Annotated in this window: 43 protein-coding genes and 2 tRNA genes (1 of these 45 running past the window's edge); 20 read left to right on the forward strand and 25 right to left on the reverse strand. The window is 43.6% G+C overall.

The window, feature by feature from the left end; genetic code table 11:
* The coding region (locus tag AC1DXF_RS03260; protein WP_477446077.1) for a cellulase family glycosylhydrolase at positions 1–1,535 on the forward strand (1,535 nt) is incomplete at its 5' end.
* A gap of 483 nt (positions 1,536–2,018) precedes the next feature.
* On the opposite strand, the gene AC1DXF_RS03265 is transcribed toward AC1DXF_RS03260, so the two are convergent.
* Both AC1DXF_RS03265 and AC1DXF_RS03270 read right to left on the reverse strand, forming a co-directional pair.
* Positions 2,019–2,876 carry a sialate O-acetylesterase gene (locus AC1DXF_RS03265; RefSeq protein ID WP_477446079.1) on the reverse strand — a complete coding sequence of 286 codons (858 nt, stop codon included), beginning with the start codon at positions 2,874–2,876 and terminating at the stop codon, positions 2,019–2,021.
* A 66-nt stretch (positions 2,877–2,942) separates the two neighbouring features.
* The gene (locus AC1DXF_RS03270; RefSeq protein ID WP_477446081.1) at positions 2,943–4,901 is read right to left on the reverse strand and encodes a family 43 glycosylhydrolase; all 1,959 of its coding nucleotides are present in this window, start codon (positions 4,899–4,901) and stop codon (positions 2,943–2,945) included.
* A gap of 558 nt (positions 4,902–5,459) precedes the next feature.
* Between AC1DXF_RS03270 and AC1DXF_RS03275 the strand changes: the two genes are divergently transcribed.
* The gene (locus AC1DXF_RS03275; RefSeq protein WP_477446083.1) at positions 5,460–9,629 is read left to right on the forward strand and encodes a hybrid sensor histidine kinase/response regulator transcription factor; all 4,170 of its coding nucleotides are present in this window, start codon (positions 5,460–5,462) and stop codon (positions 9,627–9,629) included.
* A 160-nt stretch (positions 9,630–9,789) separates the two neighbouring features.
* On the opposite strand, the gene AC1DXF_RS03280 is transcribed toward AC1DXF_RS03275, so the two are convergent.
* Both AC1DXF_RS03280 and AC1DXF_RS03285 read right to left on the reverse strand, forming a co-directional pair.
* Positions 9,790–11,712: a RagB/SusD family nutrient uptake outer membrane protein gene (locus AC1DXF_RS03280; protein ID WP_477446086.1), complete on the reverse strand. Its 1,923-nt coding sequence runs from the start codon at positions 11,710–11,712 to the stop codon at positions 9,790–9,792.
* 10 nt (positions 11,713–11,722) lie between these two features.
* A complete protein-coding gene (locus tag AC1DXF_RS03285) occupies positions 11,723–14,785 on the reverse strand; it encodes a SusC/RagA family TonB-linked outer membrane protein (RefSeq protein ID WP_477446088.1) in 3,063 nt (1,020 codons plus the stop codon).
* Positions 14,786–15,450: 665 nt separating this feature from the next.
* Between AC1DXF_RS03285 and AC1DXF_RS03290 the strand changes: the two genes are divergently transcribed.
* The 3 genes from AC1DXF_RS03290 to AC1DXF_RS03300 all read left to right on the forward strand — a co-directional run bounded on the left by AC1DXF_RS03290 (position 15,451) and on the right by AC1DXF_RS03300 (position 19,195).
* Positions 15,451–17,010, forward strand: coding sequence for a glycoside hydrolase family 43 protein (locus AC1DXF_RS03290; protein WP_477446090.1), 1,560 nt, complete (start codon positions 15,451–15,453; stop codon positions 17,008–17,010).
* Positions 17,011–17,099: 89 nt separating this feature from the next.
* A complete protein-coding gene (locus AC1DXF_RS03295; protein ID WP_477446092.1) occupies positions 17,100–18,230 on the forward strand; it encodes an alpha/beta hydrolase-fold protein in 1,131 nt (376 codons plus the stop codon).
* Positions 18,231–18,313: 83 nt separating this feature from the next.
* Entirely contained in the window at positions 18,314–19,195 is an 882-nt protein-coding gene (locus AC1DXF_RS03300) for an alpha/beta hydrolase (protein WP_477446094.1), read from the forward strand.
* A gap of 284 nt (positions 19,196–19,479) precedes the next feature.
* Here the strand turns inward: AC1DXF_RS03300 and AC1DXF_RS03305 are convergent, their stop codons facing one another.
* Positions 19,480–21,789: an ATP-binding protein gene (locus tag AC1DXF_RS03305; protein ID WP_477446096.1), complete on the reverse strand. Its 2,310-nt coding sequence runs from the start codon at positions 21,787–21,789 to the stop codon at positions 19,480–19,482.
* A 231-nt stretch (positions 21,790–22,020) separates the two neighbouring features.
* Positions 22,021–22,093 (reverse strand) — tRNA-Phe (locus AC1DXF_RS03310).
* A gap of 293 nt (positions 22,094–22,386) precedes the next feature.
* Here AC1DXF_RS03310 and AC1DXF_RS03315 point away from each other — a divergent pair.
* The 6 genes from AC1DXF_RS03315 to AC1DXF_RS03340 all read left to right on the forward strand — a co-directional run bounded on the left by AC1DXF_RS03315 (position 22,387) and on the right by AC1DXF_RS03340 (position 27,859).
* Positions 22,387–22,752: an iron chaperone gene (locus AC1DXF_RS03315; RefSeq protein WP_477446098.1), complete on the forward strand. Its 366-nt coding sequence runs from the start codon at positions 22,387–22,389 to the stop codon at positions 22,750–22,752.
* Between the two features lie 145 nt (positions 22,753–22,897).
* Entirely contained in the window at positions 22,898–23,596 is a 699-nt protein-coding gene (locus AC1DXF_RS03320; RefSeq protein ID WP_477446100.1) for a hypothetical protein, read from the forward strand.
* Positions 23,597–23,715: 119 nt separating this feature from the next.
* Positions 23,716–25,095 carry a M16 family metallopeptidase gene (locus AC1DXF_RS03325; protein WP_477446102.1) on the forward strand — a complete coding sequence of 460 codons (1,380 nt, stop codon included), beginning with the start codon at positions 23,716–23,718 and terminating at the stop codon, positions 25,093–25,095.
* A gap of 15 nt (positions 25,096–25,110) precedes the next feature.
* Positions 25,111–26,448, forward strand: coding sequence for a M16 family metallopeptidase (locus AC1DXF_RS03330; protein ID WP_477446104.1), 1,338 nt, complete (start codon positions 25,111–25,113; stop codon positions 26,446–26,448).
* Positions 26,449–26,963: 515 nt separating this feature from the next.
* Positions 26,964–27,428, forward strand: a complete 465-nt coding sequence (locus AC1DXF_RS03335; RefSeq protein WP_477446106.1) for a hypothetical protein — start codon at positions 26,964–26,966, stop codon at positions 27,426–27,428.
* Positions 27,428–27,859 carry a hypothetical protein gene (locus AC1DXF_RS03340; protein ID WP_477446108.1) on the forward strand — a complete coding sequence of 144 codons (432 nt, stop codon included), beginning with the start codon at positions 27,428–27,430 and terminating at the stop codon, positions 27,857–27,859. Before AC1DXF_RS03335 ends, AC1DXF_RS03340 begins: the two co-directional genes overlap by 1 nt.
* A 238-nt stretch (positions 27,860–28,097) precedes the next feature.
* Here the strand turns inward: AC1DXF_RS03340 and AC1DXF_RS03345 are convergent, their stop codons facing one another.
* From AC1DXF_RS03345 to AC1DXF_RS03375, 7 genes are all read right to left on the reverse strand, one after another.
* Positions 28,098–29,222, reverse strand: coding sequence for an AI-2E family transporter (locus AC1DXF_RS03345; protein WP_477446110.1), 1,125 nt, complete (start codon positions 29,220–29,222; stop codon positions 28,098–28,100).
* A 123-nt stretch (positions 29,223–29,345) separates the two neighbouring features.
* Positions 29,346–31,778 carry a beta-galactosidase GalB gene (gene galB, locus AC1DXF_RS03350; RefSeq protein WP_477446112.1) on the reverse strand — a complete coding sequence of 811 codons (2,433 nt, stop codon included), beginning with the start codon at positions 31,776–31,778 and terminating at the stop codon, positions 29,346–29,348.
* Positions 31,779–31,899: 121 nt separating this feature from the next.
* On the reverse strand, positions 31,900–32,391 hold the full coding sequence (locus AC1DXF_RS03355; RefSeq protein ID WP_477446114.1) for a hypothetical protein: 492 nt from the start codon (positions 32,389–32,391) through the stop codon (positions 31,900–31,902).
* Between the two features lie 53 nt (positions 32,392–32,444).
* On the reverse strand, positions 32,445–33,695 hold the full coding sequence (locus AC1DXF_RS03360) for a type IX secretion system plug protein (RefSeq protein ID WP_477446116.1): 1,251 nt from the start codon (positions 33,693–33,695) through the stop codon (positions 32,445–32,447).
* A 13-nt stretch (positions 33,696–33,708) separates the two neighbouring features.
* Positions 33,709–34,134, reverse strand: a complete 426-nt coding sequence (locus AC1DXF_RS03365; RefSeq protein ID WP_477446118.1) for a hypothetical protein — start codon at positions 34,132–34,134, stop codon at positions 33,709–33,711.
* Positions 34,135–34,278: 144 nt separating this feature from the next.
* A complete protein-coding gene (gene abc-f, locus AC1DXF_RS03370) occupies positions 34,279–36,201 on the reverse strand; it encodes a ribosomal protection-like ABC-F family protein (RefSeq protein ID WP_477446120.1) in 1,923 nt (640 codons plus the stop codon).
* A gap of 214 nt (positions 36,202–36,415) precedes the next feature.
* Positions 36,416–37,186: an SGNH/GDSL hydrolase family protein gene (locus AC1DXF_RS03375; RefSeq protein ID WP_477446122.1), complete on the reverse strand. Its 771-nt coding sequence runs from the start codon at positions 37,184–37,186 to the stop codon at positions 36,416–36,418.
* Positions 37,187–37,354: 168 nt separating this feature from the next.
* Here AC1DXF_RS03375 and AC1DXF_RS03380 point away from each other — a divergent pair, with 168 nt between their 5' ends.
* The gene (locus AC1DXF_RS03380) at positions 37,355–38,398 is read left to right on the forward strand and encodes a quinone-dependent dihydroorotate dehydrogenase (protein ID WP_477446124.1); all 1,044 of its coding nucleotides are present in this window, start codon (positions 37,355–37,357) and stop codon (positions 38,396–38,398) included.
* Positions 38,399–38,583: 185 nt separating this feature from the next.
* Here AC1DXF_RS03380 and AC1DXF_RS03385 read toward each other — a convergent pair whose 3' ends face one another.
* From AC1DXF_RS03385 to AC1DXF_RS03395, 3 genes are all read right to left on the reverse strand, one after another.
* Positions 38,584–38,757 (reverse strand): spore protein, encoded by a 174-nt coding sequence (locus AC1DXF_RS03385; RefSeq protein ID WP_090652361.1) that lies wholly within the window; start codon positions 38,755–38,757, stop codon positions 38,584–38,586.
* 33 nt (positions 38,758–38,790) lie between these two features.
* Positions 38,791–38,861: transfer RNA gene (locus AC1DXF_RS03390), tRNA-Cys, on the reverse strand.
* A 50-nt stretch (positions 38,862–38,911) separates the two neighbouring features.
* Positions 38,912–39,661, reverse strand: a complete 750-nt coding sequence (locus AC1DXF_RS03395) for a TrmH family RNA methyltransferase (protein ID WP_477446126.1) — start codon at positions 39,659–39,661, stop codon at positions 38,912–38,914.
* Between AC1DXF_RS03395 and tamL the strand changes: the two genes are divergently transcribed.
* A complete protein-coding gene (gene tamL / locus AC1DXF_RS03400) occupies positions 39,652–42,042 on the forward strand; it encodes a translocation and assembly module lipoprotein TamL (RefSeq protein ID WP_477446128.1) in 2,391 nt (796 codons plus the stop codon). The two genes, AC1DXF_RS03395 and tamL, sit on opposite strands and share 10 nt — an antisense overlap.
* A gap of 140 nt (positions 42,043–42,182) precedes the next feature.
* Here the strand turns inward: tamL and AC1DXF_RS03405 are convergent, their stop codons facing one another.
* A complete protein-coding gene (locus AC1DXF_RS03405) occupies positions 42,183–42,716 on the reverse strand; it encodes a hypothetical protein (RefSeq protein ID WP_477446130.1) in 534 nt (177 codons plus the stop codon).
* A gap of 223 nt (positions 42,717–42,939) precedes the next feature.
* On the opposite strand from AC1DXF_RS03405, the gene AC1DXF_RS03410 reads away from it, so the two are divergent.
* A complete protein-coding gene (locus AC1DXF_RS03410) occupies positions 42,940–43,302 on the forward strand; it encodes an AraC family ligand binding domain-containing protein (protein ID WP_477446132.1) in 363 nt (120 codons plus the stop codon).
* A gap of 14 nt (positions 43,303–43,316) precedes the next feature.
* Here AC1DXF_RS03410 and AC1DXF_RS03415 read toward each other — a convergent pair whose 3' ends face one another.
* From AC1DXF_RS03415 to AC1DXF_RS03425, 3 genes are all read right to left on the reverse strand, one after another.
* Entirely contained in the window at positions 43,317–43,655 is a 339-nt protein-coding gene (locus AC1DXF_RS03415; protein WP_477446134.1) for a type II toxin-antitoxin system RelE/ParE family toxin, read from the reverse strand.
* Positions 43,645–43,866 carry a hypothetical protein gene (locus tag AC1DXF_RS03420; RefSeq protein ID WP_477446136.1) on the reverse strand — a complete coding sequence of 74 codons (222 nt, stop codon included), beginning with the start codon at positions 43,864–43,866 and terminating at the stop codon, positions 43,645–43,647. Before AC1DXF_RS03420 ends, AC1DXF_RS03415 begins: the two co-directional genes overlap by 11 nt.
* 180 nt (positions 43,867–44,046) lie before the next feature.
* The gene (locus tag AC1DXF_RS03425) at positions 44,047–44,463 is read right to left on the reverse strand and encodes a hypothetical protein (protein ID WP_477446138.1); all 417 of its coding nucleotides are present in this window, start codon (positions 44,461–44,463) and stop codon (positions 44,047–44,049) included.
* A 130-nt stretch (positions 44,464–44,593) separates the two neighbouring features.
* Between AC1DXF_RS03425 and purU the strand changes: the two genes are divergently transcribed.
* On the forward strand, positions 44,594–45,421 hold the full coding sequence (gene purU, locus AC1DXF_RS03430) for a formyltetrahydrofolate deformylase (protein ID WP_477446140.1): 828 nt from the start codon (positions 44,594–44,596) through the stop codon (positions 45,419–45,421).
* A 76-nt stretch (positions 45,422–45,497) separates the two neighbouring features.
* Positions 45,498–46,373, forward strand: coding sequence for an endonuclease/exonuclease/phosphatase family protein (locus AC1DXF_RS03435; protein ID WP_477446142.1), 876 nt, complete (start codon positions 45,498–45,500; stop codon positions 46,371–46,373).
* A 43-nt stretch (positions 46,374–46,416) separates the two neighbouring features.
* Here AC1DXF_RS03435 and AC1DXF_RS03440 read toward each other — a convergent pair whose 3' ends face one another.
* The 4 genes from AC1DXF_RS03440 to AC1DXF_RS03455 all read right to left on the reverse strand — a co-directional run bounded on the left by AC1DXF_RS03440 (position 46,417) and on the right by AC1DXF_RS03455 (position 49,884).
* The gene (locus AC1DXF_RS03440) at positions 46,417–47,877 is read right to left on the reverse strand and encodes a glycoside hydrolase family 30 protein (RefSeq protein ID WP_477446144.1); all 1,461 of its coding nucleotides are present in this window, start codon (positions 47,875–47,877) and stop codon (positions 46,417–46,419) included.
* A 296-nt stretch (positions 47,878–48,173) separates the two neighbouring features.
* On the reverse strand, positions 48,174–48,551 hold the full coding sequence (locus tag AC1DXF_RS03445; protein ID WP_477446146.1) for a chorismate mutase: 378 nt from the start codon (positions 48,549–48,551) through the stop codon (positions 48,174–48,176).
* Between the two features lie 281 nt (positions 48,552–48,832).
* Positions 48,833–49,192, reverse strand: a complete 360-nt coding sequence (locus AC1DXF_RS03450) for a hypothetical protein (protein ID WP_477446148.1) — start codon at positions 49,190–49,192, stop codon at positions 48,833–48,835.
* A 272-nt stretch (positions 49,193–49,464) separates the two neighbouring features.
* On the reverse strand, positions 49,465–49,884 hold the full coding sequence (locus AC1DXF_RS03455) for a pentapeptide repeat-containing protein (protein WP_477446150.1): 420 nt from the start codon (positions 49,882–49,884) through the stop codon (positions 49,465–49,467).
* Between the two features lie 188 nt (positions 49,885–50,072).
* Here AC1DXF_RS03455 and AC1DXF_RS03460 point away from each other — a divergent pair, with 188 nt between their 5' ends.
* Complete coding sequence (locus AC1DXF_RS03460) at positions 50,073–50,420, forward strand: hypothetical protein (protein WP_477446152.1); 348 nt, start codon at positions 50,073–50,075, stop codon at positions 50,418–50,420.
* Here AC1DXF_RS03460 and AC1DXF_RS03465 read toward each other — a convergent pair whose 3' ends face one another.
* Positions 50,421–50,966, reverse strand: a complete 546-nt coding sequence (locus tag AC1DXF_RS03465; RefSeq protein ID WP_477446154.1) for a pyridoxamine 5'-phosphate oxidase family protein — start codon at positions 50,964–50,966, stop codon at positions 50,421–50,423.
* A 707-nt stretch (positions 50,967–51,673) separates the two neighbouring features.
* On the opposite strand from AC1DXF_RS03465, the gene AC1DXF_RS03470 reads away from it, so the two are divergent.
* The 3 genes from AC1DXF_RS03470 to AC1DXF_RS03480 form a co-directional block, all read left to right on the forward strand.
* Positions 51,674–52,033: a hypothetical protein gene (locus AC1DXF_RS03470; protein ID WP_477446156.1), complete on the forward strand. Its 360-nt coding sequence runs from the start codon at positions 51,674–51,676 to the stop codon at positions 52,031–52,033.
* Positions 52,034–52,203: 170 nt separating this feature from the next.
* Positions 52,204–56,589 (forward strand): SpvB/TcaC N-terminal domain-containing protein, encoded by a 4,386-nt coding sequence (locus tag AC1DXF_RS03475; RefSeq protein ID WP_477446158.1) that lies wholly within the window; start codon positions 52,204–52,206, stop codon positions 56,587–56,589.
* Positions 56,590–56,640: 51 nt separating this feature from the next.
* On the forward strand, positions 56,641–57,671 hold the 5' portion of the coding sequence (locus tag AC1DXF_RS03480) for a DUF6443 domain-containing protein (RefSeq protein WP_477446160.1). It continues 2,626 nt past the right edge of the window; the window shows 1,031 of its 3,657 coding nt (coding positions 1–1,031); it begins with the start codon at positions 56,641–56,643; its stop codon lies beyond the right edge, outside the window.

Below are 57,671 nucleotides of genomic sequence, written 5' to 3' on the forward strand. Positions count from 1 at the left end.
CGCCCGATCAAACCGGCGTTTCCAGCACGGCAACTCAGCTTGCTGCAAAGTTCCAGTTAGGTTGGAACATTGGTAACACATTGGAGGCAATAGGCGGCGAAACAAATTGGGGCAACCCTACAATAACCCAGGCGCTTATTGACCAGGTTAAAAGAAGTGGTTTCACCGCGGTGCGTATCCCTTGCAGCTGGGACCAGTATGCTAATCAAACCACGGCCCAAATTCAGCAAACATGGCTTGACAGGGTTAAGCAGGTTGTTCAGTACTGCGTTAACGACGGTTTGTACGTAATATTAAATGTTCATTGGGATGGCGGATGGCTGGAGAACAATTGCACTACCAGCGCGCAGGCAGCAGTTAATGCCAAACAAAAGGCTTTTTGGGAGCAGATTGCTACTCAAATGCGTGGCTTTGACGAGCATGTGATTTTTGCAAGCGCCAATGAACCCGCTGTATCAGATGCTACAGGGATGGGGGTGCTGCTTTCATATCATCAAACATTTGTTAATGCGGTAAGATCAACCGGTGGGCACAACAGTTACCGGGTGCTGCTTATCCAGGGCCCATCTACAAATATCGACAACTCAAATACATTAATGAATACCCTTCCCACCGATCCGGCTTCCAATCGCCTGATGGTTGAAGTACACTATTACACTCCCTTTAATTTTGCCGGTTTAACCTCCGATGTAAGCTGGGGCACTATGGCCTATTATTGGGGCAATGGATATCTTTCTACAACCGATGCTTCACGAAATGCYACCTCGGGCGACGAGTCGGATGCTACCACAGAGTTTCCAAAGATGAAGACAAAGTTCATTGATAAGGGTATCCCCGTATTATTGGGAGAATATGGCGCTATCCGCAGGTTCCAAACRCTTTCGGGGGAYGCATTAACTTTGCACCAGGCCGGCAGGGCGTATTATATTAATTACATTACCCACCAGGCGTTGAAATATGGCTTGCTYCCATTTTATTTTGATGATGGATCGCAGGGAAATAATGCATTCMGACTTATTARCAGGCAAACYAACGSAGTTGCCGACCAGCAAGGTTTAGCCGCGGYGGYACARGGCCTGCAAAACGGYACATCGTCAACCATCCAGGTTGGGCAAGTTTACCAGATTTATAACAGGAACAGCTTTAAAGCCCTGGAAATTGCTGGCTGGGGTACCACAAATCAAACGCCGGCCGGCCAATGGGAATATTTAGCCGGCGCAAACCAACAATTTAAAATTGAAGATGCCGGGGGCGGTTACTACCGGTTAACCCCTATGCATGCCACCGGAAAATGTTTGGAAATGTATGGCTTTGGCACCGGTAATGGCGGGCAGGTAGATTTATGGGATTACAACGGCGGTCCAAACCAAAAATGGTCAATTCAGATAACCGACAACGGGTATTATAAAATTACCAATGCAAACAGCGGAAAAGTTTTGGACGTTGCAGCATCTTCGCTCAATAACGGCGGTGCACTTGACCAATGGACCTACTCCGGAGGCCGTAATCAGCAATGGGGATTTGTGAAAATATAAGGTAGTATAAATCAATTAAGTTATACCAACTGCCAAAAATCTCTAATGCCTCCGTTTTAAATGAGGTGTTAGAGATTTTTTGTTAGGTATTGAGGGTTGGAATGGATTCCTGCTGGTCAGATACCGGGGCTTTCATAAAATCCTCCTTGATCTGTCGTATTTTTATCGAAAAACCTGCCATGAGGGCATAAAAAAGCCTTTTTAGAAAACTGGTGGATGGCAGTGCAAAACCCGAACCATTTTGAGGAAGAATTGATTGAAACAGGCAGTTTTTCAAAATTTTTACAGCTCAAGAATAATTTATTAGCTAAACCAGAAATTAAGGTGTTTGCGTTATAACTCGCTAAGACCTTAATGCGAATGTAAAGAAAACCCATGCATCTATCGCATTAGCCGTCATTAGATAAACCAATTCATTCGGATGGCGATAGTGGTTTGCATCACCATCTGCAAGCTAAGCAGCCGGATCATTGGTATTTCTCATTACCTGATCGTAAATTCCGCATCCACTAACTTTATCCCCAGTAACGCCAGCATTTGAATCCCATAACGCCTGCCTAACTTACAGTAACCCGCTGCATCGAAATGCAATTTATCTAAGGATGCTGAGCAGCCGGTGGAAGAAATAACATAAGAATTGGGGATAAGCTCCGGTAAACGGGCAATAATCTTATTCATGGAAGCGCAGGCGCCACCTTGGTCGGCATTTACCAGTTCCCCGGCCAGCAAGGGCACTTTCTTTGGTTTGAGCTGCAGATCCTTCATCAGGTTATCGTATATCACCTTTATCTTACGTGTCCATAGCGTATCATTAGTGTTGGATTCCCCTTGATGCAGCAGTATGCCTTTTATCACGCCCTGCTTTTGTGCCAGCCTGGCCAGCTCCACCAACCGGGCATACGGGTTACCGTTGTACTCCGCAACTATTCCTTTCATCCAGTCCGGAGCTGTCGCTACATAGGATTGGTAATTGTCCTTATCGAATATCTCTATCTTTGAACCGGCTACTGAAACATTGATGATACCTACTTTTATTTTTTCAGGCAGATTGGCAACCAGTGTCCGGCCAAAGTAATCAGCCGGGTTTATGCCTGTTTTACAGCGGCACAAGGGTGGTTGCGCGGTGTACCAGCTGTCTTTACTCCGGCCAAGTTCAACACAGTCAACGGCCTGCAATACGCGAAAGCGGGGGTCAATCCCGACTGTATCCTGCGCTTCATATCGCGCGTTACCTTCCATATTAGATTGCCCAAAACATAAAAAGATATAAAACTTGGAGTCCTGTGCAAAACTGCTTTGTACCGCCAGCAAAACCAGGATAATTAATGATATTTTTTTCATTGCTATAAAATGTTTCAGGCAGCAGCCTATACCTGCTCCCTATCCATCATTAAAAAACTTGGGTAATTAATTTAAGAATTGTATACTTCTAACCACCAGCCCCCTCGCCGCCTTAACCGGAAATTTGATAAAAACATCGTGCTGACCGGTAAGCCCTTTTAGCCCGCTGCGGTAGTGCCTCCAGCCGAATTTGCTATTGACGGGTATTTTAGCAATCAACTTTCCGTGCTGCAAATCGTCAAGCCAAATTTCCAATTGCACGTTCACCTTAGCATTAGCCAATACGCTAACAGCTGACGGCGACCGGTTACCGAGTTCGACACCCGAAAGCATGAACCAGCCGCCATAATCCGACGTATTGGTTACCCCTTTACCAGATGCGTCGTTCACAGTAATTATGCCATAGTAATTGCTGTACCCCACGGCTGGCAACGCCGATGTACCATCCTTACAAATAAAACAATTAAAATCGGCTGGCTGGCCTTCCGCAAACAACCCTACGCTTGTCCCTACCCATGAATTATAATTGGGTTGCGTTTTGTCCATGTCGGCAGCATTTACAGGCGCACCCAACGACGTCCAGATTTTTCCATCACCGCTGCACCAGGCACGCAGTAAATGCTGATTCCTTTCCAGTTTAAGCCACACCCTATTTCCAAAGCTATTCGGAATGCTGCGCCTGGCGGTGTCTAACTCGAAAGTTATCTTTTTACCCTGATCATAACCCGTGAATAATTTGGCAACCACTTTCTCGCTACCGTTGGTCAGGTAAATTCCGGCCTGGCTTGTTGCTGTTGTGGCATTAAGATCCACCTGAGTTACTGCTGTATAATAATGGTCGGTTTCCTTTTGCACCACGTGTGTACGGCAGGTATCAGGCTTCAACCGGAGCCAGCCATTGCGCTCATTGAGCGAATAACGGGTGCTGGCTTTCCGGGTTAAGAAATGCCAGTTAAGATCGAGCGTGCCGCTGTCAAAATAATCGGTTTTAACACTCCGCCAGGGAATGCCCGCTTGCGGAAGGTTAGGTTTGATAATTGGCTTCGTGGAAGGCGCCATCCCCCACGGCCGGTCGCCTTCCCAGGTTACCGGATACAAGGCCGTTTGCCGGCCTAATCCAGACCAATCATCTCCCTCATATTTTTCATAACTCTGCCCTATTGTCCACCAGGTGCCATCGGCTAATCGGAAAGGAGCCGAAATATGATTTGGCCGGCGAAACCCGACTTTAGGATCCGTAACCGGCTTGAAGAAATCGCCCAGCCGCTCCCACTTTGTCGAATCGGCGGTCAAAGCAGTTCCCCTCAATACATACTGGCCGCCAGAAACATCCCCGGCAGGAAAATAGTAGTAAAAGCCATTGCGCTTGCACATTACCGGCCCTTCTGCCCAACTATATTGCAGATTAGCGTTAACCCAATCCATATTGATCACAGTGCCGGTTAACTGGCCATCACGGCCTAATTCCTGCAGGCGGTTCACCCTCTGCCCGTTCTTGATCACCATGTAGGGCTTCCCGTCGTCATCAACAAAAATAGAATTATCATACCCCAGGTTGCCGGTCACCGCATTTGATTTCACTTGTACTGGCTCTGTCCAAGGACCTGCAGGCGAACTCGCCTTACTAAACCATTGACCGTTTGCAGAAAAGTAGATCCAGTAAGAGCCATAAAAATAAGTTATGGCACCCTGCCAGATACCCGCCGAGGGGCGATCGGTTACCCAGGCCGCTTTAGCAGGCGATAAAACCCGGCTGATCACCTGCCAGTGCACCAGATCCTTAGAATGGCAGATGGGCATATAGGGATTGAAATGAAAAGTAGAACCGCAATGATAAAAGTCATCCCCAACCTTCAATAAGGTAGGGTCCGGGTGGTCGCCGGGCAAGACGGGATTAACGTAGGTTCTTACAGTTTGATAAAAGGAGGACGAATCGGCAACCGACTTTGGCTGTGAGCGGGCCGCTGATGTACAAAATAACAGCAATGCAAGGCATTGCAGCAGACGGTAGAAATTATTGATCATATGGTTAGTTAAAAATCCAGTTCTTATTAATTGCGCCGCGATGTTGTTACTTCGCCAACTAACGGGCATCAGCCAACGGATGAGCCTTGTTGAAAAGCGTCCGTCATTTTTTAAAGTTTGCCGGTTTCTGTTTACAATTGCGGTTGGCTAATGTAGGATAAAGGGCCTCTCCTCCCCTGTCGCTGATGTTTAAATTACTACCACAAATGTTTAACGTCCGCGCTTTTGAAGTTAAATATTGATGGTAACGGACGAAATACCGCTCCGCGAATAAAAGCGGCCTTTTATTATCAGGGGGGTGGAGATCGTTATTAGTTTAATAACGAATAACGTAAAAACATCATTGGTATATTACAATCGATTGCACACAACATTTTCGATACATACCTAAATTCGCCGAAATCAAATTATTATCTAGCCGAACACGGAAAATTGAATATTTGAGCCCTATATTTGTTTAGGAACAGCCAATTATCCTTATTATTAAATATAAAAAACAGCACCAACCAGCAATCGATTGCAAAATCATCAGACAGGGGGGCTAAATTAAACGAACCTATGTGGAAACGGATTAAAAGTTACTTTTTTGCGTTGTTATTTACCGTTACAGTTCCGTTCAGCGCGGCTGCTCAGGATGCCATTAAATTCACCACTATTACCGTTCAGGAAGGCCTGTCATCTAATACCGTCAATGCAATAATCAAAGATAGAAACGGGCTGATGTGGTTTGCAACAACCAACGGCCTGGGCAAATTTGACGGAAGTGCTTTTACCACCTACCGGCACGAACCTGCCAATCAGTACAGCCTGCCCTCCAATGAAGTACTTACGCTGTTTGAAGACCGCCAGGGAAGGATATGGATAGGCACCAGCGGTGGGGGGCTTTGTTATTATGATCAAAAATATGATCGTTTCGAAAACTACAAGGGGGATGGCAGCTGGAAAGAGTTGTCGGGTATTTCCGCACGTGCGATATTAGAAGATCACAAGGGCCAGCTTTGGGTTGGAACCTATGGCGACCTCCGGAAGTTCGACCTGAAAACGGGCAAGGTTGGGGGCCCTGCGATACCTAAGCCGATGCTAAGTGATATGGGAACGTTTGTGATTCTTTGTTTGTATGAAGACAGGGAGCACCGGATATGGGCAGGCACCAACAGCGGCCTCTTCCTTTACGAGCCCGCAAAGGGTAAATTTCACAAATTTGAGCATCAGGCCAATGTCCCATCCAGCCTTAGCGATAATGCTGTTAAAGCAATTATGGAAGACAAGCAGGGGAATTTATGGTTTGCAACCCTGGATGGTTTGAGTAAATGGCTGGGAAATGGCCGGTTCATGATTTATCGCCACGATCCCCGCCGAAGCCGGTCTCTCAGCAATAATGCCGTGTGTACGTTGGCGTTGGATGGCGAAGGGAAGCTATGGGTGGGTACCGAAGATGGAGTCAATATACTGAACCCGGCCACCGCTACTTTTCAGCAAGTTGGTCCAAATCCCAGGGATATCTTTAGTCTCAAAAGCAGGTATATCCGTAGCTTTTTTTATGACCCCAAAGGCATTTTTTGGGTGGGGACTTTAGGAGGTGGTGTTAGCAAGTACAATCAGCAACTTTCGCTCTTTGATCTTAAGCGCAGCGACGCTTTCGATCCTGCCGGGTTGAAATCGCCTTTTGTTACCGCATTTGCAGCTTACCGAAACGACAAAATCTTCATCGGTACAGACGGCGGCGGGCTCCAATTATTTGATAAAGTCAGCGGTCTCTTTAAAACTTATCCAATCAGCAGCAAATTAGACAGGTCGCAGGAGTTGACAATAGCTGCACTTCATTTAGATATTAGCGGGCAATTGTGGGCCGGCACGCATCATCACGGTTTATTCCGGATCGATCCGGTTTCCGGGACATTTAAACAATTTATATCTGACGGCAGTGCGCGCGGCCCAGGTTACAATAGCATCACCACCTTTACTGAAGACCGAAAAGGGAGGTTATGGATGGGCACCATCGGTCGCGGAATTAGCATATATGATCCTAAAACGCAGCTTTTTACAAACTTCGACAAATATTCGGCTGCCAGCTTTCGTCGGGTATTGCCCTTAAACGGTTATATCAATGCGCTGGCCATACAGCCTGATGGTGATATCTGGATTGCTTCGTCAGGAACCGGTGTTGCCGTCTGTCACGCCGGTAACGGCAGTATTACGCATTACAACAAAGCCAACAGCGGCTTGGCAGACGATGTGGTTATTGATTTGCTGGTAGCCAGGGACGGAACACTGTGGGCGGGGACCAACGAGGGTATCAGTTGCTTTGACCCGAAAACCAAGCGCTTTAATTCTTATACGGAACACGATGGACTCGGAAATAATTTCGTTAAGAATATCCAGGAGGATGATCATGGATTACTTTGGCTGAGTACCGACCGCGGGATAAGTGCTTTTGACCGAAAGAAAAAAACCTTCAGAAACTTCACAAGCGAAAATGGCGTACAGTCAAGCTCATTCCTCAACGGGTCGGGCTTAAAAACCTCCGATGGCGATCTTTTCTTCGGTGGGCAGGACGGATTTAATTATTTCAACCCTGCAAAACTCCCACCTCCGCAGGTACCAGGCCCGGTCCTGTTCAACGAATTAAAGATCGGCAATGTTCCTGTAACGCCGGATTCGGATGCGCCAATAACGGAACAGATCACTACTGCCAGCGAGATACGGTTACGTTATGGACAAAATTTCTCAATCGGCTACGTTGCTACCGACTATACCTCGCCCAAACAAGATTTGTACGCTTACCGGCTGCTTGGATTTGAAAAGGAATGGAATTACGTGCGTAAAGCCAGGGTTGCTAATTACACCAACCTTGACCCGGGCACCTATGTGTTCCAGGTAATGGCTACCAAAAATGAACGGGACTGGAGTAATACTATATCGGAAATAAAAGTGACGGTGCAGCCACCATTCTGGCGGACAATTTATGCTTATGTGGCTTATGTGATTTTAGGAGGCTCTGTCTTATTGCTTATCCGGCGGCGGGGAATCCAAAAACTGCAGCGCCAATTTCAAATTACCCAGGAAAAATTAAAGGCCGAACAATTAATTGAGCAGGAGCGCCTGCAGGCCGAACGGTTACATCAACTGGATCAGTCGAAAATTAAATTTTTGACGGACTTAAGCCATGAATTCAGAACGCCGATTTCACTGATATTGGCACCTGTTGAAAAGCTGCTCGAACGCTCTTTTAAAGAGGATGATGCGACTCACCTAAAAATGGTATCCAGAAATGTTAAAAGGCTGTTAAACCTGGTTAACCAGTTACTGGATTTCCGAAAAATGGAGGAACACGAATTGAAATTGAACCTGATGCCCGGCGACATTATTCAATTTATATTGGAAGCCACCGAATCTTTTGTGGATGTTGCCGACAGAAAACAGATTACCTTCCATGTAACAACCAAGCAGCAGCACTGGCAAACCCTTTTTGATCATGACAAGCTTGAAAAAGTGATTTTTAATTTATTATCTAATGCCTTCAAGTTCACCCCCCGCGGTGGATCGGTAGATTTATATCTGGACATAAGCGAATCAAACAGAGCGTCTCCTGCTTTAGAGATACGTGTAGTGGATTCAGGTGTAGGCATAGCCGAAAATGAACTGGATAAAATATTTGAACGTTTTTATCAAGCTGACCAAAACGGAAAGATCTTAAACCAGGGCACCGGCATCGGCCTGGCGATTGCCAAGGAGTTTGTAGAACTCCATCAGGGTCATATTTGCGCATCGGGCAAACCTACCGGCGGCTCTGTTTTTTTTATCACTTTACCGGTGGTGCAATTGCCGGAACCGGCCAGTCAAAACGAACCTGAAATTTTGCCGGTTGCCAGCGTAGAAATGGATTTAATACCAAATTCATCCCATATTGATGAGGGTTCGAACACAAGCGAGTTGCCAACTGTACTGCTGGTAGAGGATAACGATGAATTCCGTTTTTATCTGGCCGAACACTTAAAACAACATTATCGCATTGTGGAAGCGGTGAACGGCAGGGAGGGCTGGCAAAAAGCCTTGGGCACGCACCCTCAGCTGGTGGTGAGTGATATCAGCATGCCGGAGATGAACGGTATTGAACTATGTAAAAAATTAAAAGATGACAAACGGACTTCGCATATTCCGGTCATCCTGCTTACGGCAATGACCGGTGAGGAAGATCAGTTAAAGGGCCTGCAAACCGGTGCGAGTGATTATCTGTCCAAGCCCTTTAATTTCCAGATTCTGCAGACAAAAATAAGTAACCTGCTACTTTTGAACAAAAAATTAAAAGCCACCTATTCCAAACAAATTCAGCTCACGGGCACCGAGATCGCCTGCGAGTCTGCCGATGTTAAATTACTGAACGCCATTATGAAATGGGTGGAAGACCAGCTCAGCGATTCCGAACTATCGGTAGAGGAGTTAAGCCGTCATGTGGGGATGAGCCGGGGATCATTATATTACAAGTTACTGGAAATTACCGGACTGAGCCCTGTAGAATACATCAGGACCATCAGGCTGGATAAAGCCAGAGCACTGCTGGAAGCCAGTGATTTTAACGTGGCGCAAATTGCTTACATGACAGGTTTTGGAACGCCCAGCTACTTTTCTAAGAATTTCAAGAAAAAATATGGCTTATCGCCTTCGGAGTTTTTAACCGGGCGCAGGGCTAAGCGTTCAAAAAGCCTCCTGACAGAAATCGCGGACTAAATTTAAGCATTCGAATGGCGGTGTATAGAGATTAGCGCCATAGTTTCAATCGCATTGAGAACTATTGCGCAGGAACCGTTACCTTCTTCCGTAATATACTAATGTAAGAAGAGGCTATTTCGTCGAAATAGCCTCTCCTGTTAAGTATCAATCCGGCAAATTAGTTATAACCTGGATTTTGATATGCAGCCTTATCCGCATCGCTCATAACCAATGCATCAATTTGCCCCTGCGGGATAGGGCGCAGATAAAGATGAGCATCAATAGAGCGGGTGACTTTAACCGGAGTGTGATCTCCGAAAGTTGTTCCCGCTATCGTATATGAAGCGGCAAGTTCTGCCCATTTTTGAGTCCGTACCAGGTCAAACCAACGTCCGCCTTCAGCATAGAATTCCCGGGAACGTTCTGCTAAAACGTAATTGATATCAATGCTGGCCGGCGTTGCGTCAGTCATCGCCTGGCTATCGTCTTCAACCTTCGCCACGTTTCCGTTGTTGTTGAAACGCCATTTCCCTGCCCGCGCACGCAGTACGTTAATGAGCTCTCTGGCTGACTTTCCTGACTTAACAGTGGCGCCCTTTACTGCTGCTTCAGCTGCTATCAGGTATAGTTCAGAAAACTTAGCAATCGGGTAAGGACGCGTGCTGCCCGCGTTGGGCTGGCCTAACCCTGTGCCATTGTCTGTGCGGTACGGCCCCAGTTTCCATAGCCCCGGGTAAATTATCCTGCTTATATCACTAAGGTTGATAACCCAATCTGATCTTCCCGGCAGCAGGCCGGCCCCAACATTCCCATTCGATTTAGCATACGTAACGTTTGAATCGTCACTATCAAGAAAAGTTAGGATAGCACCACCCTGCGCAACAGGTAAACCGTTTGCATTGGTTAACGTTTGAGCAGTATTACCTCCCTTTTGCCAGTTACCGCGGTACACGGTAGTGAAGGTTCCATCATATCGGGAATCATTTACTTTATCAGCAAAAGTATTTTTAAACACTTCAACAGTAGGCGCCATACGTACCCAGGGGCGGCCCAAATGTTGCTCTGCTTCACGCAGAACAGAATTTACCCCGCCACTGATAATGTTTGGATAGTTCCAGGTCATCATCCAGCCGGCAAAGTTGTCCGGGGCGCCACCGCTGCCATAAGTTAAACTTGAGCCGTTATATTTCTCGCTGCTTTGCGTATGGTCGGCATATAGCACCATTTCGCTGTTCCGGTCGTTTGATCCAACATTTACATCATAGAAAGTTGGTTGTAGTTTAAAGGCCCCGGGGTTATCGATAGCGGTAGTTGCGATATCATAAGCGTTTTGAAAATACCATGCAGCATCATGCTTGTCGGGGTCTGTCCGATTGCTTGCGGGATAGGTTGGAATACCGTTAGGATTTTGAAGCCACCACGCATAAGTTAAATATGCTTTCGACAAGAAAAGCCGGGCCGTTGTTTTGGTCAATCCGCCGGTTACCCGGCCGGTTTCCGGCAGATCATTGATGGCTTGCAACAAGTCGGGGAATATCGCCTTAGTATATACGTCAGGCACCGTATTACGTACAGATGTTCTCGACGGAGATATATTAAATTTCAAAATACCTGAACCCAGATCCAGTGGTACGCCACCGTAGGATTGCACCAACAAAAAATAATCAAAGGCCCTAAAAAACCGGGCCTCGGCAATCAGTGCGTTAGAAATACCTACCGTGCTGGCGTTTTCGATTACCCCGCTTGCAGTATTAATATCAGTGAAGGATTCACCCCATATAATACTGGTTGGATAACTGGTTGATGATATGACACCTACGCCGGAACAATCCATATCCTTAAAGTTCCCGTCCGCGCTCTGGCCCCAGGTAGCTTCATCGGTACCGGTAACGCCGGAATTGTAATAATAGGCCTGGCCGTAAATGTTACGTAAGTGGGCATACATAGCTGTCAATCCCCCGTTTACACCCTGCTCCGTTTTAAAATATTCTGGTGTGAATGAAGAACGAGGTTGTTCATTAAGCACCTTTTTGCATCCTGTTGATAAGATGACCAACAACAGCGTGGATTTTATGATGCTTTTTATCTTCAAAGTTTTCATGTTAATAGTGTTAAAATGTCAAATTCAATCCAAGCACATAATTTCTGGTCGAAGGCGCGTTACTACCGACAGTAAGGAAGCGCCTTTGTGCGTAAGAGAGTGGCACCGCAGCGTTCTCGTTACCGTACGAATTGGGCTCAGGATCCATCCCCGATTCTTTGTGGTAGGGCGAGAAAAATACAAAAGGATTTTGCACGGTGAAATACGTACGCAATCTCATATTGGCATGCCCGGATAGCAGTTTGCTGAAATCATACCCAAGCGTCATCGTACGTATTTTCACATATGATGCGTCAAAGTAACCCAGTGTACTGCCATATTTTGGATTGTCGCCACTAAGGATACCACCTGGTTTCGGATATTTTGCGGCCGTATTTTCCGGTGTCCAGTAATCAACCTGAACGTTATTGTTACGGCCGGTCATCAGGTTTAGATAACCTCCTGAACCATAAAGGCTGCTGATGACGATCCCGCCGTCTTTAAAAGCCCCAACTACGCTGAAATCAAAGCCTTTGTAAGCCACACGCGTGTTAAAGCCACCTTCAAATTTAGGGTCCACGTCTATAATCTGGCGATCGGCAGCGCCTATAGCCCGTGTTGGCTGACCGTTGGCATCATAAGTACCGGTATATAGTACCTTGATCATACCTACATTACCACCTGGTTCCAGGGTACTCAGATAAGGATCTCCGGCCTGCCACAATCCTGTTTTCTTATAATCGTAAATGGAGTTGATATTGTGGCCAACAAACCATGCGTTTCCTTCATCCCTGGTTTGACCTGATGCGAGCGCCATAAGTTTATTCCGGTTTCTATATACGTTGACGCCGATATCCCAGGTAAATCCGTTTTGGTTAATGATTGTGCCATTCAAACTCAATTCAATACCCTTATTTTGCGTACGCCCAACATTAGCAGTATAGCTGCCAACACCGGCAGTAGGCGGCAAGCCAACACTCAGCAATATGTCGTTAGTGTTGGTAACGTAATACTCCACTGTACCTGACAAACGATGTTTAAAAAGAGAGAAATCCAATCCGTAGTTCCAGGTTTTTGAATATTCCCAGCCTAACGTCGGGCTGGGCAGTTGGGTTACATAATAACCTGTGGCATAATTTGTATTCCCAAAGTTATACTGACGGGTGCCCAGGGTACCAAGTGTCTGGTACGCGTTTACCGCCTGATTTGAAGTTTGCCCAAAACCTACACGCAGTTTCAAATTGTCTATAACCGAAATATTTTTCATGAAAGACTCATTCATCATATTCCAACCAGCTGAAACAGCTGGATAGGTATGCCATTTGTGACCCGGGGCCAAACGCGAAGAGGCGTCTGAACGAACCGTGGCCGATAACAGGAAGCGGTCGTCATAAGAATACATCACACGCCCCATGTAAGACATCAGGCCGCTTTGGCTGTAGTTGCCATTGCCAATGGTGATTTCGCCTGTAGCTGCACCCAGGTTATAAAACTGGAAAGCGTCTGCAGGAATGTCTTTGGCCGACATAGTAGAGTAATTGTATCTGGTTTGCTCTGTAGAATACAAGGCTACCGCGTTTATATTATGTTTTTTAGCAAACGTATGGTCATAAGTCAATAAATTTTCAACCGCCCAATGATATTGTGCGGAGTTGCTGACGCCGGCGGTTGACGATGTTGTCGGGGTAGAGCTTCCGATGCCCACTCCGGTGTAATTTCCGTTGTTGCTTTGCACATAATCCAGCCCCAGGTTAACCCGGTATTTCAGGCCTTCCACCCATGGAATTTTTACTTCTCCATAAACAGAGTTGTAAGTAGCATAGTTCCTGGTTTCATTGAGCCATTTGTCATGGATATTATTGATGACATCTTTGGTCAAAACGAAGCTTTCGCTCAATGGCGTTTTTACCGTTCTTTTTAAACTGCCATCGGCATTGTAAGGATTAGCAAGCGGAGAAAGCCCTAAAACGCTGCCGACACTAACCTGGTTTCCTTCGGATATATTATAGTTATTATTGGTAGTGAAACCTACTTTGAAATACCTGCCGACATTCTGGTCAACTGAGCCTCTCATAGAGTAGCGGGTATATTGCTGCGTAGGAATAAGACCCTGGTTCTTATAATAGCCTCCCCCGAAATTATAAGTTCCTGTCTGGCTTCCCCCGGAAACACCAACGTCATTGCTGAAAACCATTCCTTTTCTGTAGAATAATTTTTGCCAATCGGTATTGACATTATCAGCTTCATCAACCGCATTGGTATATAACCCGGCCGTTTTACGGAAGGTTGAGAATTGAGGCCCCGTCATCATGGGATATCTGGCGAAAAGAGTTTGCTCGCCGTAATACGCGTTATAGGTTATTTTGGCGGCTCCTCCCATCTGCCCTCTGTTTGTAGTTACAATGATAACGCCATTGGCGCCCCTGGAACCGTAAATTGCCGTAGCCGAAGCATCTTTAAGTATATCTACGCTTTTAACATCACTCGGATTGATATCGCCGATAGATCCGGTAAATGGAATTCCATCAAGGACGATCAAAGGATCGTTGCTGGCAGTCAGTGATCGTTGACCACGAATCAGGATTTGCATTGTAGCCCCAGGCTTGGTAGACGTTTGTGACACCTCTACACCCGGTAATCTGCCCTGTATGGCCTGGCTAATGTTAGGTGCGGGAATATCGCGTATCTTCTCGCCACTGATGGAGGCAACTGAACCGGTAACTGCTTCCCTCCGCTGGTTGCCATAACCTATAACTACCACGTCGTTCAGGCTGTTATTGCTTTGAGTAAGATGGATGGAAAGATGAGATTGGTCGTTAATTTGAATTTCCTGGTCGGCATAGCCAATAAAAGTGACAATGAGGATTTTCTCAGTTGGGGGTACTGTTATAACGAAATTGCCGGCCGCATCTGTAACCGATGTTGCTTTGCCCACTTTTGCCCTTATAGTGGCGCCCGGTAAGGGCTGGCCTTTTTCATCAATCACTGTTCCGCTTATTTTTTTGCCCTGTCCGAATGCTGTAAGGCCGGAAAGCAAAATCAGAATCAGCAACAGGAGTGGCTTTTTTTTGAAATGTTGTAATGATTTTTTCATAATTCAGGTTAAAAAGGTTTGTATTTTTTCTTGTATGGTTTGGTTAGTCCTGGTTAGCACTTGCCCCGAATCTTGTCTGGGCCTCTTATCACATTTTTCATTTTTATTATTTATCAAAGGTTAAAACATTGATTTTGACCTGGCCGATACAATCGATTGCGAAACCAGAGGTGACATTAGCGGGGCCTGCCCAGCCGATATCAAAAATTCAAAATGCTTTTTTGGTTTATATAATTGTCTATGGCGACAAGAGTGTTGTCATAGCTGCTGCCGAAGTTCAGCGCTTTCGTTTTTTTCAAGTATCACAAATCGTCAAATTCATGATACTTTTGTTCAAATGTTGGTTTCAAAGTCATTAATAAGCAGGAAGGCACTGAACCGGAAACGAACACGCGCAAAATACCCTATATAACGGCCATATACCGCTATCAAATTATTCATGATCATTTTACTTAAACGATAATATGGTACAACTTGCTCCGGTTTTGAACATTTGTTATATAAACTTCTTGATTTGTGAGATGCAGTAAATTTTTGAATCGGGAACTTTGTATAATTCTCCCAGGTACTAAGCCTGACCGTTTAAATGGCTGCCCTTTTAAATGAATTCATATATTGAGATCAATTTAGTAATTAAGTAATTATAGAACAAAGACATACAATATATGAAAGAAAGACTAACCAGGATATGGCCATTATTATGGATGTTAACAATGGGGCTGTTAAACACTCAGGCGCAGACGGCGCGAAACCCTACCGTATTTACAGATGTTCCAGATCAATCAATTATCCGCGTGGGGCGTAATTACTACATGAGCAGCACCACAATGCACATGAGCCCGGGATTACCGATTATGAAATCCAACGACCTTGTCAATTGGAAAATCATAAACTATGTCTACAACATATTGGATGATGTTGATGAGCTTAACCTGGCAAATGGCAAAAGCACTTATGGCCGCGGGTCCTGGGCCAGCAGCCTGCGTTATCACAACGGTATATTTTATGTAAGCACCTTTGCACAAACTACCGGCAAAACTTATATTTTTTCGACCAGGGATATTGAAAAAGGCCCATGGAAGGCAGTATCGTTTAAACCGGCGCTGCATGATCATTCTTTATTTTTTGATGACGACGGAAAGGCTTACATGATTTACGGCAGCGGCAGGATTATGCTTGCCGAGCTAAGTGACGATCTGACAGGGATCAAACAGGGTACAGCCCCCAGGGTGCTTATTGAAAATGCTACCGCTGTTTCGGGTAATGGCGGACTTGGTGCCGAAGGATCGCAAATGTTTAAAATCAACGGAAAATATTATTTATTCAATATCACCTGGCCAAAGGGAAACATGCGCACTGTAATAATCCACCGTGCCGATAACCTGACAGGCCCATATGAAGGCCGAGTTGCATTACAGGATAAGGGCGTTGCCCAGGGTGGTTTGGTTGACACGCCTGAAGGCGATTGGTATAGCTACTTGTTTAGGGATTACGGATCCGTTGGCCGCGTACCTTATCTGGCTCCGGTTAAATGGGACAATGGATGGCCTGTTTTAGGCGAAAATGGTAAAGTCTCTGATACAGTTAAACTACCAGCCGCTATAGGCAGAATACCTGCTATTGTAGCATCCGACGAATTTACCCGGAGCCGGGCTGACCGGCCTTTACCCCTGGTTTGGCAATGGAATCACAATCCGGCCAATTCATTGTGGTCGCTTACCAAACGCCCCGGCTATTTGCGGTTAACAACGGGACGGGTTGATACCAATTTGTTATTGGCACGCAACACGCTTACACAGCGCACTTTCGGGCCTATCTGTACCGGCGTCACCGCTATCGATGTTTCTCATATGAAAGATGGCGATTGTGCGGGCATTGTTTTGCTGCAACGCAGGTACGGATGGGTTGGCGTGAAAGTAATCAACGGAAATAAATTTATTGTGATGGTCAATGCTCAAACAGATTCTCCGGTCCAGGTAGCCAGGATACCACTAAGCCGCAGGGTAGTCTATCTGAAGGCCTCGTGCGACTTCAGAGAAAAAACGGATAAGGGCAATTTCTTTTACAGCGTTGACGGTAAACTATGGAATACCATTGGCTCGACCCTGCAAATGGCTTATACGATACCTCATTTCATGGGATATCGGTTTGGCCTGTTCAATTTTGCTACCAAAGTACCGGGAGGATATGCCGATTTTGACTTTTTCAGGATAAAGGAAGAGTAATCCTTTCGAATAAAGCATGGCTCCAAAGGTTCGCCGGAGCGTTTTGTGTTACACCTAAATCAACTTAAGCAAACCATAAATTACACAATATGAATCTGAAAACGCTATCTATTGCTGCGGCAATTATGATTACTGCTCACATTTGTGATGCACAAAACACTCTGCCAGGTTTAGCGGATGACTTTAAGCCCTCGGTTTTTAACCAACCGGGGCAAGATTATCCCCAGGTGAATTCACAGGGTTATGCCCGGTTCCGTATTAAAGCTCCACAGGCTGATAGTATTAAGGTCAGCCTGGGCCTGGGCGGCCGGGGTGGCACTAAGCTATCAAAAGATGCCGACGGTTTTTTTACCGGCACCACAGAAGGCCCGATGGATGAAGGCTTTCATTATTATCATCTGACCGTAGATGGCGGAGTTTTTAATGACCCCGGCACATTGAACTTCTATGGTTCAACCAGGTGGGAAAGCGGGATAGAAATACCCGCTCATGATCAGGATTTTTACTCGCTTAAAAACGTCCCGCATGGTAATGTACAACAGGTTCTGTTCCCTTCCCCAAGTACAGGTACCTCGCGCAGGGCTTTTGTTTATACGCCTCCCGGATACGATAAAAACAAAAGTGACCGATATCCGGTATTGTATTTACAGCATGGCTGGGGTGAGGATGAAACCGCCTGGAGCAAACAGGGACACGCCAATCTGATTATGGACAACCTTATAGCGGAAGGCAAGACAAAGCCCTTTATTATTGTAATGACATATGGAATGACCAATGATGTTAAGATTGGCCGCGGCGGCTTAAAAAGTTTTAAGATTGAACCATTCCAAACAGTTTTAACCCACGAGTTGATCCCATACATCGATGCCAACTTCCGAACCTCTGCCGACAGGGCCCATCGCGCTATGGCAGGCCTTTCAATGGGTGGCATGGAAACCCACATGATCACGCTCAACAATCCTGATCTTTTTGCCTATTACGGTCTTCTAAGCGGTGGCACCTATACATCAGCCGAAATTAAAGATAAGTCGAAGGTGAAACTGATATTTATGAGCTGTGGCAGCCGCGAAAGGCCGGATGGTGTAAAAAATGCGTCAGCTGAGTTAAAAAGTGCCGGCATAAACGCGATATCATTTGTTTCTGAAAATACAGCGCACGAGTTTCTGACATGGCGGCGCAGTCTTCATGAACTGGCGCCAATGCTATTCAATGTTAATTGACCTAAATTATGAATCACTTTAAAAAGGCCACACATCGAGCCTTTATTCTTACTTATCAATAATCATTTACAGTCCTAAATACTATGCAAAAACACACATGTCTCATTATTTTGTTGGTGCTTCTCACAAGCATTACAAAAGCCCAAACAACAGTTAAACAGGCGCCCGCCGGCTTCGACACGTTTCGTTCCGGAATACCGCATGGTGTCATCGATACCATCAAATATGATTCCAAGACAGTTGGCGTAACGCGCAGGGCAACCGTTTACCTGCCTCCCGGCATTACAAAAAATAAGAAATACCCGGTATTATACCTTTTACACGGTATCGGAGGCGACGAATTTGAATGGCTCAACAACGGACATCCTGAGATAATTCTGGACAACCTGTATGCCGATAGTAAGCTTGAGCCAATGATTGTAGTGCTGCCCAATGGCCGGGCAATGAAAGAAGACCGTGCCACCGGCAATATTATGGCCCCTGACAAAGTACAGGCTTTCTCTGATTTTGAAAAAGATTTACTTAACGACCTGGTGCCTTTTATACAGGGGAAATACCCGGTTTATAAAGACCGGGAGCATCGGGCACTGGCCGGTTTGTCTATGGGCGGGGGGCAGTCGCTCAATTTTGGGTTAGGAAATCTTGACATTTTTGCGTGGATCGGCGGATTTTCTTCCGCTCCCAACACCCGTAAGCCCGAAGAATTGCTTCCTAACCCTAAACTGGCCAAAAGTAAATTGAAACTACTTTGGATTTCCTGTGGCGATCACGACAATTTAATCTCATTTAGCCAGCGTACCCACGACTACCTTGTTAAAAACAATGTTCCCCATATCTTTTACATTGAGCCTGGCGTGCATGATTTCAGGGTATGGAAGAACGATTTATATCTGTTTTCGCAACTATTGTTCAAACCTGTTGATATAGCAAAATTCAACAACGATGTCACTGGCGGAAACAAATAAGTTAACTATTATCAAAACAACGGGCATACATAACGAATAAATGAGCCGATGCACTGAGGAACGAATAAACAGAGTGCTTATAATTCTGCTTGATCCCTCAAAATGGCATTAAACGGTGTTTTCCCCACAAAAAAAGCCTCTTAGAATTACCTAAGAAGCTTTTGAAAGTGTGGTGGCTACTGTACAAATCTCGAACCATTTCCTTTCGAATTTGCAGCTAATTGCAAATTTGAACCAATAAATTTATTGGTTCAAATTGTTGTAGTTAAGTGATCCGGGGTGATCTATGTCACAAAGTATGGTATCTGAACAATAAATTCAGCCCCTTCCGCAATTGTGCTATTTATGGCAATATTTCCTCCGTGTCCTTTTACCACAATATCATAACTAAGTGACAATCCCAAACCTGTGCCTTCGCCGGCTGGCTTTGTAGTAAAAAACGGTTGTAATATCTTGTCCTTAATAGCATCGGGGATACCGATGCTATTATCTTTCACATGAATAACAATATTATCTACGGACAGTAAAGTGGTGATTTCAACTGTCGGCTTATAATCCTCGCCAGCTATTTTTCGTTTTTGTTGTGTGGCATAAAAGGCATTATTGAATAGGTTGAGCAAAACACGGCCAATGTTCTGCGGGATGATATTTACCCGTGGAAGGCCTTGTTCAAAATGAGTGATCAGTTCGGCATTGAAGCTTTTGTCTTTTGCCCGGAGACCATGATAGGCCAGCCGTAAGTACTCGTCAGTCAGCTTGTTCAGATCGGTTGGTTCTTTCTGGCCGGTTGAGGGGCGACTATGCTCCAGCATGCCTTTGACAATGCCGTCTGCACGCTTGCCATGGTGATTTATTTTCTCCAGGTTTTGGGTAAGATCAGTGGCTATAGCTATCACATCCTCATGATGACCAGCTCGCGCTTCTTCTTTTAATTCATCTAATAATTCAATACTTACCTCCGAAAAATTGTTTACAAAGTTCAGCGGGTTTTGTATTTCATGTGCTATACCTGCTGTAAGTTCACCCAGGGAGGCCATTTTCTCTGTTTGAATGAGTTGCTGCTGGGCCGTTTTTAAATTGGCAAGAGTATGCTCCAGTTGATCACGCTGGGCTGTTATTTCCTCGCGCTGTTCGCTCAGTTCATGATTGGCATTGGTGACCTGATCATTGGCGGCAGCCAGCAATTTGTTCGACTTGCGCTGGTTATTGTAATTCAGCGCGATAAACAGCGACAAAACCAATAATGCGGCTATCCCCCCTATAAAAAAATAACTTTGCTGCTTTTTTTGTTTCAGTTGAGCGTTCGTAATGTTCTGATTATATTTAAGCGAATCTTCTTTATGCGAATAGTTAAGTTGCGCCTCTTTCAGTAAAATAGCCTTTTCGTTCTTTAAGCTGTCTGTGCTATCCCTTTGGGTTATATAGGTTTTGTAGGCTTTAAAAGCGTCGGCATAACGGTTCATTTTTTCATAGGTCAGGCTTAACTCCCTCCAGCTTTCGTTCACCAAATCAAAATCCCGGTGCGCTTCGCCATAGTTGAGCCCTTCAGATAATAAGGCAAGCGATTTCTCATACTGCTGGCCAGGTTTCAAGCCTGCCTTCTCCATAACAGAATTTGGCGCTTCTCTGTAAATACTGCCCAAAGTAGATAATGCATAAGCTAATATTGATGAGTCGGCTTTTATATAGGATGTCGCGCGTTTAGCATGCAGCCAGGCCTTGTCATAGTCTTTCATTACAAAATAATCCCAGCTGATCTCATTTTCTGTCCCGCACAAACTATTATAGTTATTTGTTTTTTGAGCTACCTGTATCGCTTTATTATAATAGACCATTGCCCTGGAATAATCATGCTCCACATCGGCACAATGCGCCAGACCAATGTAAGTATCGACAATGCCGCCCTTATCGCCGGTCTGCTCAGCCATTTTGGCGGCTTTCAGAAAGATCGTCCTTGCTTTTTTGATATTGTGCAGCCGAAAATAGAAGTTGGCTACCACAATCAAATCGTATGTGCTCAAATAGTTACGCGGAGTGGCTGCCTGCAGTTTCAATGCTTTATCAAAGTAATCCATGGCTGTATTGTAATTAAATTCATGCAGGCTACCATTCCCTATCAGCACATACGTATTTATCAGTAGTCCCGTCTGGTTGTTTTTTTTAAAACGTCCGGCGGCAGGCAACAGGTAGCTGATCACCGCGGAACCTTTTTTCTGCGCATATATCGCGCCGGCAAGGTAGCTAACCGATTTAAAGGCAAACTGGTAATCGCCGATCTTAAAACTCAGTTCAGTAGCTTCCTTCAGATAGTTTTGCGCTTTGATGTAATCTGCCTGGCTATAGTAATGGTCTCCCAGATAATAATATAATCTGGCCACGCCCTTTTGCCATGGAAGCTTTTCTGCCAGTAACCGGGCGCTCTGCAGATAGTAAACGGCAGAGTCTGCTTTTTTGAAGGTTGAATAGGTTCGCCCCAGATTTATTAACAGGTTAGCTTTATTGGTGTCTTCTTTTGCGGGAGGCAGCTGTTTGAGCAGCGAATCGATACGAGCCCGCTCTTTTTTTTGAGCTGAAACACTTAGCGAAATCAGCATAAGCAAGCACGTCAATGTGTATTTTAATGATAAAGGTTTGAAATTCATTAGTAAAAAGGTCTTCGGATTTTTGAACTGGTCATGATAGCCTGCCTAAAAATAGGAAATTCATACCAACGTAGAAATATAAATTAACCGATAAAGAAAAAGCCTTCAGAGTTTCATCTAAAGGCTTTATAAAAACTTCTTGAACGCTTTCACACTATTATATATAACATAGTGTATTTTTTGTGGTATCAGCTGGGATCGAACCAGCGACACAAGGATTTTCAGTCCTTTGCTCTACCGACTGAGCTATGATACCTCCTTTTGGGGAGTGCAAATGTAGCTTTTTTTTTGTGTTTGAGAATTATTTTTTGAAAATAGTTTAAAAAAACAACTCAACACACTGTAACAAAGGGCGTTATTTTTACTATAATAACACTACCCTTACTCATTACCTTAATTACCATTTATCTTTCTATTTGGCCAGTATTCCCACTGATATAAAAAAACGATGTATAAAAACAATCTAACTACATCAGTTTGCATAGGTTTTGTATATTTAGGTATTTAAAACATTTATAAACCTGGCTATCAAGGCCTAAAACCAATGTTATGATGACAACTAAACCAACATCTATTGATGAATATATTGCAGCCTTCCCCCAGGATGTTCAGCAAATACTGCAACAGGTACGTACTACCATCAGGGAAGCGGCCCCCGAAGCCAAAGAAAAGATAAGCTATGCAATGCCTGCCTTTACCCTCAACGGCAACCTTATTTACTTTGCGGGCTATAAAAACCATATTGGGCTTTACCCTACACCAGGCGGCATAGATGAATTTAAAGAAGAACTATCCAACTACAAAGGCGCCAAAGGATCGGTTCAATTCCCCCTGGATAAACCAATGCCTTTAGATTTGATAACCAGGATCACCAAATTCCTGGTAAAGCGGAACCTGGAAAAAGCAAAAAAGTAAACCCTTTTTTTTCAATTATCCATATTACCGCCCCGCTACACACACAAATCTGGCAAATCATGGCAAATCATTAAACTACGCGGCCCTCTTTAACGCCTTTGGAAAAATAAAACTGAGTGAAAAATCGTGTTATCTTTGTAACGCTATGAAAAATCTATCTGTTTATATTTTGTCTATCGCCCTGCTCGCATCCGCCTGCACCAAAAAAGATGTTGCCTGGTACAGTATATCCAAAGTAACTAAATCAGACACGGCCAGTAAGGTTATCGTTAATATCAAAGCCCGCCTCACCAAGGACCAACTGCTTGACATCGCCGGAAAAATAAAATCGGACAGTGCAGCTTTGCCCAACCTGCAGCTTTGTTATATGCTGCCCGGCCATAGCGATAAAAATACCGGGGCGAATAATTTTTACGCCATTGCCAAATATCCCAGTGCCCAAACGGCCACTATGCTGGATACTTTAAAAGATTCAGATGGCAATGTGGTAAGGCTGAAAATTACCGGCGTATCTGCCCAAATGGCCCAAAAACTGATTAATTTTCATCCAAAGGAATTAAAAGACCAAAACTTTTTCGGGCACTTTATTGATGATAATAACCATACCGTTATCATCCCTTTCAGAGACTTAACCGACCCGAAGAAGGAGTATTATATACTGGAATTGGATACAACAGGCAAAGTGGTATCGGCAACAATCCCAACAGTGGTTACTAAAGATGGTATCGAAAAATGGTTTGTTACCGACCGTGGAGATTATATCACCATAAAAGATAGCATACTTACCCAATACTCCATCGATGATTTAGGCATGCCTTACAATAGTATTAAATCGGGCTTATAAATAATATCCTAATCGATTTATACCTTTTAACTAAAAATTAAGTTAAAAAAGGATAAATTTTTCCTTTTCATAATTTATACCAATATATTTATGGTGTTTAAAAACATTATAATATATCTATGACCCGAAATCTTATTAAAACCTTAACACTGAGTGTTATCGGGGTATTTAGCTTTTGCCTTGCAATTGCGCAGCCCCGCTTACCGGAAGGTTACTTCTGGAAAAAGCTTCCAAACGGACTGGAAGTGGTTGTTATTGAAAATAGCAAAGTGCCTTTGGCCACTATCGAAATTGCCGTAAAAAACGGTGCTTATACCGAAGGCCCCGAATTTAGCGGCCTATCGCATATGTTCGAGCATATGTTTTTTAAAGCCAACAAAGATTATCCCGACCAGGCATCGTTCCTGAAACGCACCCAGGAGCTTGGCGCCATCTGGAATGGTACTACCGATGTGGAGCGTGTAAACTACTTTTTTACTTTTGACAGGGACAGCCTTAGCGCCGGTTTAAAATTCATGAACGCCGCCATCCGTTTCCCTATTTACCGCGAAGAGGACATGAAAAAAGAGCGACCCGTTGTTGACGGTGAGTTTCAGCGTGCCGAAAGCGATCCGGGATTCCAGTTATGGTACGGTATCCAGCAAAAATTGTGGGGCGACCTTATCACCCGTAAAAACCCAATCGGGATTCACGAAGTGATCAACACCGCTACGCCCGAGAAAATGATGGTTATCAAAAACAAATATTACTTCCCTAACAACAGCTTGCTTACCATTTGCGGCGACGTAAAACATGACGCGGCTTTTGCCATGGCCGAAAAAATATTTGGCGATTGGGAAAGCAGTGGTTTCAATCCGCACGAAAAATATCCTATCCCGCCATTTAAGCCGTTAACCAAAAAAGAATATTTTATTAAAGAAACTACCATAGCGCAAACACCATCGATGCAAATTTCATGGCAGGGGCCGTCGTATTTAACCGATTCGGCATCTACCGTGGCTGCGGATTTGTTTGGTACCATTATAGGTTTAAACTCGTCAAAATTACAGCAGGCATTGGTTGATAAAGGACTGGCAAGCAGCGTTTACGTAAATTATACCACCAGTCGGTACGTTGGCCCTATTGATATGGGTATTGAGCCAAATCCAACCAAATTAAAAGAATGTTATGATGAGGTAATTAACCAGATAAGCTTGTGGGCAAAAGACGATTATTACACCGATGAGCAACTGAAGGATGCCAAAGCCATTTTGTTGCGTAACAGCATCCACCGCAAAGAGAAACCATCAACCCTGGCCAGCCAGTTGAGTTACCAATGGTGCAGCACATCGCTCAATTTTGCTACCGACCTTGATAGTAATTACCAGAAGGTAACCCGTGCCGACATCAAAAAATTTGTGGATACCTATATTATAGGCAAACCATACGCGGCCGGCTTAATTATATCGCCCGATTTGAGTAAACAACTGAATGCGGCTTCATTTTTTGTAGCTAAGTAATTAAAAGATCTTATCATGATGAAGAAATATATGTTCGGCCTGCTAATTATAGCGGCGATAGGAAATATAAAAACAGTACAGGCACAAAAAACTGCTTATGAAACTTCGGTTGACGGTGTTAAGGTAATTGTACAGCCAAGCGGTAATGATATTGTAGAGATACAAACCATTATTAAAGGCGGCGTACAAAACTACACTGCCGAAAAAATGGGGATCGAATCTATGGCGATGAACGCCCTAACCGAATGCGGCACCCTTAAACACGATAAAAACGCGTTTAAGGATATCCTGGATAAAGTTAGCTCAACCATTTACGGTTACAGCAACAAAAACTATTCGGTAGTTCGCATGAACTGTATTAAAAGCGATTTAGACGTGGTTTGGCCGCTATATGTTGAGGCCATGACCCAGCCACGTTTTGATGCCAAGGAGTTTGCACGTATTAAACAGGACGCCATTACCAATTTAAAAAGCCTTGACTCCAGGCCCGATAATGCCATTGATAAGTTTGCCGATAAAATTGCCTTTGCAAACCGCGACTACGCCAAAGACCCTATGGGTACAGTGGACATACTGACTAAATTAACTCCCGAAGAAACCAAAGCTTATTATACCTCAATCTTCACCAAATCGCGCTTGCTGATTGTTGTAGTGGCCGATCTTGACCAGGCTACTATCGAGGCTAAAGTAAAAGCGATGTTGGATGGTGTTAAAAAAGGCCCTGCATTCACGTTTAAAAAAGCATCGTTTAAAGTTTACAAAAACAGCATTAATGTGGAAAAGCGCGATTTAGCTACCAACTATGTAGAAGGCATCACCAGCGGCCCAATACCGGGTACCGAAGATTTTGATGCCTTTAACGTGGCCATGCGTATCTTCGCTAACCGCCACTTTTTAGATGTGCGTACCAACAACGGTTTATCATACGCCCCGCAAGCCTGGTTTAGCGTTGGGCAAACTTCAACCGCCCGCTTCTCGGTATCAACCACCCAGCCGGATAAATATATAGCTGTATTTGATAAGCTGGTTGATAAAGTAAAAACAGAAGGCTTTAAACCCGAAGAGGTAGCCAATATGAAAGTTACCTACCTAACCGGTTTTTACTATAAAAACGAAACCAACAGCGCCCAGGCATCATCTATAGCATCAAACGAGGTATTGTTTGATAACTGGAAACGGTCATTAACTTTGGTAGACGATGTTAAAAAATTAACAGTAGAGCAGGTTAATAACGCCTTTAAAACCTACATCAACAATATAGTTTGGGTATACCAGGGCGATCCTAAAAAAGTGAACCAAATTTTATACATCAACGGAACTTTGAATAAAGGCGAGAATGGTGTTAGTCATTAATTTAAGTCAAAACTAAAAGGTCAAAAGTCAAAATTGCATCGCGGTTTTGGCTTTTGCTTTTATAAAGCATTCCATCCAAACCAATTGGCCGATCCCTTTTTTTGAATTGGCAATGGTATAAATTGATATATAGGCTTACCTCCAAATATTGAATTACCTGGCCTTTTTACATCCAATACTTTACAAAAAAGTTATTTATGACGAGGCTCAATTGTCATTTTATTGTTACAATCAAATTAATGCAATTAACAAAATCTCTATACAATTAATTATTTATAGCTGCATCATCCTTGCACATTGCTTAATATAAAATATTTGTTTACGAGCCTTTAAAATCGCACCTACTGGAATGTTATACCTATAGTACTCAGGCAATAAACAAGCAAATCATCCCTTTTTGGAATATTATCGCCTTTGATTGCTGCAAATGATTTTTTCAAATGTTTGGTATATATTTGGAAACATACTTGCTAACTAGTATAGTAAATTAGGTAAATTTCATTAAAGAACCACATATGAATTGCGCCCCAGCTATAGACAAAATTAATAGTACTTTCCAATTTATAAGGGAAACGTCTTTCCAAGAAAAGAAAGAGAGTGCGACTTATGAAGAAAGGATTAATACGTTTTTGGATAAAATTTTAGATTTCAAAAAAAATCTTTCTGAAAGGTGTGACAAGGTGGAACGAATAAACGGGAGTCTTGAAGGTCTTACTTGGATGAGCGGGATAGACGACGATTGTCTAATGGCAATAAATGATCTTATTGCTTCAGCACGAGAATTGCATTCTGTTCTAATTAGGCAATACGTTAAAATAAACTCAATTAAAGAAAAAGGTATTGCCAAGGACGAAATACATAGATTCAAAGCCTGCATTGATGATTTAAAAGAGATTGTATCTGACTTAGACACGACTTTTTTCCACTTACCTAACGTGCCCGGATTCAAGGAAACCACAAAGGAACTTTCTTTGATCTAATGAATATCTATTGTTTAGAGCGTTTTAAGGTTGAATTCGAAAAACTTAAAAACAAAAAACCATATAAAAATTTAGAAAAAGAATTAGTTGAGTATTTTTTTGGAAAAAATACGGCTGATTTGTGCAATGGCACTCGTCTTAATAATAGTGACACTGAGCCTTTCATAAAAAAGAGATTGGTTGGTTCTGGTGGATTTAGATTGTACTTTTTAGTTATAATAAAAAACGATTGCTTGTACTTAATGTTTGTACATCCCAAAACAGGCCCAGAAGGAGCTGACAATATAAAAGCTGAATCTCAAGCGCTAATTTATAAAGAAGTCCTAGAGTGTATAAAAAATCAAGACTTGTACGAGCTTTCAATTTCAGAAAATAGCGATTTTATAGTATTTGAGAAAATTAGAGTATCACCTCAACAAAAAATCAGCTAAATCAAAAAAATGTTTAATCCTTATCTGACTTACCCGCCCTTGCTTCTGCAAAGTAAAATAGGTATTATACATCAACGGAACTTTGAATAAAGGCGAGAATGGCGTCAGCCATTAATTTAAGTCAAAATTAAAAAATCAAAAGTCAAAATTGCAAAGCGATTTTGGCTTTTGATTTTTATAGCCACCATTACATCGATCGCCTTGCCTCCTTTTTGAATTTTGAGTTTTGAATTTTGACTTACTCCGCTGGCAAAATAACTTTCTTCCTCCTCCCCCATATCTCACCTTTGTGGCGGGTGGGTACGGTGTCGCCAAGCAGTTTGCCCCATGGTTTCAGGCCATCTATTCTGTCAAAAATAATCTTCAGCACTGCAATAAAGGGAATAGAAAGGAACATACCCGATAGACCCCATAACATGTTGCCCAGCAATACAACAATGATTGATATGAGCGCGTTGATTTGCACCTTGGATGATACAATACGAGGCACCAGGATATTGTTATCAATAAACTGGATTACGAGGTAGGCTACTATGACGCCCAGTTGTGTTGTATAGCCATCTTTAGTGACGGTTGCCATCAACACTGGCAGCGCAATGGCTATAATACCGCCAAGGTATGGCACCAGGTTAAGTATGGCCCCTATAACCCCAATCAAGATGCCATATTTTACGCCAAGCAGGATAAGTGCCATGGAATTCAGGGCTGCCACGATGATCATTTCTATCAGCAAACCTATAATATAGCTTTGGATTGCCGCTTTGGTTTCATGCAATACATCGGCCACGCGTTTGGAGTTTTCCTCCGAAAACACTTCGTAGAAAAAGTTGAGCAACAAAGTTTTATAATATAGTATCAGGAAAACATATACTGGAATAATCAATATCAACCCAAAAACGCCTATCACCGAGCCTAAAGTGCTCCCTAACAGCGAATGGCTATTATCCATTGCCTCTTTAATTAATTGGTTTTGTTTTTGAATAGAATAACCAAAAGTTGTTGCTACCCAATCTTTAGCATCAACGGATATTGCTGCAAACTTTTGTTTCAGCACGGGCAGCGAATCGGCAAACTGGATAATTTGGGTAGATAGAAAATAAAACAATCCTGCTATTACGATGGATGCCAGCAATAAGGTAATGGAAATAGCCAACGCTTTGGGTACTCTTTTAATTTCCAGCCAGTTGCTCAGCGGGTTCAATAAAATAGCGATGAATAAGGAGTAGGCTATCGGCACAAAAACATCGGCCAGCTGTGAAAATATATAGACTAATAAAATGAGCCCGAACATGATAACGGTGCTCTTGAGATAAAAAGGGTATTCTTTGGCAGGCATAAAAGCAGGAGATAAAGTATTATCCATCAAGGAGTAAAAAGCTTAATTGTTTGAAGGATAGTAAATGTTTATGCTTTTAAAATAAAAATGCCATTGCAAGGCACGAAGCCTCACAATGACATATCGATAAGTATTTTATTTGGATCCCTTCTATTTTGTATTTAACGTAATCGTAGCTGCCGGCAACCCTTTTGATGTTGCGGTAAACGTAACAACTCCGGCCTTTTCTCCAGCCTGCACAATGGCAAGAGCCAACCCGTGGAATGCTTTGCGGTACGGCACTTTAAATGAATCGTGACTTACCGGGTCGCCGTTATCAACGCTGGCTATGGTGGCCTGGCCGTTGATCTTAAAGTTAACCAGCGTTTCGGCATCAGGAACTACGTTGCCGTTTTTATCCAATATTTTTACGGTGATGAACGACATGTCTTTTCCGTCAGCTTTAATCACTTTCCGATCTGCTGATAGTTCTATTCTTGCCGGTTCGCCTGCTGTGTGGATCGAGCGGGTTAGTACAATTTTACCATTTTTACGGGAAACGGCTTTCAGCGTACCTGGCTCATATTTTACACGCCACATGATATGCAGATCTTCGCCGGTTTTCTTTTTGGAGCCTAATGATTTGCCGTTCAGGAAAAGCTCCACTTCATCGGCATTATTGTAATAAGCCCAAACATCCACCACCTTGCCGGGGGTCCAGTTCCAATGCGGAAATATGTGCAGTACTGTTTTGTTTGTCCATTCGCTTTGGTACATGTAATAAACATCCTTAGGGAAACCAGCCAGATCAACAATACCAAAATACGAACTGCGCGACGGCCAGCTATATGGCGTTGGTTCGCCTAAATAATCAAAGCCGGTCCAGATGAACATCCCCGAAAGGAAGTCATATTTTTTCATCACTTTCCAGGTCATCTCATGCGTCGATCCCCAAGGTGGTCGTACGTTATCATAAGCCGATACGTTATTACCTTCTCTTTCAAATGGTTTATCCCATTTTTCGGGCCATACACGGATGCTATCTGATGGCATTTCGTAAAAGCCGCGGGTTTCAAGGCCGGATGTTGTTTCGGTAGCTATGAATTTTTTACCTGGGTAGCGGTCATGAAATGCAGCGTACTCCCCTTCATGGTAATTGTAACCCACTAAATCTATCGCACCCGAACTTATGATCTTGTTATTTTTATCCGGATTGTTGTTGGCCGCGGTTATAGGGCGGGTGGTATCAAGGCTGTGTACAATGGCAGCAAGTTCAGGGGCTATCCTTAAAGCCGTGGTATCATGCTGTTGCGGAATTTCGTTACCAATACTCCATATCATTACACTGGGGTGGTTACGGTCGCGCAGCACCTGGTCTTCTAAGTCGCGTTTATGCCATTCTTTAAAAAACAGGTGGTAATCATATTTCGCTTTTTCCCATTCCCAGCAATCAAAGGCTTCGTCCATTACAATGAACCCCATTTTATCGCAAAGATCAAGCAACTCAGGCGCTGGTGGATTGTGCGAGGTACGGATACCATTACAACCCATTGCTTTTAAAATTTGCAGTTGGCGCTCCAATGCGCGCGTATTGATGGCCGCGCCGAGGCTGCCCAGGTCATGGTGATCGCACACGCCTAAAATTTTCATGGCTTTACCATTCAAACTGAAACCTTTGTCCAAATCGAAATTAAAATAACGGATGCCTACAGGGGTAGTGTACTCGTCGATAATGGTTTTGCCAGATAGCACTTGCGTAACCGCTTTGTATAAATAAGGTTTATCAACACTCCAAAGGGCTGGATTTTTTACTGAAAGGGTAGTATTTGTTTCAAACACAGTATCCTGCAGTTGTGCTTTAGATGGTATCGATCCGCCGTCGGCTACTATTTTGCCAAGTGCATCATATAAAGTAGTTTTTACAACCAACGCAGCAGAGGATGATCCATTTTTTACGCTTACTTTAATATTTACTTTTGCAGATGCAGCGCTGACATCGGTAGTGGTTACAAAAGTACCCCAATGATTAATAGCGGTTTTATTGGTAGTTACCAGCCAAACATTCCTGTAAATGCCAGAACCTGAATACCAGCGCGAATTTGGCTGAACCGAGTTATCAACCTTAACAGCAATAACATTATTGCCACCATAGATTAGATATGGAGTTAGCTCATACCGGAACGAGATATAACCATTGGGCCTGAAACCAAGCAGGTGGCCGTTGATCCATACCTGGCTTTTTTGGTATACGCCATCAAAATCGATATAAACCAATTTACCTTTGGATGATGCCGGAACGGTAAATGTTTTACGGTACCAGCCTATGCCACCGGGCAATGCGCCACCTTCGGGTGTTGCGGGGTTATCTTTGCTGAATTTCCCTTCAACACTCCAGTCATGCGGCAGGTTAAGGCTGCGCCATTTGGCATCGCTGGTTGCCGGCTTTTCGGCATCGACTACTTCGCCAAGGTTAAAGCGCCAGCCTTTATCAAAATCAAGTGTTTGACGGGTTTGCTGAGCAAACGTATTGGCACTAAAAAACAGCGCGACAAGCAACAGGCCACTAAGCTTAATGACCTTGGGGGATGATTTTATAGCGTACATATAGGCAGTAATTGGATTAAATGTAATTACGACACTAAATTATAAATAATTGTGGTATGTGAAAGGGTCGAATAAAAAACCAATATAACAACGCCAACAAATAGATATGGACGATGCTTTATTAGTTTAGTAAAAAATTTACACTTGTTATTTTACCCGCGGCAAGAGGTGATACCTGTAAAACTTTATCCTGATTATTAATTATCCCATCTACATTTACATCCTGGTAAATATCATCACCAACTTTAGCCTCTGGTGTTTGCCCCGGTGAAGTATTAATCTGTTGCTGACTGCTAAATTTGCCAATTACAATAAAGCTCGCTTCGGCGTTATATATCAATTTGCCGTCATCGGCATAATGGTATAAATAGTAATTTTTGCCGGGCGTTACCTTAAAAGTTAAATTGCCATTATTATCACTCTTTTTTGCCGATTTTGGGTCATTCCAATAAACGCGGTTATCATCCGACAATAACGATATTGATTTATCACTTAAGGCTGTTCCACTACCAGCTTGCACGTGCACCTCAATAGCTGTATCGGACGCATCTTTTTTACAGCTTGTGGTTAATAAAGTAGCTACAGCAAGTATTGCAGGAAATTGTAAGCGCATATTTATAAGGTAAGTTTGGCTAAAAGTACAAAATTAAATTCTTACGGAAGCTATTACTTCTTCACCGTATTCACCATACCAAACCCTACCAGCTCGTCCCAGCGGGCCGTTGCGGGGCGGTAGTAAACCAGTAGCTGGTAATCGTTTTCGGTTTCAAAGTGGCTGCCTTCAATGGGTATATCGTCGGCTTTTTTTGTTGCATTATCAACCCAAACATATTCATAATCATATACGCCCTGCTTTAGCAGCAGGTTGATATAATAGCGGCCATTCTCGTCGCGCGTAAGTTTGCTGCGGTCGTCAATTTTATAATCGTTAAACATGCCTACAATGTATGGCGTGCCGTCGTTCCCGGTGGTATTTGCGGCCAGGCTAAAATATACGCGGGCATAATCTGCGTCGTTGCGTGCGTCGCTGCCATCCTGGTTCAGGATATAAAACTTGCCGTTATTATCAAAGTACTGCACATAATTGGGATTATTGCGCCATGGGTCGCCAATCAGCACCACTATGTTTGCGGTATCCTTATAAATCCTGGCCACCCGCTGCGAGTTTAGCTTGAGCGTACGCAGATCAAACAGCCGGAACTCATTGCGGCCCGGAAAATCGTTTATAGCTACATCATTATAAACTAACGAAGAGCCGCGGATATTAGTAGGCCGGGTATTTAAAATACCCGTTGATGTACGTGCATTCTGCATTACAAAAACCCGGATATCATAGGATGGGTTTTGCACCCTGAGGCTGCCATAATCGACAGTGAAGTTTAACTTTTGATTGGTTTGGCGGGTTTGCGTACTTGGCGATGCAATGGTGCTGGCAGCAATTGAAACTTTTTGGCCTACCACATACAAGCGGCGGGTGAGGATCATTTTGGATTGATCTCCATCTTCATAAACTTTCAGAATGTAGTTGCCGGATATTTTGGGGGCGATGTTGTCATTGGGGATCTGCTGCTCGTAATGGGTATATTTTTGAAATGTACCTATGGAGTAGCTGAAGGTATAAAACCTATCGTCCTGGAAGCTTTGCAGGTACTCGGTCGGCGAAAGGTTTGAGGAGTTCCAGTTGGCATCACAATGTTCGATGGTATAATTATAATTGCGGGTCCCCCCACGCAGGTCATCAAAAGCCAAAAGCACTTTATCATCGCTGCCCAGGTTTATCACCGGGAATGGCTGCTTGCCCGTGCCGTTAAACTCCACACTTTTAATGGCAGGGTTGTAAACATTGTTATCGTAGGGAGCTTGGGCAAACGTCCGAAATGAAATGGCAGCAAAAATTAACAGGCAAAAAACTCTCATCAATTTCAATTTTTCAGTCATCAACCTTCGTTTTTTGTGAGTACTGTTTGATATCAAAACTAAACAATACAACCGACATTGTTAAAAAAGGCAAACCGGTACAAAAGCTAAACCAGGCCAGGCTATCACTAATAAATATACCATGAACAAGATAAAAGAAGCCTACCCATAAAACAAACAATGCAAACAACCGGCCAGGTATCTGCCTTTTGACAGTGGTAAACAACAACAACATCTGCCCCGCAAACAAAAATATTGCCGAGGCTGCCAAATTATCCTCATATTTTCTCTCTAATGCAAACGATAACGGATAATTATGATGAAACGGAATCATAACTTCCAATATGACTATCGGGCCAATCCCATGACCTACACCTATTAACATACATAAACTTGCGATTAAAACAGCGATGGTGAGTTTGCGGTGAGGCTCTATCATAGGGCTATAGGTTTAAAGTTATAAAATAGGCTATCATAAAAAAACGTAAATAAAAAAACCACCATTGCAGTACAATAGCGGCTCAATTATCATAATGACTACCAGACTTACGAAGTTTTTGAAACTTCGTAAGTCTTAAAAACATTACGCTTCCAGCTCCAAAATCTGTTCAGCCAAAGTTTCCCATTTTTGCTGAATTTGCTTCAGCTCGGCTTGTTTTTGGTTGTAAGCGGCGTTGGTTTCTTTTAGCTTTTGGCTATCGTTATATATTTTTGTATCGGCCAGTTTGGCTTCAAACTCTTTCACTGTTTTATCAAGCGTGGCTATTTGTTCTTCCATTTTGGCCAGGTCCTGGTTTAGTTTTTTTAACTGCTGGTGCTTGTTTTCGCCGTGTTGTTGTTTAGCAGGCTCGGGCTTCTTCTCCTCTTTTTTAGGCTGAGGTGCAGGCGTAGCCGCTTTTGGCTCTAACTTGCGTTTTGAATACCACTCGTCAAATTCGGCATAGGTACCAGGATATATCTTTATTTTTTGATCTTCGATAAACCAAATCTTGTTGGCCACATTATCAAGGAAATACCTATCGTGTGATACCACGATGAAAGTACCCTCGTACTGTTCCAGTGCCTGTATCAGGATATTTACCGATTGCATATCCAGGTGGTTGGTGGGCTCATCCAATACCAGGAAGTTTGCATCCGCAGTAAGCGCTTTAGCTAACGCCACACGAGACTTTTCGCCCCCGGATAATACCTTGATCTTTTTAAACACATCATCGCCGGTAAACAAAAACGAACCTAAAATGGTACGCAGTTCGGTATCGGTATGTTTTGGTGCAAATGCCTGCAACTCCTGTAAAATCTGGTTCTCCAGGTGTAATGATTCCAACTGGTGCTGGGCAAAAAAGGTGGTACTTACATTATGGCCGGTTGTTACTTTACCGGTGTAATCATGATCGGCATTGGCGATGATGCGCAGCAAGGTTGATTTACCTTTACCGTTGGCTCCAATCAAAGCAATTTTATCGCCCTTTTCAATTACAGCTTCGCCACCATCCAAAATGTCAATGGCAGGATATTTTTTAACAATATCCTCTAACGTTACCACATGCCTGCCCGATTGTTTAGAGAAACGGAAGGCAAAGTTTACCGATGGGTTATCATCATCCACGTCATCTACCCGCTCCATTTTATCAAGCATTTTGATACGCGATTGCGCCATTTTTGCTTTGGATGCCTTGGCGCGGAAACGTTCGATCAAACGTTCTTCCTGTTTTATTTTTGATTGCTGATTTTTAAACTCGCCGCGCTGAATTTCTTCGCGCTGGGCTTTCTCTTCCAGGTAGAAAGTGTAATTGCCCGCGTAAACAGTCAGCTTACCTTTACGCGATTCAACCGTGCGGTTAATAACCTTATCTAAAAACCACCTATCGTGCGATACGATGATGATAGCGCCGTTAAAGGCTTTCAAATAATCTTCCAGCCACTGGATTGACGGTAAGTCAAGGTGGTTGGTAGGCTCATCCAGTAACAGAATATCCGGTGCCTGTAACAGGATTTTGGCAAGCATTACCCGCATACGCCATCCACCCGAAAATGTACTTAGCTTACGCTGGCAATCCTGCTCGCTAAAGCCCAAACCGGCCAAAATTTCGTGCGCTTTGTATTCAATGTTATAACCATCCAACAGTTCAAACTCATGCTGCTTATCGCTTAGTTTGTTAATCAGGTCTTCGGTATAATCTGTTTCGAGTTTTTTTAGTAAAACTTCTATCTCGTCGTGCAGCTGGTTTTGGCGTTCAAAAGCTTCCATGGCCACATGCACAATATTTTTATCAGATGAGTATGACAGCAAATCCTGGTTAAGGTAACCCATGGTAAGGTCCTTAGCCATTGATATGGTGCCCGATGTAGGTTTATAGTCGCCTACAATAATTTTCAGAAGGGTAGTTTTCCCTGTTCCATTGGCACCTATTAAACCAATTTTTTCACCAGGTTTTATATGCCAGTTGGCTTCATCGTAAAGGGCCCGCGCACCAATCTCAAACGTAAGGTTATTTATAGCAATCATTTGGGCGCAAATATACGGTTTTTGAGCCGAATTTAGGCAGGCCCCGGGTGAAAGGTAAAAGGCTAAAGGTGAAAGGTATTAAGATGATAGAAAAATGATATTTTCCTTCACAAGGTAAAAGGAGAAAGGCCTTCAAGGCTTAATCAAAAAGCTTCGCCTTCAGTCCCTCCCCAAAAAACCTTTTACCTTTAACCTTTTACCTTTCGCCTCCAACCTATGCTCCCACCGCCTTCAGCCACGTTTGAGCCATCAGGGCTTCGCCGGCTACGCTGGGGTGCACGCCGTCGCGGTTCCAGTAGGTGGCCGGGGCAATTTTTTCGGCTTTGTCAAATGCCGACTGGTAGGGTACAAAAACGGCATCGTATTGTTCGGCAATATCTTTGGCCGCCTTGCGGAACAAATCAAACGTTGGGTACCATTTATCGTCGACAGCTTTAACACCTTTTTGGGCGAATGGCTCGCAAATAACCAGTTTAATATCCGGCAAGGCTGCCTTGGTACGATCTATCAGTTTTTTATAATCAGCAATATAATTATCTATAGTACCGGTATAACCATTGGTAAGGGTATGCCAAAAATCATTTACGCCTATATGGATACTTAGCACATTTGGCTTAAGGGCCAGGCAATCGGTATCCCAGCGTTCGGCCAGTTGATATACCTTATTACCGCTAACACCTTTGTTATAAATTTTAAGATCTTTATCGGCGTGGTTAAGCAATAGCTGCGATGCTGTGATCATCGCGTAACCCGAGCCTAAGGCGCTGGTTGTATTAAATTCGATACTGTTATGATCGCGACCCCAATCGGTAATAGAATCTCCCTGGAAAAGCACCACGTCGCCGGTATTGAAACTGATTTTTCTTGATGGTTTACTGCCGGCTAATGCAGCCGAAACTATCTGTGGCAAGCCCATTGCAGCAATGGTACCCACCGATGCTGTTCTCAAAAAATTACGGCGATTGGGTTTAAAAATATTATTCATAAACGATTTGATAGATTTGATTTTGGATTTCCGAATTTACTGATTTACCCGGCTTTTTTAAATTTTGTTGAATTTTGTACCAGCATTTGCCTTATTAATATAAGCTACTGATTTAATTTTCATAAAATTCTGGTTTATACAGCTATCAGTATTTGTTAACTTCGCGCCATGTATTTTTTATTAAAACCCATCCTGTTCCAGTTCGATCCCGAAAAAGTACATTACTTTGTAACCCGCAATTTAAAGCGCTTCAACCGTTTTCCGGGTGGCGCTGCTTTAAGCCGGGCCATATGGGATGCAAACAACCCGCGACTGGAGCGCGAAGTGTTCGGTCTGAAATTTAAAAATCCGGTTGGCCTTGCCGCCGGTTTTGATAAAAATGCCGAACTGATGGGCGAAATGGCCAACATAGGTTTTGGCTTTGTAGAGATTGGTACCGTTACCCCACTGCCCCAGCCCGGCAACCCGCAGCCACGTATGTTTCGTTTACCGGCCGATAGTGCGCTCATTAACCGCATGGGCTTCAACAATTTTGGAGTTGATGTAGCAGCAGAACGTATAGCCACCTTCCGCAAAAATGCCAAAGGCGCGCAAAAAAGCCTGATCATAGGCGGTAACATTGGCAAAAATAAGGTTACCCCTAATGAAGATGCCGTAAGCGATTACATCAAATGCTTCGATCGCCTTTTTGATGTGGTTGATTATTTTGTGGTGAATGTAAGTTCGCCCAATACGCCCGGCCTGCGCGAGCTGCAGGAAAAAGAGCCTTTAATGAACCTGCTGAATACCTTGCAGCAACGTAATTCAAAAAATGGCATCAACAGGCCTATCCTGCTCAAAATAGCACCAGACCTTACAGATTCGCAGCTGGATGATATTGTAGAGATTGTACAGCAAACCGGCATTGCAGGCCTTATAGCCACTAATACAACCATCAGCAGGGAAAATTTAAATTCACCAGCCAGCTTAAAAGACGAAATGGGCGGCCTTAGCGGCATGCCGCTAACCAAACGCTCAACCGAAGTTATCAGCTATATTCACAAAAAATCAAACGGATCGTTCCCGATAATTGGCGTGGGCGGCATACACTCTGCCCATGATGCTATCGAGAAGCTGAATGCCGGCGCATCATTAGTGCAGCTGTATACCGGTTTTATTTACGAAGGGCCGGGGTTGATTGGGAGGATAAATAGAAGTCTTCTTTCGAAGTAGTTTCTGAACCGGAATTTATCGAATTAAGGAATTTTTTGAATTTTGTTTTTAAAATTCTGTCAATTTGATGAATTCGATAAATTCCGGTTCAGAAAATTCCAACCAACAAAAAAATCCCACCGGTTTCTGAAACCAGCAGGATTTATAAGATCTTTTTCAGCGCCAGGCGCTTTAAAACAGATAGATTATTTACCGGCAGCGATAGCTAAAGCTTCGTTGTTTTTTTGGATTTGGTTGCCTTTTTTCTCGGCAGAACGGCTTCCGTACTCAAGGTTAGTAGCCAGTTTTAAAAACTGAACTTCTAAACGTGAAGTAGTTTTGTTTTTTCTATCTTTTCTTTTTAAACGTGTAACGCCCATGGTGTTGTTATTTTAATGTTTTTAATACCCTTGAGGTCGGGAGCGGATTCGAACCGCTGTAAAAGGTTTTGCAGACCTCTGCCTAGCCACTCGGCCACCCGACCCTAATTTTAGGATTGCAAAAATAGTAATTTATTTATTGCAAAGCCAATATTTATTTCATCGAATTTCTTTTTATTTCAGAACAGAGTATTGCAGTGGCAATTGCTACGTTCAATGATTCGGCCTGGCCGGCCCTTGGTATGGTTATTTTTGTGGTGATTAACCGCTCAATATCAGCACTTATGCCGTTGCCCTCGTTACCCATCACCAATAATCCTTCGGTACCAAAACCTGTGTTATAAATATTTTCGCCGTCAAGCATCCCTCCAAATACGGGCAGTTTAATTTGTGGCAAAATCTGCGCCAGGTTTACATAATGTACATTTACACGCGCCAGCGAGCCCATAGTGGCCTGTACTACTTTGGGGTTGTACACATCAACCGTGTCTTCGCTGCATATAATATCGCCAATTCCAAACCAGTCGGCGGTGCGGATAATGGTACCCATATTGCCGGGGTCCTGGATGTTATCCAGCACTAAAGAAAACCTGTGCTTAAGGCTATCGTAATTTAAAGTTGGCCATATTGGAATTTTAATCAAACCAATTACCTCCTGCGGCGTTTTCAAAGTGCTGATTTTTTCGATATCCTTCATCGAAATCTCCTGAAAGTTTATTTTTCGGGATAAATTCAGCATTTTTGGAGCAATTGCTTCGGTATGGTATATCGTATCAACCTGGTAACCCGAGCCTGTAAACTCAACAACTGATTTATAGCCTTCAACCAGGAAAAAACCATGCTCCCTGCGAAATTTTTTATGTTGTAAGGATGTTAATAAACTGATTTGTGATTTTGAAAGCATACAAAAAACCTGCTGGTTACCGTCTTGCAATATTAAGTATTTTACTGGTCATAATCGGTTCGGGTTGTAGCCTTACCCGCGGCATTCGCAAAGATCAAACCCTGGTAAACAAAATTACCATAAAAGGTATTGACGAACAATTTGCCGAAGCCGCGCTAAATTATGTTGATAAAGAACAACAGCCTAACAATAAGCTTAACCTGCAGTTTTATTATTGGTTTAGCAACCATGGCAAGCGCAACATTGGCGAAGCGCCCACTTTACTGGATAGTAACCTTGTTGATTATTCGCGCTTCCAGATGGAAAAATTTATACAGAACCGTGGCTATTTAAAAGCAAAGGTTACAGATAGCATCATCATCAAAAAACAACGTGCCGAAATAGTTTTTACTGCAGTAGAAGGTCCTATGTTCCATATCCGCAAGTTTGAAGATAGCATCCCTGATAAAAATATTGCCAACCTTTACCTCGCCAACCGAAACAAAATATCGCATATACAACCCGGCGGGCGTTTTGATATGGATAGCCTGGCACATGACCGCGATGAACTTTACCTGTTGATGAAACGCAACGGCTATTTTGATTTTTACCGGCAATACATCAATTTTACCTACGATTCTACCTTTAACAGTAGTGTGGTTGATGTTAAAATGATGATTGACAACCCGGCAGGTAAAACAGAACACCCGGTTTATAAAATTAATAATACACTGATAACCATATCTACCAGCAATGGAAGAACCACCGGAAAAGCCGATACGTTACAGGTCGATTCGCAATTCAGGTATGTTGATTTTTCTCATCGATTTAACCCACGTGTTGTAACTGATTATACGTTCCAAAAAAAAGGGCAGTTATTTGATATCGACAAACAAACCTTAACTACAACCAGGCTTTCGGAGTTAAATGTTTTTCGTAATGTACCCAACCCCACTTATGAAAAGTTGGGCGATAGCACCCATCGCCTGAATACCAAAATAGATATTATTCCGCTTAAGCATTACTCAGACAGGGTTGAGGGCGAGTTCCTGTTTGCTAATGGCAGGTACGGCTACAATGTGGGCAATACTTTTACCAACCGAAATCTTTTTAACCAGGCAGCAATCCTGCAGCTGAAACTCAACTGGAGCATTTTGTTTGATAATGGAACAAACACCACCAATAGTGATAATATACAAAACCAGGAGCTTAGGATGGGTGCAAACCTCATATATCCCCGCATCATATCGCCCTTCAGCTTCCCGCTTTTAGGGAAATTCGGAGTGCCGCATACTACGTTCTCAACCAACTACTCCTTGTTTTATCAAAAAGGCCTGGTAACGCGCCAAAGTTTTGTAAACTCCATTAGCTATGACTTTTATGAAACAGCCCGCAAGCTGCATACCATTACGCCAATAAATATTGAATTTTCAAGAGGCGTTATTGACCCGGCTGCAATGGATAGTTTATTGGCTTATAACAGGCTGGCTTATATCAATTTAATAGGCCGAACCGTATTTACAACCGGCAGCCAGTACACGTTTCAATACAACGCTATCGAATTAAACTCTTATGATAACTTTTTGTACTTCCGCGGAAGCCTGGATGTTGGCGGTAATTTCCTGAGCCTGTTAAGCAATACATTTAATACGCCGCGGGATGACTCGGGCCAGCGCAAATTTCTTGGTTATGTTTTTAGCCAATATGCAAAAACCGAGGGAGATATACGCTTTTACCGCACGTTGGGGGGCGAAAAGCAGCTTATTTTTCGTATTAATCCGGGTATTGGCATACCGTATGGTAACAGCAAGCAACTGATATTTGAAAAAAACTTTTATGGCGGCGGCGCCAATGATATACGCGCCTGGCTACCACGTACATTAGGCCCTGGAAATTTTGACAGGGCGACTTATTACGGCACTGATGTCACCGGGCGCGCCCGTTATAAATATCTTGACCAGTTTGGCGAAATTAAATTAGTTGCCAATGCCGAATACCGTTATAAGCTAATCAATAACTTTTTTGGTGCAAAGCTTAAAGGGGGTGTTTTTGTTGACGCAGGCAACGTTTGGCGCCTGGGCAAAAAAACCGAAAGCCCGAATGGCGAGTTCAGGTTTGATAATCTTTGGCAGTCAACTGCAATTGGTGTAGGTACAGGCCTAAGGTTCGATTTAAGTTTCTTTGTATTCAGGCTGGATATGGCCTTCAAGTTTAAAGATCCGCAGTTTAGCGGCAGCGATCAATGGGTACTTATTAAGCACGCCAATGAACTGTTTAAATCGGGCAGTTTTAAAGAGGCTTATCTTAAAGCCAACGCCACTGGTGTTGATAGTAAAGGCAACGTTGTTGGCGATAGCTACAACTTTATGCAGCTAAACTTTGGAATCGGGCTGCCTTTTTAATTATTGAATTATCGATTTAGTGAATTATTGAATTGAAAAGGTTGGCCGGTTATTTAATTTGTAACTTATGTAATTTGCCGCTCAATAACCTTAAAGCCTTCAATCCCTTGTCAAAAAGTCTTGATTCTTGACTCTCTCCTTTAAAGCATATTCTTCAGCCCGTCAATTATGCTTTCGAAGAATGTTGGGATACTGAGGTTATTGTGGTAATTAAAATAGAGGAAGATACAGAAAATGATAACGGCTATAATAATAAACCGCTTAAACATGTAAGCCAGCAATACCAGCATCAGCGGTATGGCAACCAAAAGCACCCAGCTTATGTGCCATGGGCTCAGTTTACTATCGTGCTTGTATATATAATAAAGTATGGCGTGGGTGCCGGTTTCGTTCATATGCTTAGCATACAAAAACGTCGACCGGTCTATTTTTTGGCGATAAAAAGCAACCCCTTTTTCAAATTTAAGCTGGTATTCAAACCCATTCATTACAAAAGTGAACAGGCCATTCACTTTCTCCTGCGTTACACCCGCCGTGTCGGTTGCTACTACGGCCACCTGGTCAACCGCAAAAGGATTTTCTTTAACTACAAAATGGTTTATGGTTATGGCATCAGCAAAAACAAAACTGTGCGCCGCGGCAATAAAGCAAAATAAAAGAAATAATTTTTTCATCTGTCAATAAACCATCAGTAAAATGTACGCAATAAAAATAGTGTTTTTAATGTTATCCGTTAAGCAAATTAACAGCATCGTTAAACATATGCCCGAAGCAACTATTGAACCATTAAAAGTGCAATAAGTTTGCCAAATATTTACACTCCGGTTATCCGCGTAAGCCCGTTAAAAACCACAAATAACTTAGCTTAGCAGCGGTTGCCAAAACGGGTAAAATAAAATGATAAAAGCTTATAAATTGTATACCGGGGCCGACGGACACTCGCATGTGCAAACCGGCACCGTAGCCGAAGGCCTCTTTAACCATGCATCAAGTATCAGGTTCCAGGAATCGCCGCCAACCTCGTTTTTTGATTGGCATAACGCCCCTGCCGAACAATATGTGATAACCTTATCGGGTACTCTTGAGTTTGAAACCTACACCGGCGAAACCTTTATTGTACGGCCCGGCGAAATACTGATTGCCCTGGATACTACAGGAACCGCCCATAAATGGAAACTGATTGATGACCAGCCATGGCGAAGAGCGTATGTAGCTTTTGATCCCGGCCACGAAATAAATTTTGTGGCTGATGGAATGTAAAAAGATTCAAAGAATCATAACCCTTCGGATTTAATAATCTTTTTTATATCGTCCTTGCCGATAGATGCATCTTCTGATTTATCAAATATCGTAATCAGGTATATATCGGTGTCGGTCGTTGTTTCTTCTACAAGGTACGTAATCACCCTAAAGCCTCCGCTTTTTCCCTTACCCTTTGATTCATCAGCAAGCCTCACCTTGTATATATTCGAGCCGTAGTTATCTCCAATTTTGGGGTTTTCCATGAGCTTTTGTTCAAGATGCAGCAAACTTTTTTGTAGCGTTTGGTATTTCTTTAACAGGCGCTTTGCTTTTTTTACGAAGAATGAAGTAAGGCGTACGTTATTTGCCATTAAAGAGATCGGACATAGAATAAGAACTTGCTTCTCCGCTACGAATGCTCTTTACTTCTTTTAACCCCGCTTTTATCTCATTTAAAAGCTTAGTTTTTTTTGATGTTTCTTTATCCGGGGAGATGGCAATAATCTCGCCACCAAGCTCTTTCACAACGGCCGAGAGTTTGCCTTTCGCGTTTTCAGGAACTTGTATTGTAAAGGTGGTCATACCCAAAGATAATTAATATTCAATTCTTTATCAACCTTATCAATCATACTTTTAAAAAAAGCCATGCTGGCCTGGCATTGCTGCCAAGCCAGCCCCCTGCTTGCAAAACAATCGGTTTGCCTTGCTTGCAGGGCCCGGATGTTGCCCCCGATGGCTTTACCGGATGACTTTTAAACTTCTTTAATCGGGCTTAATTCGTACGTAAACAGTACTAAAGCCATCAGAAATAAAAACGTCGTTTTGATATAAGGTATCGTTGCGAATAGTAAATGCGGTAGGGTTCAGGTCGTTAATCTTCAAAAGGTCAAAAGTTTCGGTAGCCGAATATTTGTAGTTCCTGGTTATCGAAAACTTACCCGACAAGGTAAGCGAATCTTTTTTATACATTTTAAAAGTACTGTCGGCACCATAAACCTGGGTAAATGAGTAACCCAGGCTTTGCGGTGTGAGTGTAACCCCACCTATACCACCAACAGATTTTACCCAACGCCAGCTACCTGTTATTTGTGTAGATGTTGGGCCGGGTAAGCCTTCTTTATTACATGAACTAATGCTGCAAAGCGCCATGGCGGCAAACAACAGGATAAAGTATTTCATTTTTTCAAGTTATACTAAAGTATTACGTAAGTACTTGATCCTTTGCTACAGCGTATTACAAATTTTTGCAAAAATGATTTTATATAATTAGTTATGTTATTTTGCACCAAATTTTTTGGATCGTTAAACCATGATTATAGTTATTCAATGTAAAGACCAGGTGGGCCTGGTTGCCTACATAGCAGCCATTTTAGCCAAACAGCAATTAAACATCGTATCTATGCGCGAGCATGTAGATCAAAACGAAGGCTTGTTTTTTATGCGGGTTGAAGTTGACAATAACCAGGAAGATGCAAAACTGGAACAGCTATTAAAACCCCTGCTGCCCGAAGGAGCCATGGTTATGGTAAACCCCCTGCCCCACAAAAAGGTAGTAGTGCTGGTAACCAAAGAATACCATTGTTTGGCCGATATCCTCATCCGTAATTACTTTAAAACATTAGGCGCAACTGTGCAATGTGTTATAGGTAACCATGCTACGCTTCAAAACATTTGCGAACGCTTTGATATGCCTTTTCATCACATATCTCACGAGGAATATTCCAAAGAAGAATTTGAACAGCGGGTAATAGAAACCGTTGAACAGTATACACCCGACTACGTGGTATTGGCTAAGTACATGCGCATCCTCTCGCCGTATTTTGTAAGCAGGTTCCCTATGCGCATCATCAATATCCATCACTCGTTTTTACCCGCCTTTATTGGGGCAAATCCATACCGCAAGGCTTTTGAACGTGGTGTAAAACTCATTGGTGCAACTGCCCACTTTGTATCAAACGAGTTGGACGAGGGCCCAATTATTGCCCAGCAGATCATCCCCGTAAACCACACATTTACAGCAGCAACTATGGTAAAAGCCGGCCAGGAAATTGAAACATCGGTATTGGCCAAAGCCCTTAAGCTGGTGTTTGAAGACCGGGTATTTGTATCAAAAAACAAGACTGTTATTTTTGAGTAAACAGCTTGTTACATAACCCCTAATTAACACTAACCTGTTATTTTCGCCCTCAGATTTCTTATCTGATGCTATCCCTATGAAAAAACTTTTGTTTATTTTGCTGTTCACTATTTGTGCTCCTGCGTGTTTTGCGCAACATTTTACCGTAGCTACCTACAATTTACGTAACGACAGCCCCACCAACGATGATTCCTTACGCGGGAACGGGTGGAAACAACGCCTGCCTGTTGTTGCAAAACTGATCCAATTTCATGATTTTGACATCTTTGGCACCCAGGAAGGGCTTGTTCATCAACTACATGATTTAACCAAAGCAATGCCAGGCTATAATTACACCGGCATAGGCCGCGATGACGGGAAAACAGCCGGCGAATTTTCGGCTATATTTTATAAAACAAACAAATTTAAGTTGCTTAAGCATGGCGATTTCTGGTTATCAACCATAACCAGCGGCCCAAACAAAGGTTGGGATGCTGCCTTACCGCGTATTTGCTCATGGGCATCATTCCTGGAAATAAAAACAGGGTATAAATTCTATTTTTTTAACCTCCATATGGATCACATCGGCGTGGTAGCCCGTCGCGAAAGCTCCAAACTGGTTTTGCAAAAGATCAAAGAGATGACTGCTAATGAGCCTGTAATACTATCGGGCGATTTTAATGTCGATGAAACTTCAGATAGTTACGCCGTTATCAACACATCAGGTAAATTGAAGGATGCATATGAACTATCGCCCATAAAATATGCCGAAAATGGCACTTTTAATGCCTTTGACGCCGAAAATAAATCAAAAGGCCGAATAGACCATATTTTCCTGAGCAAGGATTTTTCTGTAAAAAGATATGGCATCCTTACCGATACTTACCGTGCTTTAAACAAACAAACCAATAAATACGAAGCTAAGTTGCCATCAGACCATTTCCCGGTAATGATAATGGTGGACCATAAATGATCCACCATACATCTGAGATTTAGTTGATTATAAAAGATCGTTGTTACTCTACCAAAAGTGTAGCAATGGAATGCGGCTGGCTGGTTGTTTTAGCAGCTTTACCTTTTATCCACAAGCTATATTCAATTTTTTCGTCGGTATTGTTCATCACTATTACGGATAACTTGCCGTCAGGGTTCAGGTAAGCGGTAGTTAATAATTTATCGCGGCTGGCAACCGCCGCAACGCGTTTTGCGCCAGGACGAATGTACTTGCTGAAATGACCTAAATAGTAGTACGAACTGGTGTAAATGAGGCTGCCGTTACGTAAATCGGCATGTACCGGGGCAAAACAGAAGTTACCCACGTGATTAGGGCCGCCTTTTTCATCCAGCAGGATGTTCCAGTCTGTCCATGCAACGGTACCGGCATTAAAATCGTTTATCATGGATAATCCATAACGCTCGCCAAGCGACCAATCGTTAATTTTGTTGAAGTCGAATTTTTCGATACAGCCTTCGGTAAAGATCAGGTTTTTAGTAGGAAAAGCCTCATGTGTGCGCCTTAACGACTCAAATTGCTGCCCCGCCCCCGTCCATGTTTCATACCAGTGAAAACCTATGCCCCATACATATTTGGCAGCCGCAGGGTCTTCAAGAATGGTGCTGGCCTGCTGGTATAACAAATCGCGGTTGTGGTCCCAGATAATAAGTTTTTTGGCGCCCAGGCCCTGTTTTTGTAAGGTTGGGCCTAAGAAGTTCTTTACAAAATCGCGCTGCTCTTCGGCGGTATATTTACATGATTCCCAGCTTTGTGAAGCCATGGGCTCATTTTGTACCGATAGGCCCCAGATAGGAACCCCTTCGTTTTCATAAGCCCTTATAAACTTGCCATAAAAGTTGGCCCAGCTTTGATAGTATTTTGGCAGCAGCTTGCCACCATGCAGCAGGCTGTTATTATCCTTCATAAACGCAGGCGGGCTCCATGGTGATGCAAACAAGGTAAGTTTGCCGCCGGCCGCAGCCATAGCTTCTTTAATGAAAGGGATACGATAAGCCCTGTCATGGCTGATATTGAACGTTTTAAGTGCGCCATCACCCTCTTTGATATAAGAATAACTATCGCTCGAAAAATCGCAGCTTTGGATATTGGTGCGGGCCATGGTGTAGCCTATTCCCTTATCCTTATCGTAGTAAGCAGCTAAAAGCTCTTTTTGCTTATCCCTGGGCAGTTTATAAAATGTTTCGGCAGCGGCATCCGTAAGCGCGCCGCCAATGCCCAGCATGGTTTGGAACGATTTTGCCGGGTCAACAAAAACAGACACTTCTGTTTCGCCGGGTTGTGGGCTATCCTCAAACTTTAGGGTTTCGGTAGTTTTAAACCTCATACCCGGCTGGTTATCAGATACTATAACTTTTACCTTTTTATTGGCTGTGGAAAACGGCACTTTAACCTGGGCGTTAGCCACTGACGGCTGCAGTAAGCCGCTTGCTATAAAACAGGCAATTATCGTTTTTTTATTCATGGTCGGTCTTAATCGGTGTACCAGCGGGCAAATCGCCATTAGGGAGGCGGTTCCGGTGTTCCAAATTAAGAGAGTTAAATTGAATAAAGCAAATAAGTAAGGCAATAAATTGTTGATTTATTGCTATTTAATAAGCAAATGATACGGTTCAATACCAATAAAAAAACTTTAAATATCGCTAATAATCAAATAGTTAAAAATTCGGGAACGATATCGGAAAAATGTTTTGATACGCTAAGATACAATTGTGTATTTTATACACTAAACAGCCCCGGTTTGGTGTTACTCCGGTCAATTTATTGCTTTTTAAGCTCCTCCTCTATCCGCAGGCTTTCTTTGTGAATAGCGTTCATCAGCTCGGTAATAAAGGTTTCCGACAGGCCCTCTTTTTTACCTGCTTCAACGGCTTTTTCAAGTACCTGCTTAAAGCGGTCGGCCTGTAGTGGGGCTATATTGTTTTTGGCCTTGTAAATACCAATCTCCTTAACCACCTGTTCCCGCTGACCAAGCAGCGCAATAAGCTGTTTATCAAGCGAATCAATTTTATTACGGTTTATCTTCAGGGTTTGATCGGTGCTTTTAGGAGTCTCCATCGGTACAGATTGGGCGCTGGCTAAATTGAGATTAAACAAATACATTAATAACAAAACTCCAATTCGGGTGAGTGTTTTCATATCCTAATTTAATAAATTAATTTGAGAATTTGAATATCCGGGATAATTTGAAGATTTGAGAATTTGAAGATTTGAAAATGTAAGGGGGCCAAAAGTCTGTCAAAAAGTTTCAAAAAAATAACAAAAAATCACACAAAAATGTAACCGTTTATCAATTTTTGGGTAATTTAATAACAACAACCGGCTATTTTTTATCACAGGTATCGCTTTGACCTATAATTACAAAAACCCGGGAAGCAAGTTACCGGGTTTCAATTTGGAACGATCATTCCAAATAGTGGTTATTTGTCGCTGCTGTGTCCGCGTTTAATCATCTCCTGAACGGCCCTGGCCAAAAATTCTTTTCCGTATCCGTCGAGTTGGGTTTGTTTGCCGCCGCCGTTAATTTCGTAAACAATCCGCCCGTGGTCATTCTCGGCAACCAAGTTGTCGCTGTTGATGCTGCAGGCCACCGAACCATGAGGCGAAATAAATTTGATGCCTTTACCATCTTCGGTAAAATAGGTTTGGCCACGGTATTCAATCTTCACTGTCCGGCCATCGGCATTTTCGATAATGGTGGTATGCCGGCCACCAAAACGGCAGGCTGTGGCCAGCAACATGAATGCTGCTATGGCCATAAATTGTTGTATTTTTTTCATGATGATATTGTTGTTGAGTGTTTTCATCACAAAGCTAATACAAAACACAGTACTATACAATACATAGTACCATATTTATTGCAACATTTTTAATACCGATAATTTCTGCACATATCACTTCAAAAAACGGAGAGCATCCCATCTGTTGGCTAACATATCGGGATCTCACAGGACAATTGACCCGCATGAAGTACACTTAGCAAGTGGGTTGCCGAAACAAGTTCGGCATGACATTGAGGATTAAATCGACATCATTCCCCTTCCACACCTCCCTAAGCCTTACCATTCAGCAAATCATCGACCAAAATACCATTGATGGTCATACCGGCGGTATTGCAATCGGTTATGGCAACGCCTTGCAGGTTGCAATTGTTAATGGTGCTCTGGCTAAGCTCACAGTCATCAAAGCGCAGGGGGCGTTGTTTAACGGCGGGGTCGTATGCCGGGTGGCCTTCGGGTGGCATACCAATGTTGTGGATGTAGGCCCCGCCAAGCTGGGCGCCTTCAATCTCCAGGTCGCTTAAGTTGGCGTTGGTAATTTTGAGCTTGGTCAGGTCAACATCATTAAAGCTGGCATTGCTCATTTTAAGCATCACAAACGTCGAGCCATCCAGGTGTGCGCACCTGGCTTCAATCACTTTGTTGGTTTCAATGATGCTCACCTTTTCGGGGTTATTATTTGCACTTTCCATAATAGCTGTTTTTGTTAATCGAATTTACAAAGCCGCCTGCAAACCACCATGCCCACATCAGACATTTTAAGGGTGCTTTTGCGACAATTGGCCCTTGTTGTACCGGCAGGATATTGCCATGTTCTATCAAATCATGCTCCAATCAAACTATTTAAACCTTGCCACGTTGAGTTGTAAATAAACCCATTATGAAACCTATATTTTTCACATTAACCAGCAAGCTCCGCCTGATGGCGATACCAGATACCCAGGCCCACCTGGACGGGCACCCGGTAATCAGCTATACTTACAGCTTGTATATTGACCGCGACAGGGGCCATGATGAACAGGCTGCAACTAAAGAGGCCTCCCTGCATTTAGATAAAAACGCCGATCCCGATTATCTGGGCGTTGTAGCTTTTGAACAGCCCGCCAACGTATTTTCATACACATCCGGCCAGCACGAATTAAGCGTAACAGAAGTTGAAGAAGTAATTGAACATTTAACGCACATCAGGGATAACCCACCGCTTTGGCATTCCATTGCCGATGTATGATTAATACAGCGCCGTTGGCAATCCATCAAGGCTAAGCAGGTTCTTTTCTTTTTTATAAGCTTCCAGCCCTTCGGGGCCTTTATTGGCGGCCCATTTGTAAGCCTGGTTGCGCTCGCCTTCATAGCTGTAATAGGGTACGCTAAAACCGCAGGATGTTTGTACCTGGTAAACATCGGCCACAATGATTTGCCTGGTTGACAGCAGGATATTAAAATGCCGGGCCAGCAGGGGCCATTCTTCATCGCCGGGCAGTACGGTATAGCCTTTGCCGTATAAACGGAGAATGTTTGGCGGGCCTTCAAACGCGCAAAACATCAGGGTAATGCGGCCATTCTCCAATATATGGGCCGACGTTTCGTTACCACTACCTATAATATCCATGTAAGCCACTTTGGCGGGCGACAATACCTTAAAGCTGTCTATCCCCTTGGGCGATAAATTAACATGCCCATCGGCGGCAAGTGGCGCCGAGGCCACAAAAAACATCTTTTGTTTATCGATAAAGGCCTGGTGGGCCGGTTGGATGGCTTCAAAAAACTTTCCCATAGTGATTTATTTTTCCTGTTGACCAAATTTAATGAATAATACGACTTGTCATGCTGACGAAAGAAGCATCTATTAATGAACTTTTTTCCCATCGGAAAACGAAGGGAATTATTGCACCCTTACGTGCCGAACGGCTTCTTGATTCTTGACTCTAATCTCTTGACTCTTTCCCTGCCGTTGCCTGCGGCCCGCGCTTTACACTCATACTACGCAGGGCCTTATCCGTTAGCTAACGGAGGTATCCGTTTCAATCGCTAACGGGGCTGCGTGTAAACAAATACATTCAGGTAAATAAGGCTTATTGAGCAACGTTTTGTGCACGTGTCATATGTTTGTGGCCTGGAGGATGGCCGACCTTATGCTTTCGTTGGTAAGTTATAAGCGGCCCATTGCCAGCCGTCGCGTTTTTATCTTCCTGGTAATCAAATACTGACAAAGTTGTGCCACCACTTTTTTCAACCACACCCTGTAAATTTGTGGTGTCGGGTTTAAGTTTCACAGTTCATGAATGGATGGCCTGCGGTTTAGCGCTTAAGGCTGTTGTCCTTCGTCCGAAAGCGGCATAGGTTTTAACAAAGTTAACCCGACCTGCCAAACGCCCCTGCCACCCCGTGTTTTAACGGGGTGCCACCCGGTGAAAACACCTATTGCCAAATAATTCTGATCCTATTAATTTAACCACAAATTATTAATGCCCCTATAACTGAATGAAACCACGAATCCTTATCACAACCGTATTATCCGGCTGCTTTGCATTGTGCTTTACTGCCGCCACCAACCTGGGCGGCAAATGGACCGGTAAACTACTTACTGCCGACAGCACCGCCTACCCTTTAACCTATAATTTTACCCTGCTCGGCGATTCTGTTGCCGGTACCGCTGCCAGCCCGCTGGGCGAGTTCCCGATTGACCAAGGCAAGCTTGACACCGCTGGTCTGCATTTTAAAGTTACCGTGAATGGGCTTGATGTGTACCACAACGGGACGGTGTATGCTGATTCTATTGGGATGAATATCAGTTTGAACGGATCGGTGGTGCATTGCACGCTGAACCGGGCGGGCAATTGATCCACTGACTTACAATAACTTGTTTACCATACCAACTTTATCAGAATATGTATTTGAAAAAAAAATCCCCTAATTCAGGCCAAGCCGCGCCCTCATGCCGCCATGTCATCAATATAAATGCTGCAAAACCTGATCACGCAAGAATCTCCATTTATAGCAGTAAGCACGTTTTGAAATATTTAATTGCCTGTCTTTTTGTATTAACAGCGTCCTTTTCATACAGCCAGTCTACGCAAAGACCAAGTGATCTTCAAAATGTTATACCACCATCGCCAAATGCATCAAGTTTGGGTAAATACGCCGACTGGCCGGTAAGTTTATACACTGGTATACCTTCAATAGACATTCCCCTTTATACACTGAAAGGGAGGACTACGAGTGTCCCTATTTCTGTAAGCTATCATTCATCGGGCATAAAAGTTGGCGAGGTGGCATCATCTGTTGGCCTTGGCTGGGCCCTAAATGGAGGAGGGGTTATTACAAGATCGGTACGGGGGCTGCCTGATGAGGCGGGAGGCGTAGGATACTTTGATGTAAGAAAACTGTATACAAATCCCGGAGATTTATCGTCGGCAACCACGGTGCCGTCAATGGATTCACTTACAACAGCTGCTGTTGCAAACGGACTATCAGACAGTGAGCCGGATTTGTACATGTTCAACGCGCTCGGGCGCTCTTTTAAGTTTTATTTTTCGGGCAACGGCACAATTATTACGCAGCCCTACAGTAAAATAATTATCAAAACGAATTACCAGGATAGCACATGGCGCGTAACCATGGACGATGGTACAAAACTAATTTTTGGTGGCGGGTCGGCAGTAGAAATAACAGCGTCTACAAGATCGATGATAAAAAATTCGGATATGCCGTCTTTTATAAGCACATGGTATTTAAAATCAATTACTACGCCTGCCGGAGAAGTTATCCGCTTTAACTACGAAAAATCAGTCATTAACCAGGATGCGGGGGTTTTCCAGGTTGATTATTTATATCAAACCACTTTGGCTTCAAGTTCATGCGCTACGTCACCCAATAAACAGCCTTATCATTATGTGGAAACACAGGCGGTTGATATGCTTAACTTATCCAGCATAGAGTCAGACCTGGGCAAAGTTCTTTTTATAAATGATACTACCGGAAGAATTGACCTTCCCGGCGGCAAATATTTAAAAGAAATAGACGTGTTTTCAAAAACAGCAAACAAATACATTCAAAAATTCAAGTTTTCTTATAGCTATTCGCAGGCGGGTTCAAGCCTTGCTTACACAAGCCAAAATTCAAATCAAAGCAAGTACAGGTTAAAACTTAATTTTATCCAGGAAACCCCTATAGACAATAGTTCGCCCAAAACATGGACATTCTCTTACAATCCCTTGTTATTGCCCTCCCGTCAATCATATGCCCAGGACCATTGGGGGTATTTTAACGGGGCTGTAAACAATAGTACCTTTTTACCTGTATCAACAGGCTTTGAGAATCCGGGTGTTTACACATCCGGCGTAAGAGATGCTGATTCAACGTCAATGGCGGCAGAAATGCTTACAAAAATCACCTACCCTACCGGGGGGTACAGTACATTTAATTTTGAGCCAAACACTATTGCAACTACTAAGGATTACCAGACCAGCAGCAGCGCAAATCTTAATTTATACTTAACCGCCAATCAAAACCCATACAACAATACCATAAGCCAAACCTTTACCATTACTCAAGGCCAATACGTTACTTTAGCTATAAATGCGTCATTTAGCAGCAGCATTACTAACGATTACGGCCCAAGTACCAATTTTGCTACCGTTTCAATAATCAATTCATCACAAATCGCTGTTTGTTCCGTTCCTATTTCAAATAGCAAGCTTACAGGCGGCAGGTTTACATCGTCACAATATGTTTCATTACTGGCAGGTACGTATACCTTCAAAATCAGCAGTATTTCTTCATCAGGTGATTTTGTGAGCAGCTCCGATTTCGTATCCATCCAGGGTAATTTTTCTTATTTGCAATCTACCGGAACCCGAGCCTTTAATCAGCCTGTCGGCGGTTTAAGGGTTAAAAGTATCATCGATTACGCGGGATCTGGCAGCCCTGTTCAAAGAAATTTTAAATATGAAAACCCTAATATACCTTCTTTTGACCCGGTTAACGATTACTTAACCTCTGTTACAGATAATACCTATGATTGCGCCGGGACTTGCACCAGCGCCCCCGTTAGTGGCGGCGCCGGTGGCGGTGGCGGTGGCGGCGGCAGTGGCGGTGGTGGTGGCGGCGGTGGTGTCGACCAACTTGGATGTATAACTGTCTATTCCATCTATTATAATAGCGATGGCTCTATCCGATCAGAAGGGTCCGAACAAAGATGTGGATACGATCCGCAGACATATAATAAGCCTTTGGTGACCGACACGGTAATGTATACTTCGGCAAATACTGGTTCCGTATTAAATAATGATGGCGAAAGTACGACTGATGAAGAAACGTTAATTAACAAAGTGGCCGAACAAAGAGAGTCGAATGACCGCCAAGAAGTTCCTCAGAACGGGTTCCCCGGAATGCTGATCTCATCGTACGTATATAAAGCAAGAAGCAGTAACCTGAAGTGGGAATTGGGGACTATCCAGGGCGGAACTGTCGGATACGGAAAAGTAACTACCTCCTATGGGGCCAATGGCGGCAACGGCTACACTGTTTCTTATTTTTCGCAGGCTAACGACCTTAATGTTTCCGAATCAAAAGTGCTTCCTTTTTTGCCTGTTGTACCTTTAGATTGGCGAAAGGGTTTGCTGTTGAATGAAACTATCTATACCAGTGCAAACGTGCCACTTCGTAAAATCACCAATGATTACCTGTTTACCAATCAGCAAAGTATAAAAACGTATAAGGCGGCCAATTCATTTAATATTTTAAGCTCGTGTTTTACTTTTAATCATTTGTCTGAACTTGTTACCAAAAGCTACTTTAATGTTATTACAGAGCAGGTCCAAAAAACCAGGTCGACGCTTGTAAATTATTTTAATAACGGACTGGATTCGAATTATGTGGTAACCAACTTTTTTTATGATACCCCCGCCAATTTACAGCCTACCCGTTCGGAGTCATTAAACAGCCAGGGCCTTAACATCAAAACACTCAGCCGTACCGCTTTAGAAAAAACAGCGATCAACAGTTCAATTCCTTTAAGTGCCACTGCTTCCGCCGCTATTGATACTATGGTATCCCGCAACATGATTACCAATGTAATTGAATCAGAAACGTACAATAATGCTTCCCTGGTTGATAAAACCATCACCAATTTCGCTTTATGGAGCAATAACGTTTTACCGCAGGAAATTAAAACCCAGGATGGCGGCAATCCAATTCAAAGCAGGTTGCTATTGAATAATTACGATACTTACGGCAACTTACTGGAGCAACAAAAAACAGCCGGGCCGGTCAATAATTATATTTATGATTACAAAAGTAATTACCCGGTGGCTTCTGTAACCAACGGATCATTGGCCAACATTGCTTATACCGGCTTTGAATCTAACGGAACGGGCAATTGGACAATCGGTTCTGCCCAGCGCGACAGCGTGACCACGGCGTTCACAGGTACTAAATCCTACCCGATATCAAACGGGGGCATCAGCAAGAGCGGCTTATCGGCAGCAACAACCTATGTGGTTTCGTACTGGATCAAAAACACCACGCCGACAACTCCGTTAACGGTGAGCGGTACACCGGTAAGCGGCTATCCCATCAAAGGCCCAACCAACAAAGGATGGACATATTATGAGCACCGGGTAAGCGGCATAACTACAATAACACTGGCAGGAACAGGCAATATAGATGATGTAAAATTATATCCTGTAAACGCGCAGATGAGCACCTATACCTATGATCCATTGGTGGGGCCGACCAGTAGTACAGATGCAAGGGGAATGACCAGTTATTACGAATATGATGGCTTTCAGCGCCTGATGAACATAAAAGATCAGAAAGGTAATATCCTGAAGAACTTCAATTATAATTATGTATCAACATCCGCTACCTGGGCCGACACAGGAACGCCGGAGTGCGTTCAGGGCTCAAACGGCAATACCGGCGAGCAGCGGGTTCAGCAGACCGACACCAACCCGTACAGCCCCACCTACGGCGCACACCAGTGGCGAAGCATCAGCATGACTTCACCGTCCTGTCCGGTTACCGTTACCGCTCCCGCCACTGTCTACCTGCGAATGACCGTTGGCAGCACCAGTACCAGTAACGGATTGACTTACAATACGTACGTTTTTAACTCATACTCAGACGAAGCATGCACCATGGCTTATAACGTCCCGTCCGCCCTCACGGTAAACTACCGGTATGTGACAAGCAGAACCTATGCTGACGGGCGTACCCCGAACCCCGAGGTGACAACAACCAACAGCACCGTAACCATAGCTGCGGGTGCTCACCAGGCTACCGGCGGATCGATCCCGGTTTCGGGCTGTTTCGGCATAAACGAAAAGCAGATCTGCTACTCAACCGTGGTGACATTACAGCCGGGTACAGGATATGTAGTTGACCAGGGAGATTGATGATTCCGTAACGCATAAAAATAATTATTACCACCTTATTCAAACGAAACAATGGAATTATTACCATACAAAATATATAAAGGACTCCTGCTGTTAGCAGGGGCGCTTTTTTTCTTCCATGGCGCAAGTGCGCAAACAGCTACGCAGAACTACGTGCGCACACGGGTGCCCCGAACCGGCATCACTACCAATGCCCGGCTTGACCAGCTGACACCGGTCAAAGATTCGGTGATGACGGCTATTCAGTACATTGACGGGCTGGGCCGCCCCATGCAGGCGGTGCAGCAGCGGGCCTCGCCTGTGGGTTACGATATTATCCAGCCCGTAGCTTATGACCAGTACGGCAGGGAGGCTGTAAAATACCTGCCCTATGTAAATACATCTACCAGTTATGGCGCTTACCGCAGCGATGCGCTCAATACAGGCGCGGGTGTAAGGTATTATTATAACCCGTCCGGCGGCACAACAGAAGGGCAACAGACCAATGGCGTGGTAAAAACCCTTTATCCTTTTGCACAAACCAGCTTTGAACCATCGCCTTTAAACCGGGTTGTGGAGCAGGGAGCGCCCGGCCTGGCCTGGCAAACCAACGGCGTCCCCGATACGGCCCACGCCCTGCGCATTGCATTTGCCACCAATGAGCAAACCAGCATTTTCAGCACCACCAATATTACCAGCACCAACACAGGCAGCAGGAAGGCAGCGCTGTATTCGGCTACCGTCAACAGCAATAACAGCAGGTCGTTAATAAGAACCGGCAATACAGCTACCTATACACCAGGGCAGTTAACCGTAACCATCAACAAGGACGAGAACTGGAAAACCGCCGACGGCTGCTTTGGCACTGCCGAAGAGTACAAGGACAAAGAAGGCCACGTGGTGCTTAAGCGCACCTACAATATAAAAGGCGCTGTGGCCGAAATGCTGAGCACCTATTATGTGTACGATATCCTGGGTAACCTGTGCTTCGTGCTGCCGCCTGGAGCCAAACCGGATTCGACGGCCGCCATTAGCCAAAGCACCATTGACAACAGGTGTTACCAGTACCGCTACGACAGCCGCAACCGGCTGACGCAAAAAAA

The sequence above is a fragment of the Mucilaginibacter sp. P2_A5 genome (assembly GCF_056404995.1).

Bases quoted from the DNA above. Each gene is read 5' to 3' on its own strand.
- AC1DXF_RS03265 (WP_477446079.1), bottom strand. From the start codon at position 2,876: ATGAAAAAAATATCATTAATTATCCTGGTTTTGCTGGCGGTACAAAGC.
- AC1DXF_RS03270 (WP_477446081.1), bottom strand. From the start codon at position 4,901: ATGATCAATAATTTCTACCGTCTGCTGCAATGCCTTGCATTGCTGTTA.
- AC1DXF_RS03275 (WP_477446083.1), top strand. From the start codon at position 5,460: ATGTGGAAACGGATTAAAAGTTACTTTTTTGCGTTGTTATTTACCGTT.
- AC1DXF_RS03280 (WP_477446086.1), bottom strand. From the start codon at position 11,712: ATGAAAACTTTGAAGATAAAAAGCATCATAAAATCCACGCTGTTGTTG.
- AC1DXF_RS03285 (WP_477446088.1), bottom strand. From the start codon at position 14,785: ATGAAAAAATCATTACAACATTTCAAAAAAAAGCCACTCCTGTTGCTG.
- AC1DXF_RS03290 (WP_477446090.1), top strand. From the start codon at position 15,451: ATGAAAGAAAGACTAACCAGGATATGGCCATTATTATGGATGTTAACA.
- AC1DXF_RS03295 (WP_477446092.1), top strand. From the start codon at position 17,100: ATGAATCTGAAAACGCTATCTATTGCTGCGGCAATTATGATTACTGCT.
- AC1DXF_RS03300 (WP_477446094.1), top strand. From the start codon at position 18,314: ATGCAAAAACACACATGTCTCATTATTTTGTTGGTGCTTCTCACAAGC.
- AC1DXF_RS03305 (WP_477446096.1), bottom strand. From the start codon at position 21,789: ATGCTGATTTCGCTAAGTGTTTCAGCTCAAAAAAAAGAGCGGGCTCGT.
- AC1DXF_RS03315 (WP_477446098.1), top strand. From the start codon at position 22,387: ATGATGACAACTAAACCAACATCTATTGATGAATATATTGCAGCCTTC.
- AC1DXF_RS03320 (WP_477446100.1), top strand. From the start codon at position 22,898: ATGAAAAATCTATCTGTTTATATTTTGTCTATCGCCCTGCTCGCATCC.
- AC1DXF_RS03325 (WP_477446102.1), top strand. From the start codon at position 23,716: ATGACCCGAAATCTTATTAAAACCTTAACACTGAGTGTTATCGGGGTA.
- AC1DXF_RS03330 (WP_477446104.1), top strand. From the start codon at position 25,111: ATGATGAAGAAATATATGTTCGGCCTGCTAATTATAGCGGCGATAGGA.
- AC1DXF_RS03335 (WP_477446106.1), top strand. From the start codon at position 26,964: ATGAATTGCGCCCCAGCTATAGACAAAATTAATAGTACTTTCCAATTT.
- AC1DXF_RS03340 (WP_477446108.1), top strand. From the start codon at position 27,428: ATGAATATCTATTGTTTAGAGCGTTTTAAGGTTGAATTCGAAAAACTT.
- AC1DXF_RS03345 (WP_477446110.1), bottom strand. From the start codon at position 29,222: ATGGATAATACTTTATCTCCTGCTTTTATGCCTGCCAAAGAATACCCT.
- galB (WP_477446112.1), bottom strand. From the start codon at position 31,778: ATGTACGCTATAAAATCATCCCCCAAGGTCATTAAGCTTAGTGGCCTG.
- AC1DXF_RS03355 (WP_477446114.1), bottom strand. From the start codon at position 32,391: ATGCGCTTACAATTTCCTGCAATACTTGCTGTAGCTACTTTATTAACC.
- AC1DXF_RS03360 (WP_477446116.1), bottom strand. From the start codon at position 33,695: ATGAGAGTTTTTTGCCTGTTAATTTTTGCTGCCATTTCATTTCGGACG.
- AC1DXF_RS03365 (WP_477446118.1), bottom strand. From the start codon at position 34,134: ATGATAGAGCCTCACCGCAAACTCACCATCGCTGTTTTAATCGCAAGT.
- abc-f (WP_477446120.1), bottom strand. From the start codon at position 36,201: ATGATTGCTATAAATAACCTTACGTTTGAGATTGGTGCGCGGGCCCTT.
- AC1DXF_RS03375 (WP_477446122.1), bottom strand. From the start codon at position 37,186: ATGAATAATATTTTTAAACCCAATCGCCGTAATTTTTTGAGAACAGCA.
- AC1DXF_RS03380 (WP_477446124.1), top strand. From the start codon at position 37,355: ATGTATTTTTTATTAAAACCCATCCTGTTCCAGTTCGATCCCGAAAAA.
- AC1DXF_RS03385 (WP_090652361.1), bottom strand. From the start codon at position 38,757: ATGGGCGTTACACGTTTAAAAAGAAAAGATAGAAAAAACAAAACTACT.
- AC1DXF_RS03395 (WP_477446126.1), bottom strand. From the start codon at position 39,661: ATGCTTTCAAAATCACAAATCAGTTTATTAACATCCTTACAACATAAA.
- AC1DXF_RS03405 (WP_477446130.1), bottom strand. From the start codon at position 42,716: ATGAAAAAATTATTTCTTTTATTTTGCTTTATTGCCGCGGCGCACAGT.
- AC1DXF_RS03410 (WP_477446132.1), top strand. From the start codon at position 42,940: ATGATAAAAGCTTATAAATTGTATACCGGGGCCGACGGACACTCGCAT.
- AC1DXF_RS03415 (WP_477446134.1), bottom strand. From the start codon at position 43,655: ATGGCAAATAACGTACGCCTTACTTCATTCTTCGTAAAAAAAGCAAAG.
- AC1DXF_RS03420 (WP_477446136.1), bottom strand. From the start codon at position 43,866: ATGACCACCTTTACAATACAAGTTCCTGAAAACGCGAAAGGCAAACTC.
- AC1DXF_RS03425 (WP_477446138.1), bottom strand. From the start codon at position 44,463: ATGAAATACTTTATCCTGTTGTTTGCCGCCATGGCGCTTTGCAGCATT.
- purU (WP_477446140.1), top strand. From the start codon at position 44,594: ATGATTATAGTTATTCAATGTAAAGACCAGGTGGGCCTGGTTGCCTAC.
- AC1DXF_RS03435 (WP_477446142.1), top strand. From the start codon at position 45,498: ATGAAAAAACTTTTGTTTATTTTGCTGTTCACTATTTGTGCTCCTGCG.
- AC1DXF_RS03440 (WP_477446144.1), bottom strand. From the start codon at position 47,877: ATGAATAAAAAAACGATAATTGCCTGTTTTATAGCAAGCGGCTTACTG.
- AC1DXF_RS03445 (WP_477446146.1), bottom strand. From the start codon at position 48,551: ATGAAAACACTCACCCGAATTGGAGTTTTGTTATTAATGTATTTGTTT.
- AC1DXF_RS03450 (WP_477446148.1), bottom strand. From the start codon at position 49,192: ATGAAAAAAATACAACAATTTATGGCCATAGCAGCATTCATGTTGCTG.
- AC1DXF_RS03455 (WP_477446150.1), bottom strand. From the start codon at position 49,884: ATGGAAAGTGCAAATAATAACCCCGAAAAGGTGAGCATCATTGAAACC.
- AC1DXF_RS03460 (WP_477446152.1), top strand. From the start codon at position 50,073: ATGAAACCTATATTTTTCACATTAACCAGCAAGCTCCGCCTGATGGCG.
- AC1DXF_RS03465 (WP_477446154.1), bottom strand. From the start codon at position 50,966: ATGGGAAAGTTTTTTGAAGCCATCCAACCGGCCCACCAGGCCTTTATC.
- AC1DXF_RS03470 (WP_477446156.1), top strand. From the start codon at position 51,674: ATGAAACCACGAATCCTTATCACAACCGTATTATCCGGCTGCTTTGCA.